The following is a 57,671-nucleotide window of genomic DNA, read 5'->3' as shown; positions in this document are numbered from 1 at the left end:
TGGCGTCCCATTTGATGATTATCTCAAAGGTGAGATTGCAAAAATCGGCGAAAATATCGTAGTGCGCCGAATCGCGCTATTAGATTCGACGCCAAATACCATTGTAGGCGCGTATCTACACTCAAATAGCCGAATCGGCACGATTGTCGCGCTAAAATTTAAAAATGCCGAATCTAAAAGCAAACTCAAAGAATTAGTCAATAATCTTTGTATGCACGCAGCGGCGATGAAGCCAAAAATCATCAGTGGCGAGGGCTTTGATAGCGAATTTATCGCCAAAGAAAAAGCCGCGCTCATCGCTGAAATCAAAAAGGGCAATGAAGAGTTGCAAAGGCTTGGCAAAACGCTAAAAAATATCCCTGAATTTGTCAGCAAAAAAGAGCTGACGCCCTCCGTATTAAGCGCGAAAATCGAGGAATTTAAAGCAAAACTCCGCGAACAAAAAAAGCCCGAAAATATGCTTGATAAGATTGCAAATGGAATGATTGAGCGATTTATCGCTGATAACACTTTGCTTGACCAGCGTTTGAGCTTTTTGGGGCAGTATTTTGTGATGGATGACAAAAAAAGCATTGAGAAAATTTTAGAGGAAAAAAGTGCCGAGCTTGGCGACAAAATAGAGATTGTCGAATATGTGCGATTCGAGCTAGGCGAGGGCATTGAAAAAGTGGCAGGGGATTTTGCCAAAGAAGTTGCAGAGCAGATGAAATAGATTTGGGCTTTGAGTGCGTAAAAAAAGCGCGAATCTTTTGCAAATCTATACGAATCTAAACAGCAAATTTTATAAAAAGGCGGATTGTGGGCGAAGTTTTACTACAAGCACAAAATGTGGGACATAGCTTTGAATCGCAACTTTATGACAGCGTAAATCTCACAATGGAAACCGCCAAAACTATCGCCATTTTGGGCGTTAGTGGCTCTGGCAAATCCACGCTAATCAACAATCTCTCATCATTTTTAAAGCCAAAAAATGGGAGCGTTTTTATCGGTGGGAGCGATATTTACGCGCTTAAAGATAGCGAAATTTTGCGTCTGCGCCGAAATGTCATTGGCATAATTTTTCAATTTCACTATCTTTTTCGCGGGTTTAGTGCGCTTGAAAACCTGCAAGTGGCGTCAATTTTGGCAAATCAAGCGATTGATGAAAATCTGCTTGAATCCTTTGGCATAGCGCACATTTTAAAGCAACAAATCGGCGAACTTAGTGGCGGACAGCAACAGCGGCTTTCAATCGCGCGTGTGCTTACCAAAAAGCCACGCATAATCTTTGCCGATGAGCCCACAGGCAATTTGGATGCGGAGACTACGGGAAAAGTAATGGAAGTCGTTTTTGGCTATGTGAAGTCGCAGGGCGCGACAATGATTGTGGCGACACATAATTTGGAGCTGGCGAAAATGTGCGATAAAGTGTTTGAGCTGAAAAATTGCGCACTAGTTGAGAGCGCGATTTAGAATATGTCGTCATTGCAAGATTTTGCAAAGCAAAATCGTGGCAATCTAATTTGTAGATTCTGCGATTTTTGTGATAGATTCTGCGATTCGCAGAATTTATCACATTATTTTATCATTCTCGCACGAAGCGAAATATCTCAAAATTTCAAATAAATCAAATTTTTAAGAATTTTTTAATTTGATTCAAACTAAAATGCGGATTTTATTTTTTAGCAAAAGGCAAAATTTGAAATCAAATTATTTTGTAAAATCACATAAAACTTACAGAAACTCTCTTGGGGGGGGGGATTTACCCTTTATTTAACTGATTTTTTATCGTTTTTATCTCACAACACTCGCGCATTAAATTTTAAAAACTTATTTCGTTTTATCTTTGCTAGATTCTGCGATTCTCAGAATCTAGTGCAAAAACTCGCAACGATGATAATTTTTACCCACCCCCTAGCCCCCTTCCGCAAGGGAGGGGGAATTTTTGGATTCAACCTCCGCAAGGTATATGAAAATAGCGAAAACTTCGTTCGCAACAACAACAAAAACTTTGGATTGCCACGAAAATGCTACGCATTTTCTCGCAATGACGAGACAGAGTGCGATTCATTTCACAATGACGGAGATTCTGCGCCACACACCACTCACAAAGGACTTCAAATGATTACCTAAAATTATGATGAACGCAGAATCTGTGTGTGGATTTTCAGTCGGCGGTTAGGCAATGTTAGAAAACAAGATTAGCCCCAAAATCAAAACAAAAGGGGGCAAAAATTACATTTCAAAATTAACAAAAAGGAGACAGAAATGGACGAATTTGGCGGGGCATTAGTCCCATTTATCAAAGACAGCAAAAATTATCCGCTAACTTTACTTTATAGTTGCGATGATTTTCTTATCGTATCGGGCGAGGATAGGGATTATAGTGGATATATTAGTATAGGTATTCGTTGGCGCAAAAGCAGAAATGAAAATGACAATAAATCAAATCCGTTAGGATTCCCGCTTACGCGTGGCACGATAAAGTGTTGGTTTATAATGCCAGAGAACTTGGCACTTTGTCTTTTAGTTTGCATATAAGATAAAGCACTCGGCAATAATGACAAGTTGGATAAAGAAGCAATAAGCAGGGCTATACAAGAACTTGCAAAGCATACTAAATAACAAAGGGGACAAAATGAAAATGATTTTATTAAAAATACTAGCTTTGGTATTAGTAGCTTTTACATTTAGCGTGTGTGGAGTTAGCTGTGATAGCAGTGAAACAAAAGAAGCATTTGGTGGCAAAATCAAAGATGCCTTGCAAAAGAAATATCCAGAGGTTAAAGGCAAACTTGCAAATATGCAAATAACTTTTGATAATATTTCTACGATAAGCAAAGATAAAAAGGCAAAGAAAAACTCTTGCTCTGCCGATAAAATCCATCTTAAACTTGATACAGGCGACATTCTTACTTACAATAATGATGATTCGCGCTTTAAATTTGAAGTGAGAGAAAAAGAAAAAGGCGTGAGTGTAATCACTAGCATATCATCAAAAATAGATGACATTGATGATGATTTAAGGGCATATTATTCAGGCAAAGGTTTAATGATAGGTGGCGTCAAAAAGGGTGATTGCAACGGCGCATATAAAGATAAAAATAAAAATGGCTTTAATGTCAGTGGTAATTGTGTAAATGGTTTAAGAGATGGCATTTGGACTTGGACAAAAGAAGTAGAACAACGCAATACAATGGGTGCTGCGCTGGGTATGTTTTTGGGTGTAGGAGCACCAAAAGATACTATTACACAAACCATTACATATAAAAATGGCTTAATGAATGGCATTCGCAAAGTAGCCCAAAACGATGAATTGTTTTTAGTTGCAATATATAAAGATGACAAAAACAATGATATTGCTTTTAGTTTTGATACACATTTTAGCAAAAAAGATTGCGAAGAAGAAAATTGGGATATATTTGAAAAAGGGGATAAAAATGTTCTATATGACACAGATAAATGCCCTGCTGATTTTGGTAAATTTAACTATGTGGAGTTTGAAAATGGTGCTTTTGTATTAGGGCGAATGTATAAGGGTGATTTTTCAAATATCAAAGATGAAAAAGAGCTATTTGCAAAGCTAAATAGCCTAACGCCTGAATCTGAAGTGATAGTAAAGCAAAGGACACAGCCAAATGCAGAGATTTTGCCACAAAATAATATATCAAATGAGCATAGCGAAAATGACTTGCAATCTCCAAATACAGCAGAGCAAAATCAAGCTACGATAAATGCAAATTTGCAGGGCGAAGCACAAATCCACCTTGCACCAAACAATGAATTTGTAGCATTACGAAAATCTCCAAGTGGTGAAGTTATAACGCCTATCTACAAAAAGGATTTTGATAGTATTGTCTTGCAAAGATTGGGCAATGATGATTCTGGTTGGGCGCAAGTGCTGTATTTCCCGCCAAATGTAAGCGACAAGCAAAATGCGATAGTTGGCTATATACGAACTTCACAGATTGATAATAGTAGATAAATCAATATAAGGAGGTAAAAATACATAACTACGAATCGGCTGTCAGTGGCGTAATCAATGTAAGATAAATTTTTCAAAAAAAGGAGAAAAAATGAAAAAGATAAATGTAGGTATGGCGGTAGCAGTAATGGCGGTATTATTTAGTGGCTGTGGTAGTTCTGCGCCTAAATGTAGCGATGAAACGGGGCTAGAAGTTTTGAGCGGACTCGTAAAAGAGGCAATGTATCAGTCAAATAGAGAGTATTCTAGCAGTTATGGTGGCGGTGGAGCATATAATGCAGGATATGCAATGGCTGATAGAATGATAGCACAGGAAAACAATAAGCGATTAAAGGAGCAAATCGAAAACGCAGAATATGATTTTTCTGGTTTTTCTACCAAAAAAAGCGACAAAGAGAGCAAGTCGGCAGTTTGCCAAGCTGAATTAAGCATTATAATGGGTGATAAAGTAGATAGCAGAATCGTAGAATATTCTGTGCGATATTCAGATGATAAAAGCAAAATTTATGTTGATTTGACAGGGTTAAATTAGACATAAACTTTGGTGCTTTAATTTAACAGATTCGCTTATAGATTCTGCGATTCGCAGAATCTAGCAAAAAATCGTATAATTTCATATCGCAGAATCTAGCGCAAAAATTACCCACCCCCTAACCCCCTCCGCAAGGGAGGGGGAACAAAAGCGATTCAATACCGCAAGGGAGGAATGACAAGTTAATTTAAACTCCGTAAGAAAGGGGAGATAATGGAACTCTTAAATTACCTAAGCGATGGCAATGTCGCAAACTTTTTGCTTCTCATCTTGCGATTCAGCGGTATTGTCGCGTTTTTCCCATTTTTTGATTCGCGACTAATCCCTGTCAGCGTGAAAGGCGCGATGATTTTCTTTTTGGCACTTGTTTTTTACCCGCTATTGCCACCATTTGACACAAACATAACGATTTTGGAGTTTATCGTAGCGGGTTTGAGTGAGCTGCTCTTTGGCTTTATCGCGGCATTTTTCTTGCAAGTGGTGTTTAATGCAATCGCGTATGCAGGGGAGCTTTTGGGGTTTAGCATTGGTATGAGCGTGGGGAGCGCGTATGACCCTGTGAGTGGGGCGCAAAATCTCATCATCGCGCAGGTTTTAAGCCTTGTTGCGATTATGGTATTTTTGGCGTTAGATTTTCATCATATCGTTTTTTCGCTCATCGCAAATAGCCTAACTGCCACGCATTTGGGTGGTTTTGCGCTAAGTGAAAATATGCCTTTGTATGTGTTAAAGGCGGCAGGTGGGATTTTTGTGATTGGATTTACCATTGCGTTCCCTGTGGTTGGGATTATTTTATTAAGCGAAATTATTTTTGGTATGATTACGCGCACTCACCCGCAGTTCAACTTGCTAGTGGTGGGGCTTCCACTAAAAGTGGGCGTTGCCTTTGTGGTGCTGATAATCGCGCTCCCTGCGATGATGTTTCATTTTAGAGAAGAGATTTTGATGGCATTTAAGATTGTGGCAAGATTTATGGGACTTTAAAATGCGATTCATAGCACGAATCAAAAAAATTTCACAACCATTTCACAAATCTTTGCAAATATTTCACCGCCAAAAATAAAATTTAAAAGGAGAAAAGATGAAAAAATTGGCATTAGGTGCGCTTCTATGCGCAAGTGGGCTATTTGCTGGCGGTATGGATTTGGATGGGCTAATCACAGGCATCGACAATCAAAACAAAACCATTACAATTAACGGCGTGTTGGTGCAGGTTTTGCCACAGACAAAGATTAAGTTAGATGACTGTGGTATTTTTGGGACGGATTTGGCTGGCAAATTCGTGGATTTGAAGCAAGGCGCGTTTGTTGAAGCCGAAGTTTTCCCAAATATGGCAAGTGTGGCAGGGCAATACGCTACGCAAAATGCGGGGAGCGCGGGTGCGCCTGTGTATATTGCCGAAGAAATCGAGCTAAAATGCACTAAGAATCCCGCATATTAAATCACAAATCGCAGAATCTATTTAATAAACAAAGCAGATTCTGCGAATCGAATTTTTTTAGCACATTTTTTTAACTCTAATTTTTTTAGTCCATTTTTTCAACCCATTTTTTTTCAGTTTGCATTTGCTAAAATCCGCATTTTTATCAAGGGAACTAAAATATGGAAAAATATAAATTAGCGTGGTGTGAAATGTGCCAAATCGTGCGAAATTTTGTAAATTCGCAGAATCTCACAAACGCCTTAATTTATGGCATTTTGCTTTACGCAATCGCGCTTTTTGCCCTGCTTCGCGGGGATATTTATTATGCCGATGATTTTCAGCACAGCATTAGCGATGAAAGCAATGCAGGCGTGTTTAGTCGCTTTTTGATACCCTTTATGTTAAGCGAAGTGGCGACATTTGGCAAAGGCACGATGGATTTGTCCCCGCTACCGCAGATTTTTGGCGTTTGCTTTGTGGTGGCGTCAGCGATGATTTTGCTTTATCTTATTCGTGGCAAGTTTGATTTAATCGGCGTTTTGGCGAGTTTGCCACTTGGATTAAGTCCGCATTTTTTGCAAAATCTATCTTATAAGTTTGACGCGCTAACGATGGGGATGGCGTTATTTTTTGCGATTGTGCCATTTTTGTTTCAAAATCAAAGGCGCATTTTTTGCGCGATGAGCGTGGTTTGCCTACTTTTAATGCTTATGTCGTATCAAGCGGCAAATGGGGTTTATATCATTTTAAGTCTCTATTTCGCGCTATTTTCGCAGAATCTAAATTCAAAAAACTCGCAGAATCCGCAAAATCTCACGCATTCGCAGAATCTAAATTCAACAAATCCACCGAATCCGCCGAATCTCGCCCAAAAAGCGCAGTTTCTCGCCATCTGTGCGCTAAATCTACTCATCGCAACCGCCATTTACAAACTCGCGATTATGCGCCCTGTGAGCGAATACATCGTGGCATACACTTCGGATAGAATGCTCCCGCTAAATCTCGCGTTTGCACTCGGCGTGTGGGAGAATTTCGCCACTTATGCCACCACGATTTTTGGCGACTTAAAAAGCACGGCGTATATTTACTTAATCGCCCTAAACTGCGTGCTTTTCATCATAAATCGCAGAATCTGTGGCATTATTTTTCTCGCACTTGGATTTTTGGCAAGTTACGGACTTTATGTGCTTTTGGAAATACCGACATTTCACCCACGCGCATTTTACGGATTTAGCGCGTTTGTGGCGGTGATTTGTATCGCAAATGTGAGCGCAGAATCTAGCAAGATTCTGCGATTTTTCGCACTCGCAAGTGCCACAATCACCGCGTATTTTCTCATCAGCTTCGCAAATATTTACGGCAACGCGCTAAAAAAGCAAGATGAGTTTTTGGACTTTCGGGCGAACTTGCTTTTGAGCGATTTAGGTGCGAAAATCCCGCGTGGCGCGATGGTTGATTTACATATCCATATTGGAATGCACCCTGTGGCGGAGCGATTCAAGCAAAAATATGGCGAATTTTCGCATTTAATCCCGCGCCTTGCGGAGAATGATTGGTTTTTTCATTGGCGATTGCGCCACCTAAATGCGCCCTATGATTTTACAAATGCCGAAATGTGCGCGTTTTTAAAAGAGAAATTTGGCGTGGAGCTAATCGCTAAAAACGCCTACCACACGATAGAAAAGGCAAAGTCGTGCTTTATTGTAACGCTAAATTAGATGAAATCCGCAGAATCTGCGTGGATTTTATAAAGACGCCAAATTTTGCAAGGGCATTTTTATGGGGAATCGCCCTTTATGCAATCGCGTTATTTGCGCTACTTCGCGGGGATATTTATTATGCCGATGATTGGCTAAATAGCGTAAATGACGGATATTGGAATTGGAGCAGGTATTTTGCGACTTTTATGTTAAGCGAAGTGGCGACTTTTGGCAAGGGGACGATGGATTTATCCCCGCTACCGCAGATTTTTGGCGTTTGCTTTGTGGTGGCGTCAGCGATGATTTTGCTTTATCTTATTCGTGGCAAGTTTGATTTGCTTGGCGTTGTGGCGAGTTTGCCTTTGGGATTAAGTCCGCATTTTTTGCAGAATCTATCTTATAAGTTTGACGCGCTAACGATGGGGATGGCGTTATTTTTTGTAGTTTTGCCGTTTTTATTTCAAAATCAAAGGCGCATTTTTTGCGCTGTGAGCGTGGTTTGCCTACTTTTAATGCTAATGTCGTATCAAGCGGCAAATGCGACTTATATCATTTTAAGTCTTTATTTTGCGCTATTTTCGCAGAATCTAAATTTGAAAAATCCGCAGAATCTAAACTCAAAAAATCCGCAGAATCTCACGCATTCGCAGAATCTAAAAGATAGCGCGATATTTTTGGGCGTTTGTGCGATTAGTTTACTCATCGCAAGTTTGCTTTATGGACTTTTGATAAATGTAAGTTTGGGGATTGGCGATGCTTACACTTCGCACGAAATGCTCCCGCTAAATCTCGCGTTTGCGCTCGGCGTGTGGGAGAATTTTGCCACTTATGCCACCACGATTTTTGGCGACTTAAAAAGCACGGCGTATATTTACTTAATCGCCCTAAACTGCGTGCTTTTCATCATAAATCGCAGAATTTGCGGCGTTATTTTTCTCGCACTTGGATTTTTGGCAAGTTACGGACTTTATCTTGTGCTACAAAAACCGCTCTTTGAACCACGCGCATTTTACGGATTTAACGCGCTTGTGGCGATTATCACAATCGCAAATATTTCGCATTTTATTTCTGCCCCCCCCCATTTGCAAAAAATCACGCATTATATTTCTTGCATTGTGGCGGTAATCACGGCGTATTTTCTCATCAGCTTTGCAAATATTTACGGCAACGCGCTAAAAAAGCAAAGCGATTATTTTGCGTTTCGCGCGAATTTGATTGTGAGCGATTTAGGCAAAGTCATCTCGCCAAATACAAGTGCTATGGTGCATTTTCGCGCATTTGAGATAAATCACCCTGTGGCGGGGCGATTTAGGCAAAAATATGGCGCAATCACTCGCATAATCCCCGCCTTTAATATGCAGACGCATTTCGCGGAGGACTATCAATGGAGCGGTTTGTGCGAATTTGTGGATATGGCAAATGCAAAAGTTGTCATTCAAAACGCCTACCACAAAATCGAGCGCGTGAGAGTGTGCTACATTATCACGCTGAAATAGGGGAGATTCTGCGTTTTCACATATTTCGCAGAATCTTAAAAAACGCAGAATCTAGCGTATAGATTGCCACGAAGTCGCCCTTAAACGCGCGACTTCTCGCAATGACGGCGTGGGCGATTCGCACGAAAATCGCAGAATCTTAACGGCAAATCGCAGAATCTTGCACGAAAAACGCAGAATCTTAACGCAGATTCTGCGAAAAATCGCACTTTTATCGATAGATTTTTCGCAAATGCTCCATTTTGCTACTTGCATTTAGCAGTAGCATATCCGCCAAAATTAGCGCGAGTTGCGACTCCGCCACCACGCTCCCGCGAATCGCAATGCAAGGGTCGTGCCGTCCTTTGAGATTTAGCGTAACTTCGCGCCCATTTTTATCAATCGTCCTTTGTGGCTGAAAAATGCTTGGCGTGGGCTTAAAATGCACTTTGATTACAATCTCATCGCCATTGCTAATGCCACCCAAAATCCCGCCACTATGATTGCTGACAAATCCGCGCTCATCGATAAAATCATTGTTTTGGCTACCCAACAGCGCACTAGATTCGATACCACTGCCGATTTCTACCGCTTTTACGCCATTTAACCCAATCATCATCGCACCTATTGCCGAATCCAACTTATAATAAAGCGGTTCGCCAAGCCCTTTTGGCACATTTTGCGCTGAAATTAGCGCAACGCCACCAATGCTGTCGTGATTTTCCCGCGCAGATTCAATCGCCTTTTTTTGCGCATTTTCTACGCTTGAATCCAAACTAAAAATCTCGCTTTGTTTGGCGTCCTCCCACGAAATTTTTTGCGCTAAAATCCCGCCGATTCCAAAAATCCCGCTTTTAGTAATAACGCCAAATTCACGCAATAGCATTTTAGCAAACGCCCCAGCAGCCACGCGCACCACGCTCTCCCTTGCACTACTACGCCCACCACCGCGATAATCGCGCACTTCGTATTTGTGGTAGTATGTGAAATCAGCGTGGCTGGGGCGAAAAATGTCCTTTATATTTTCATAATCCTTGCTTTTGGTATTTTGATTTGCCACAATTAGCGCAAGTGGCGCACCTGTGGTGAATCCATCAAATTCACCACTTAAAATCTCTGCGCAATCCGCTTCTTTGCGTTGCGTAGAGTAGAGATTTTGCCCACCCTTACGCCGATTTAGCTCACTTTGCAATAAATCCAAATCGACTTTTAGTCCCGCAGGCAATCCGTCAATCACGCACCCAATGGCGCGTCCGTGCGATTCGCCAAATGTGGTTACGCGAAGGCGCACTCCAAAGGTATTCATTTCGCTCCCCTTTGCTTTATGCGATTATAAGCGATCTTGGCGCATTCTTGTTCTGCCTCTTTTTTGCTTTTGCCTGTGGCTTTGGCAAATTCCTGCGCGTTTATTAGCACTCGCATTGTGAATTTTTTGTTGTGGTCTGGTCCTTTTGAAGCAATCAAATCATATTCGGGCAAATCCCCGCAAATCGCCTGTGTCAGCTCTTGCAAAGCGGTTTTGTAATCCACAAAGAGATTTTCCAACTCCACGCCCTTATATTCGCCCTCCAAAAGTGCTAACGCCACGCCACGCGCACTCTCCAACCCTCCATCAAGGTAAATCGCGCCGATTAACGCTTCAAAGGCGTCTGACAAAATCGATGGCTTTTTGCGCCCCTTGTTGCGCGACTCCGAGTGCGAGATAAAGAGATATGTGCCTAAATTTATGCGGTTTGCGAGATTTGCGAAACTATTTTCATTCACTATCGCCGCACGAATGCGCGTCAAATCGCCCTCGTTGCACCGCACCAAGCTTTTGAATGCGTATTCGCCGATGATTAAGTCCATCACCGCATCGCCCAAAAACTCCAACCGCTCGTTATTTGTGCGCTTATCAAAGCTCTTGTGAGTGAGTGCTAGGCGCAGTAAATTTTCATCTTTGAAGTGATATTTGATTGCCTTTTGCAGGGCGAAAATGTCGCCTTGCGTGTGGGGATTTTTTAAGTTTTGAGACGCAGAATCTAATGTGTGCTTTGGCGCAGAATCTGTGATTTTTGATTGATTCGCAGAATCTATATTTTGTCCCCCCTCCCTTGCAAGTGGGGACTTGTTTGAATCTTCCCCCTCCCTTGCGGAGGGGGTTAGGGGGTGGGTTTTTTTTGCATTAGATTCAGCAATTTTCTGCGTTTTTTTCGTCATTGCGAGATTTTGCATAGCAAAATCGTGGCAATCCATATTATTATTTTTTTGGATTGCTTCGGCACTTCGTGCCTCGCAATGACAAAGTGAAGTAGATTCTGCGCTTTTTGCGTGAATCGCAGAATCTCGTATTTCATTCGCAGAATCTGCGATAAAATCGCCGTTTTTTCGTTTAGATTCTGCGTTCGCAGAATCTACCCACCCCCTTAATCCCCCGCGCGCATTTGGGAGGGGGAGAGATTGAGATTTATCCTCTCGCATTTGGGATATGGGATTTTTAGATTCTGCGATTTTTTTGCGATTCGCAGAATCTTTTTTGTTTTTTTTGAGATTCTTCGCTACGCTATCGCTTCGCTCAATATGACAATTTGAAGTGCAATTCGTAGAATCTTTTGCCAAATCCACCCTTTTTTTGTCTATTTTGCTTGTTTTGCCCATTCTCATAGCGTGTCCTTAATGTGAATCCCTTTGAATTTTTCTGCTTCGATTTTGGCGATTTTGTCGCATTCTTCATTTTGCGGATGTCCGCTGTGCCCCTTTACCCAAGTGGTTTTGACAGCGTGAATGCGCGAGTATGAGATGTATTCGCGCCACAAATCGGGGTTTTTGACTTCTTTGAAATCCTTTGCAATCCACTTTTTTAGCCACAGATTTATGCCATCGCACACATATTTTGAGTCGCTGACAATCTCCACTTCGCAGGGCTCTTTGAGTGCTTTTAGTCCTTCGATTACCGCTCGTAGCTCCATTTGATTATTCGTAGTGTTTGCTTTGCCGCCGCTGATGGTTTTTTGCGCGCCATTGTAGTCTAAAATCGCGCACCACCCGCCAGCACCGGGATTTTCTAAACACGCCCCATCGCAAAAAATTATTACTTTTTTCATCGCTCAATTATCTCCAAAATTACCGACATTTCGCCTATTTCAGCGCAGTTTTGGCATCTATGTGATTCAAAGGGGAAGACAGCTTGGCAAGAAGTGCATTTGTATTTGAAACTCAAATCCGCCCTTTTGTGCGAGTGTTTGCGTAAGATTCGCAATGCTTCTAGCTCGAAAATCTCGCACTCTACGCCATCATCGATAATCCCCTTTGCGCGATAAATATCGGCGATTTGCTTATTTGCATTTATCGCCCCGCTTTTGCTTGGCACTCGCCACAGCAAATCGATGAAATTATGCAAATTTTGCTCTGCATTTATAATCTCCCAAAACCGCCCTTCATTGTGTTGCAAAAAGTATTGCAAGGCGAGCTTTTTTGCGCCATCGTTCATCACCCGCAGAATCTCGCCTTCGCGCACGGCAGAGCTCATCAAGCTATCATTTATCAAAACTAGCATTTTTATGCAAGTCCTTGTCTTTTGCAGGGACTTTTCGCCCTTAATCTCTTCGATACAGCTCACCACTTCAAGCGCATTTGCGTATTCGCCAAGCGTCTCATAGGTTTGCATTAGAAGCGAAAGGGCGTTTGCGTTGCGTGGATTGTGTTTTAGGATTTCGATAAAAATATCTTTGGCGCGTTGCATAAATCCTGCCCTGTAATACGCCACTCCAAGCAATTCAAACACTTCGATTTTATCCTTCAAATCGCTAATCTTATCCAAAATCGCCAAATAGATTTTTATCGCGTCATCAAAATTGCCACTTTTGATGTAGATTTGCGCGATTAAGATTAGCGTTTGGTGCGGGACTTTGGATAGATTCAGGGCATTATTTAGATTGCTATCAATCTCATAAAAGTTAAAATTTTCGGCGAAATTTTTGAGTGCGTCCGCCTTTTCTTTTTGCTTGAATCGATTGCGCGTGTAGTCTGCAACCGCCACTAGCACGATGATAGAGACGATTATGATAATGCTAAAAAGCGGGTCTTTGTAGAAATCTACGAAAAATGAAATGAATTTATCCAAAGGTCACCTTTAAAATTTAGATTCTGCGAAATTATTACGCCGTCATTGCGAGAAGTCGGCACGACTTCGTGGCAATCCAAACAAAATTGTCATTCTGAGCGAAGCACTTGTGCGAAGCGAAGAATCTCTTTTTAGATTCTGCGATTTTCGCGTGAATCGCAGAATCTGCGAGATTTTCGCCGTTTTTTAAATTAGATTCGTTAGTTTCTTTTCGCAAAAAGGGCTGCACCCCGCTCCCGCTCCCCCCGACTATTAAATTGTGTCCCCAAAAGCTGCCGCTTTTTCGCTTTTAGGGGGAGAGCCTCGCTTATCCGCTTCTAGCAAAAAATCGGCGGTTGCACTACTGCAACCTTGAATCCGATTTTTTGCACCACGAAGCGGGCGAGATTTGGGTGCTTCGCACGAATTATTTTTATCATTTTTGCTATCGCAAAAAATTGTGGATGGTTGCTTCACTGCGTTCGCAAATTCTGCGAATTGCCACGATTCTACATTCGCAGAATCTCGCAATGACGAAAGTCGCACTAGATTCTGCGATTTTTGTGTTTTTTTCAATAGATTCTGCGAATCGCAGAATCTCAATCGAAGTATTTTGCGGTATGGCTTTCGTAGTTTTTGGTAAATCGACACAAGGATAGCGGACTTTTGCGTCCGTGCCTTGTGGCGATTCGCCAAATCTGCGAAATTGCATACCCAAAGACAAATTGCCAAATCGCGCCGCTTACCGATTTTTTATCGCATCTAGCGCGTCCTTATAATTCGGCTCATTTGTAATCTCTTCGCAAATCTCTTTATAAATTATTTTCCCACTCTCATCCACCACGAAAACCGCACGCGCCAAAAGTCCGCTCAAAGGCGAATCATCAATCAAAACGCCATATTTTTCGCCAAACTCTTTTGCACGATAATCGCTTAACGCTTTGACATTTTTAATGCCCTCCACAGAGCAAAATCGCCCCTGCGCAAAAGGCAAATCCATAGAAATCACAAAAACTTCGACATTTGGGAGATTTGTCGCTTCGGTGTTGAAACGCTTCGTTTGCACTTGACACACGGGCGTATCAAGGCTTGGGACGACATTTAGGACTTGAATCTTATCCTTTTTGCCACCCACAAGCACATAACCCAAATCATTGCCTTTTAGCTTCACACTTGGGGCAAAATCGCCGACTTTCACTTCATCGCCCACGAGTTTTACGGGGCTTCCTTTTAATTTGACATTCATCATATTATCCTTTTATCAAAAATATTTTACAATTCCGTTTTTGGAATCGCGAAATTATAATTTAAATTTCGCATTTTTACGCTTAAAAGGGGGCAAATTTTTGGCAAGAATCACAAAAAAGAAACGCTACATTTTGGATACTTCAATCATTTTGGATGACATTGCGAATCTATCATTTATATCGCAAGGTGGGGAAAATGAAGTCTATATCTCTGAAATCGTGCTGTATGAATTGGATAAGAAAAAAGATTTGCAAAATGAGTTAGGATATTTTAGTAGGGAGTTTTTTCGTGCGCTCAATTCAAGTGCGACAGAAATCGCCAAAGGGCGCACCAAAAACGGCGATAATATTTATAAGATTCGCTTCAAAGACGCGGAGTTCGATATTTTTATCATTTATCGAAGTGCGTATAAAACGCAAAATTTGGAGTATTCGCTAAATGATAGCCGAATCTTAGAGGTTGCAAAGGATTATGATTTTATTTTGCTGACAAATGACATCGCATTAAAGATTCGCGCCATTTCGCAGGGTGTGCGCGCTGAATCTATGTTTCGCAATATGGTAGAAAATCCTAGCGATATAAATTTTGCCTTTGCGTTTAATTTGCATAAGGATTCATCGCCCGAATCTTTATCGCAAAATGTGGATTTTAAAAAGCTAAAAGATTGGAGCATAATTGAGCTTTTGGAGCAGGACAATACGGATTCATCGCTTTATCTCACAGGCAAAAAGAAGTTTGGCTTTAAAATCGATGGGCAGTTTTGCGAACAAAATTTAGACGCCATAATCGAAGAAAACGCGCCCTACATTCGCCCCATAAATTTGGAGCAAAAGCTACTTTACGCAATGCTAATCCACCCAAAAAACAAAGTCAGCATTATCACAGGCAGCACAGGCAGTGGCAAAACGCTAATCTCGCTTCAAGCAGGGCTTACGCTTGTCAAAAACGGCGCAGTTGAGGGCATAATCTATATGCGAAACACAATCACATCAAATGACAAAGAGGCAGAGTTAGGCTTTCGCAAGGGCGATGAGAGCCAAAAACTCAGCTACTTTATGTATCCGCTTTATAGCGCGATAAATTTCACCATCGACAAACTCCAAGAAAGCTCACTTGCCAAAAAAATCGAATATAGTGGCGATGTGAATACTATCGAAAAAAAGGACGCAACGGAGTATTTCATCAAAAAGCACAATATCGAAGTGATGGACATCGCACACGCGCGGGGTGTGAGTATCGCGCGAAAATTTGTCATCTTTGATGAAGCGCAAAATGCCTCCGATGCGACAATCAAACTCATAGGCACACGAATCGCACAGGATTGCAAAATCGCATTTTTGGGCGATTGGAAGCAAATTGACCATCCATATCTAAGCAAATTTCGCAATGGCGCAGTTACGCTACTCCAAAAGGCGCAAAATAGTGACTTTTTAAGCGGGATTCAGCTAAAAAATACGATTCGTAGCCCAATCGCCGAGTGGTTTGAGGAAAATATGTGAGAATTGCAACAAACGAATCGTCATTGCGAGGGCTTTTTTTGAAAAGCCCGAAGCAATCCAAATATTATCGCAAATCCCCAAAATTTTCACATTTTTTGCTAAAATTCGCATAAACACACCCAAAGGACGCCAATGTTTCACATTTGCCTTTGTGCCAACGAACCTTACGCCAAATACACCGCTGTGCTTATTTCTAGCATTGTGAAAAGCACGGATTGCACAAAATCTTTTAGCGATTTATTTGCGCCACGAGAGAGAGAGAGAGAGAGAGAGTAATCCGCGTGAAATAGGCACTTTTGCGCCCCAAATCACATTAGAAAGCGCATTAGATTCTTATCCAAAGCAAAATTTTGAGCGTTTGAGCAAATCCCAAAAGCGCGAAGGCTACATTTTTCACATTTTTAGCGATTATTTTAGCGTAGATTCGCGCACCAAATTCGCCTCCCTTGCGCAAAAATTAAGCCAAATCTATCCTTGTGAGATTCATATTCATATCTGCGAATCTGCGCTTTTTAGCGGACTGCCCACGCTAAATGGCAATTATTTGACATATTTTCGCTTTTTTATCCCGCGCTTTATGCCAAAGGATTGCAAAGTTTGCTTGTATTTGGATATTGATATGCTTGTGGTGGGCGATTTGCGCGGACTTTGGACGCTTAAAATGGGCGAATCGATTGTGGGCGTAGTAAAAGATTATATTTTAAATAATGCTATAAAAAAACGCCCCGCATTGCTACCTAAAACTACGGATTTGCCTAACATAAGATTTACAGGGTTACATTTTAATGCTGGATTTATGCTGATAAATTTAGAGGCTTGGGAGCGTGAAAACATTACGAAAAAATGCTTTGAAGTGATGAAAAATTATCATTTGGATATGCACGACCAAGATACACTAAATGCGGTGATTGTCGAACAAAATCGCCTAAAATTACCTTTTGCGTTTAATTGCCTACCACGCGCCTTTTTACAAAGTATTTGCAATGATGAATCGCAACATTTTAAGTTTGACTACACGCGCGAATCTATGAATTTATCACTAAAAAATCCTATGATTTTGCACTTTGCGGGGGAGTATAAGTCGTGGAGCAATGCGCGGATTATGAATCAAAATGGGCGAATTTTAAGCGATTTGTGGTGGGAAGTGGCGTTAAATACGCCAAATTTTGATGAGATTTTGCGCGTGGATTTGGCAAATCTAAATGCGAGTAAGATTTATGAAACGCGCGTAGCGGTGTATTTGCTAGGATTTACGCGAAATTTTTGGGGATTTTTTGCCCTGCCTTTTGTGGCACAAAAAATCTTTGGCAACAATGCGCGTGAAGTTTTGACAACGCACAAGTTGCAAGATTCGCGCTCTTTAAATCCGCGTGATTATAATTTTGCCTTTGAGATTTTTGCACTCGCGCAAAAGTCGTGGCACAGGCGTAAAAAGGGCGATTTGCTAATTTTGCCATTTAAGGCGATGAAGCTAAAATACCGCCACAAACGCTACGGAATTGCAAATATTTTGTAGATTCTGCGAATCTGCGCGAATCTAGCTTTTAGATTCACGCGACGCAAATCCATAATAGATTCAGCGCACAAATCCGCTATATCCATAAATTTTTACTAAGTTGGGATTATGAAAGACGAAGCAAAGACGCGCATAAATATCGATGAGTTGCTACAATCCTGCGGATTTGTCCTGCAAGATAAAGCAGAATTTAACCGCCTTGCCAAAGCGCAAGGACAGGACATTTCAGCCGTTGCCGTGCGTGAATTTACAATGAGCGATGGTAGCGAGGCGGATTATCTACTTTTCATCGATGGCAAGGCGTGCGGTGTCATCGAGGCAAAAAGAGAGGGCAAACCCACAAGTGGCGCACACGCGCAAAGCAAGCACTACGCCACGCATTTACCGACAAATCTAAAAGCGTGGGCAAATCCCCTGCCGTTTTTGTATGAGAGCAATGGAGGCGAGATATTTTTCACCGATTTGCGCGAATCACACACGCAGGCAAAAAGAGCAAGGCGCGTTTTTGCCTTTCACACGCCAAAATCCCTGCTTGATAAACTCCAATCCAAAAGCACTCTGCGACAAAATCTAACCACACTCCCACAAATCCCGCTAGATTCTACGCATTTGCGCCCCTGTCAAGCAGAGGCTATCACCGCGCTTGAAAACTCCCTTGCGCTCAACAAACCCCGCGCACTTATCCAAATGGCAACGGGTGCGGGCAAGACATTCACCGCGTGTAATTTCATAAGCCGACTTTTTATCCACGCCCACGCTAAACGCATTCTCTTTCTTGTGGATAGAAACAATCTCGGCGAACAAGCAAAAAAAGAATTTGATAATTTCCGCATTCAAAATCGCAAATTTAGCGAAATCTACATTACAAACCACCTGCAAACAAACCACATTGACAAGGATTCAAAGCTAGTCATCACCACGATTCAGCGGCTTTATTCTTTACTAAAAGGCGAGGCAGAGTTTGATAGCAGCAACGAAGAGCATTCAGCATTTGATTCGCACACCGCACAGCACACACCGCCAAAAGAGCTAAAATACAATCCCGCTTTCCCCATAGATTTTTTTGACTTTATCATCGTAGATGAGTGCCATAGAAGCATTTATGGCGAATGGCGACAAGTGCTAGAATACTTTGATGCCTTTATCATCGGGCTTTCTGCCACGCCTAGCAAACACACGCTAGGATTTTTCGCGCAAAATATGGTAAGCGAATATCCGCTTGAAAAAAGCATAATCGATGGCGTAAATGTGGGCTTTGAGATTTTTCGCATAGCCACAAAAATCAGCGAGAAAGGCGGGGTTATTCAAGCAAGTGATGGGCATTTTGCCGTGCCAAAGCGCGACAAACGCACAAGAAAACTCATCTATGAAAGCATAGATGAGGATTTGGAGTATAAAAAAGCGGATTTAGATAGAAGCGTAGTCGCGCTAAATCAAATCCGCACCATTTTAGAATGCTATAAAAACTCCGTATTTACGCAACTTTTCCCCAAGAGAGCCAATACTTCTGCAAATAATGAAGCGTGGATTCCAAAGACGCTGATTTTTGCCAAAGATGACGCACACGCCGAAGAGATAGTCCGCGCCGCAAGAGAAGTCTTTAACGGCGATAATGACTTTTGCCAAAAAATCACTTACAACATAGGCAAACAAAGCCCAAAAGAGCTGATTGCCGAGTTTCGCACAAGTCCAAAGTTTCGCATAGCCGTAACGGTCGATATGATAGCCACAGGCACAGACATAAAGCCCCTAGAAGTGCTTATCTTTATGCGCGATGTCAAATCCAAGCTCTACTATGAGCAAATGCTAGGGCGTGGTGTGCGCACGGTGCATAAAGATAGCTTAAAAGAAGTTACACCAAATGCAAATGGCAAAAATCATTTCTTTGTCATTGACGCGGTGGGCGTTACAGAGAGTCTCAAAACCATTTCTTCACCCTTAGAGCGCAAAAAGGGCGTGAGCTTTAAAAAATTGCTAGAATCTGTCGCAATGGGCGCAAATGATGAGGACACCATATCTAGCCTAGCCAATCGCCTAGCAAAACTTGCGCTAAACGCCACGCCACAAGACAATGAACTAGCAAGAAATTTAAGTGCGATAAATGATAAAAAAGGCAAAGATTTGCGCGAATTAGCGCGGGATTTGAGCGAGTGCATTGATAGTGATTTTTGTGCGGATAAAAGCGAGGCGCAGATAGAATCTGTCCGCGACTCCGCGCTTATGCCTTTTAACAACTCGCTTTTGCGCCAACATTTGCTTGAAATGGCGAGTAAAAACTTTATCTACATTGATGATATAAGCATAGATGAGGTCATCACAGGCGGATTTTCAACTGACAACGCGCTTAAACAAATCCAAAATTTCAAAGATTTCATTGAAACGCACAAAGACGAGCTAGAAGCCCTGCAAATCATCTACACGCAAAGCTATGCCAAAAGGCATTTGACGCGAAATCTCATAAACGAGCTACACGAAAAGCTAAGATTCGCAGGGCTAGAGATTGTAAATCTATGGAATGCCTACGCACTCACGCAAAAAGGGCGCGTAAAGCCACTAAAAAATCAAGATTCAAGCCAAAATTCAAGTGTGGCAAAGCTTACAAATCTCATTCAGCTTGTGCGATTTGAGCTAGGATTTGATAGTGAGTTGCGCGATTTTGGTGGTGTGGCAAACTCACGCTTTGAGCTATGGAAAGGCAGACAAATCAAAAAGGGCATAGATTTTAGCGCGGAGCAACTAGAATTTCTAACACACATAAAAGACTATATTATCGCAAATGCTTATTTAGCAAACGATGATTTGCAAGGGCTAAATGACGCTTGTGGCGATACAAACGGAGTCTTTGTCGCAAAAGCCCTTTTTGGCGAATCTTTCGCCCCATTGCTAGAGGAGCTAAATTTGGCAATTATTGCGGGATTAAAGGCGAGTTAGATTTGCTTATTTGTGAGATTTGGCAAAACAAAACCATAGCAAAGTTTAGCACTCAAAATCTCATAAAATGCAAAATCCAACCCTTGTCAAAGCAACTCATTTTTGATATACTTTTGTCGATACTTTTGCCACTCTTGCCAAGCAAAATTGCGATAAGCAAAACTTGCGACACAAAAGCCAAAAGTAAAAAATAAAACGGAGAATCCAAATGCAAACCCTACAAACCAGCGTAAAAAAATGGGGCAACTCCCTTGCTATCCGTTTGCCAAGCGCAATAATAGAAAATCTAAAACTAAATGAAAGCACCCCGCTAGACATAAAAGTCTCAAAAAACAAAATCATTTTAAGCAAAAAAGATGAGCTATCCCACCTTTTAAGCAAAATCGATGAAAACAACCTCCATACCGATGATTTTGCCAAAGCGCGTGGCAAAGAATGGTAAGAAAAGCGAGGCAAAATGGCAAAAACACCGCGCAATAAAAAATCATACACTCCAAATCGTGGCGATATTATATGGCTAGATTTTGACCCACAAAGCGGACACGAGCCAAAAAGTAAAAATAAAAATGTGGGAGTGCGCCCAGCCCTAGTCCTAAGCCCGCAAGAATACAACGCAAAAAGCGGGCTTTGCTTAGCTATGCCAATCACTAGCAAAGCCAAAGGCTACCCATTTGAAATCCCTCTCAAAAGCAAAAAGATTAGTGGCGTAGTATTAAGCGACCATATAAAAAGCCTAGATTTTAGAGCAAGAGAAGCGAGATTTTGCGACACAATCGATTCTGCCACGCTAGAATCTGCCCTACACAAATTATCCCTTTTGGTGTTTGAATGATATATCATTACTGATGAGCTAAATTTCGCACTCATAGTGTGATTAAAGGCGAGTTAGATTAAATTTTTTGATAGATTGTATTAAGAGAAGTTGTGTATAATTGCGATATAAAACTAGGATTGTTAAGGGGACGATATGGATACCTATGCTAGTCTTATGGGATTGGCTACTAACTTTTATAAAAGCAAGAAAAATGCAGTAGAATTGATATTGCGTGAAGCTATATCTAACGCCATTCACGCTTGTATTTTAGAATATAAGCGTGAAAATCAGGGATATTTACCTGAAATTTCCGTTCACATAAATTCGCAAAATAATAGCATTAAAATTATAGATAATGGAATAGGTTTTTCAGAATCTGATAAGAAAATCTTTTTTGATATAGCACAATCAAACTCACTAAAACAAGAAAATAGTTTGCCAAGCAAGGGTTTAGGCAGATTAGTATTTGTCTATTTTGGTAAAAATATATCTTTTAGCACTGTGCACAATAAACAATCTTTTTCCTTTATGTATCCGCCCGAGATTGATTTATTTACGACAATTAACGAGCAACCACAAAATACAAACAACCCCAATGGCACAACTTTAAATTTAAATGTCGATGAAAATTATATGGAAACTTTTATAAAAAAGTTTAAAGTTATTGATGATTTTGAGGAATGGATTTTGGATAATTTTGCGTTTTTGCTCTATGATTTTAATGATTTAAAAATTCACATTGATATAGATAATAATGCGAAAAACATAGAAATTTCTAAAATTGGCAAAAAAGAATTTTCTATACAAATAAATAACCAACAATACAATTTAGAAATTCTTATTGTAGATTCTAATACAAACTTGGATATAAAATTAGTTGCCCATAAACTTCTCATTGACAAAAAGGTAAAATATGATAGAACAATTAAAGGGTTAAAGAGAAAGGTTTATATAGCTTCACCATTATTAGATGATAGAATCACGCCCGATGGATTAAATGCAGAAATAGAGGATATTAAACAAGATTTAGAACAAGAAATAACAAAAATTTTGGACATTGAATTTGCAGAGCTCATATCAAAGCAAAGAGAAGAATCACGCAATAATTTAAGCAATACTAAAAACGAACTTCCATTTTTGGCTGAATTTATGCCCAGCTTTGATTCGATTACAGGATATAAGATTCAGCATAAAAGGGATTTTATCCAAGATGCAATAAAAGAAAAAGCAGATTTGGAGCAAAAATTTTGGGAATCAAATGATAGTCAGCTAGACACTAGATTACAAAAATCCGCTTTATATCTCTATGTCAAACACAGAGAAAGAGTTTTGGCTTTGTTAGAAAAAATGATGGGAGATTCTAGCTTTAAAGAAGATGACTTTCATCAACTACTAACAGATAGAAAATGCGAAAACTTAGAAGTGGCAAACCACAATTTATGGCTATTAGATGATAAATTTTCATATTTTTTTGAAGCTCATAATGCACAAAGTGGCGAATCTAATGTAGATATTGAATTTTATCTAAATCCATTTATCAATGATGAGGGTGAGCCAACACATATTGTTTTAGTGGAATTAAAGCGATTAACAAAAGCACATAATGCTGGGGAAATGATAGAACAACTTAAAAAATATGCTACCAAAATTTACAAAAATGCTAAAACCAAAGGTGGAGTAAATATACAAGTAGAAAAGTGTCAATTTTTTGGTTATATCATCGCAGATATTAACGACATTAAAAAAGAGGAAAATTCGCAAGATGAAGGTAAATTTAAACTTATACCATACACAGAATCTAGTTTTGAGGGTATTGTATCCTTTATGTCTCCAAAAGGTAGTAGAATCCCACTAGATATTACTTTGCTATCCGCACAAGATTTGTTAAAAATAGCTAAATTGCGAAACAAAACTTTATTTGAAATTTTGAATATGACTAATCCTAAAATAAACGAAAACGAACAAAATAATGCCAATTAGCGAACTTCAAAATCTCCCAAAATCGTGGCAAGTTAAAACGCTTGGGGAAATTTACGACATCACTTCTAGCAAAAGAGTATTTAAAAGCGAATGGCAAAAAACAGGGATTCCTTTTTATAGAGCGAGGGATTTAGTTTCTTTTTCAAAAAATGAAACTATAAAAAATCCATTATTTATTAGCGAAACTATGTATAATGAATATTCTAACAAATATGGAATTCCGCTTGAAAATGATATTTTGGTTACAGGTGTGGGAACAATAGGAATTCCTTATTTAGTCAAAGCAAATGATAAGTTTTATTTTAAGGACGGAAATATACTTTGGTTAAAAAAGAAAACAAACGATATATTTTCAAAATATGTATATTATTTGTTTTTTAGCAATCTGCTTAACACGAATAGTAAGGGTAGCACCGTTTTAACATACACAATAATAAATGCTAAAAACACCAAAATCCCCCTGCCGCCACTTGATATTCAAAAGCGCATTGTGGCAAGGCTTGATGAAGCATTTGCGCGAATCGATAGTGGCACAAATCACCTAAAATCCGCTCAAAAAAATCTCACCAAATACAAGCAAAGCCTACTAAAATCCGCATTCAACGGCACACTCACGGAGAATCTTGGGCTAAAATCTACCCATTTTACCCACCCCCTAGCCCCCTCCGCAAGGGAGGGGGAACAAGAGGCAATACATACTCAAAAAGCCCCTCCCCTTGCGGGAGGGGTTGGGGTGGGGTATTCTCACACAAACGATAAAAAAGATTGCCACGATTGGCTTGCGCAAAATCTAGCAATGACAGATAAAGAATCATCAAATCTCCCGCAAGGCTGGACTATCAAAACGCTTGGCGAAGTTTTATCAAGCGACAAACACGCTATGAAAAGGGGACCCTTTGGAAGTTCTCTTAAAAAAGAATTTTTCGTAGATTCTGGCATAAGAGTTTTTGAACAATACAATCCTATCAATCAAGATTCGGAGTGGAAACGCTACTTTATCACGCAAGAAAAATTTAAAGAATTAGAATCTTTTAAGGCTGGTGCTGGGGATTTGCTGGTTAGTTGCTCGGGGACATTAGGCAAAATCCTTGAATTGCCACAAAATGTAGAAATAGGCATTATAAATCAAGCCTTACTAAAAATACGACTTGACAATAAGCAAATTTTAAATAAATATTTCGTGCATTTGTTTAATTCGCCAAATATGCAAAGAATTATTTTAGAAAATACGATTGGTTCGACGATTCAAAACATTGCAAGTGTGAAAATTTTAAAACAAATCAAAATCCCACTGCCACCCTTAAAAACCCAAAAGCAAATCGTAGAGATTTTAGAAAAGCATTTTAGTAGCGCGGATAAAACAAGCGCGATTTTAGACTCCACCCTAAAAAACGCAAAACAACTAAAATCAAGCCTACTCAAATCCGCCTTTATGGGCAAACTCATATAAAAGGACGACAAATGAACGCACAAAATCTAATCGCAAAGGTTTGGGACTATGCAAATATACTGCGAGATAGCGGTGTAAGCTACACGGACTATGTCGCACAGCTTAGCTACTTGCTTTTCTTAAAAATGGAGAGTGAAATCGCAAGTGTGAATCCTAGCGCAACTTCGCTAATCCCTGCTGAATTTCGCTGGGAGATTTTAAAAAAGCTTGATGGATTGGAGTTAGAGGGCGCGTATAGCAGGGCATTAAGCGAACTATCAAAGCAAGGCGGGATAGTCGGCACAATCTACCAAAAAGCACAAAACAAAATCACCGAACCCGCCAAACTAAAACGGCTTATAAGCCTAGTCGATGGGGAGACTTGGCTAGGGCTTAGTGTCGATGTCAAAGGCGCGATTTATGAGGGACTTTTGGCAAAAAACGCTACGGAGACAAAGGCTGGGGCTGGGCAGTATTTCACCCCGCGTGTGCTGTGTGAGAGTATCGTGCGACTTATGCGCCCCACACCACAAATGAGTGTGTGCGACCCTGCGTGTGGGACGGGCGGATTTTTGTTAGCGGCTTATGCGTATATGAAAGCGCAAAGCAAAGATAGCGAGATTTTGCGCTCTTTGCGCGAGGATAAGCTCTATGGCAAGGATATAACGCCACTTGTGGTAAGTCTGTGTGCTATGAATCTCTTTTTGCACGGGCTTGGCGTGGGGTTTGATAGCGTTAGGCAAACGGGCGCGGATTCTAGCTCTGATTTGGGTGCGAAAAAGGCGCAACGCCCTTTGGTTGTGGAGGGTGATTCGCTTTTGGAGCTAGGCAATGTGCGATTTGATATGATTCTCACAAATCCGCCCTTTGGCAAAAAATCTAGCACAAAAATAATGGGCGAAGATGGGAGCGTGAAGCGCGAGAGTGAGACATATACGAGGGAGGATTTTATCGCCACGACTAGCAACAAACAGCTAAATTTTTTGCAACACATTATGAGTCTGCTAAAAATCGGGGGCAAAGCCGCTGTGGTGCTACCTGATAATGTGCTTTTCGAGGGCGGGGCTGGGGAGCGCGTGCGTAAGCGACTTTTGAGTGAGTTTGATTTGCATACGATTTTGCGTCTGCCTACGGGGATATTTTACGCGCAAGGTGTCAAAGCAAATGTGCTATTTTTTGACAAATACGAACCTTTGAGTAAGGGGCTACGGACGGACAAAGTGTGGGTGTATGATTTGCGAAGCAATGTCAATCTAAGTTTGGTTAGCAATCCTTTGAGTGCAGAGCATTTGAGCGACTTTGAGCGGTGCTTTTGTGCGGGGGATTTTGCTAATCGCGTGGAGAGTGAGCGATTTAGGGCATTTAGCGCGGAGGAAATTTTGGCAAGGGATAAGGCAAATTTGGATATTTTTTGGCTAAAAGATGAGAGTTTGGGGGATTTGGAGGATTTACCTGCTCCGCGTGAAATCGCTAATATGATAAAAAACGATTTGCAAAGCGCAATGAGAGAGTTTGAAAGCATAGTGGTTTAGAATCTCTAAAAAAGATTGCTTTGCGCGAATTATGATTCGCCTCGCAATGACGCGTGGTGGTAGATTCTGCGTTTTTCGTGCGAAGCGCAGAATCTCACAAAATTCACAGAATCTAGCGCAGATTCTGCTCCACGCTGAAAATCACGCTATCGCTCTCGCCCTTGTCATTTATAATCGTTAGCGTGTGATTGCCCGAATCCACGCTCAACGCACGGACTTTTTGCGCACCAGAGCCGATAAACTCCCTATCCACATACCAAAAAACATTGCTATTATTTAGATTTGCAATTCGCGCCAAAAGCGCGTTTTCGCCATCAAAGTCTTTGGTTGGCGTGATTTTTATGCCATTTTTTGGATATAAAATCTTTAAATTTCGTTTAAAGCGCGGATTTTTCGCTATGAAGTCTAATCCCAAATTCTGCTCTTTGTAAAAATCCAGCAAATTTATCGGCAGATTTAGCCGTGTAATCTCGTGTGCGCCGATAAAATCTCCGCTTTGCGAATCCACTTCATTGCCATTTTTATCCACAAAGACATTTTTCAAAAACGGCGATTTTCGCAATGGACGGGCATTTTTTGGATATGGCACTTCACGCGATTTTATGCCCTTATAGCGCGAATCCCACGCGTAGCCCGTGATTTCATCGATTTTGATATTTTTTAGCGCGTCATTTGGCTCTGCAAACGCACCGCCCAAATCCCCCAAATCGCCCAAAATGCTAAAAAGCAAATCCCCCGCGATATTTACGCCAAAAAGGTTTGGATTCGCGCTCCCATCGAAATTACCAGCCCACACGACAATGGTGTATTTTGGCGAAGTCCCAGCCGCCCAAGCGTCCTTGCGCCCGTAGCTTGTGCCAGATTTCCACGAAAAAATCTTTTGATTTTTGTAGTAGTTTTCGATGCCAAGCCTATCTAGCTTTGACATTGCTTGAAGTGTGAGAAAACTTGCACCTTGTGATAGAAGCGCGTTTGTCTCTTTGGCACTTTCGCTAGATTCTGCGCACTCAACTGCTCGATGAACCTCTAGTTCTATCTCGCAGTTTCGTGCTTGAAAACCCACGAAATTATCCAAAGATACTTCCGCGCTGTCGTTTTTGGTGTCAGATTCTGCGTTTTTCGTGTGATACGCAGAATCTGCAATTTTTTTATTAGATTCTGCATTCGCAGAATCTACAACGGAAGGAATCGCAGTAGTGCTTTCGTAGTTTTTGGTGAATCGACACAAGGATAGCGGACTTTGCGTCCGTGCCTTGTGGCGATTCGCCAAATCTGCGGAATGATTACCCGAGAACGAATTGCACGACTCCAAAGACAAATTGCCCCCAAACATATATTTCAAATCCGCGAATCTGCCGTAGTTTCCCAATCCCACATAAATTTTGGCAATATCCTCCACGCTAAATTCCTTCGTCCCCAAAATCAAGGATAGCCCATACTGCTCGAAATTATTGCCACTAAAACCCAAAATATTTTGCAAATTATAGAAAAATCGCTCATATCCATAATCCTGCAAAAGCGCGACAAACGGCACATTTAGCGAACGAATGAGCGCGTTTTGCGCAGGGATAAAGCCGTAGAATTTTTTATTTGCATTTTGTGGCTTGAAATTTGCCCACAGCGTGGGCGCATCAACGAGTTTGGATTGCGGGACAATTAGCCCATTATCGATTGAAAGCGCGTAAAGCAAAGGTTTTAGCACAGAGCCGACACTGCGCTTTGCGATAATGCCATCAATTTGCCCAAAGCCATCAATATCAAAAAAATCCTGCGAACCACCATAAGCCAAAACTTCCCTGCTTTGCGTCCCTACGATAATCGCAGCGACATTTTGAATGCCTAAATTTTTTAGCTTTTGGTGGTAGTTTTTTAGCGTAGATTCAAGGCGAATCTGCATAGTTTTATCAATCGTAGTGCGGATATTTGGCGAAGCATTGTTTGGCGAAATCATTTTTGGCGAATCTTGCAAATGATTCACACCACGATTCGCGCTTAAATCCCCATTTGCAAGGCGAAGCGATAAATGTGGCGCGATATTTTTCTCTCTCCGAATCTTTGGCAACCCTTCGCTTAAAGCAAGTTTGAGATTGTCATCATCGATAAATCCTTGTGCGTTTAGCTTTTTTAGCAGATTGTCGCGCTTTTGCAATAATCGCGCAGTATTTTTTTGCAGGTGCATAAAGCCCGGCGCATTTGGCAAAACCGCCAAAAGTGCCGCCTGTCCCCACGATAGACTTTGTGGCGACTTGCCAAAATAATACAGCGCAGCGGTTTTCACACCCACGATATTCCCGCCATACGGGGCATTATTAGCATACATTGACAAAATCTCATCTTTGTTATAAAGCCACTCTAATTTTAGGGCAAAAATTAGCTCTCTAAATTTATTGAAATAAGTGCGCGAATCGCCCCGCAACAGCTTAATAGTCTGCATTGTGATAGTGCTTGCGCCACTGCGATTTTTGTGCGTTAGATTGTGCCAAAAACTCCGCACAAGCGCACTCAAATCAAAGCCCAAATGACTATAAAATCGCTTGTCCTCGAACGCTAAAATCGCGCGTGTCAGCTTCTCTCCCAAAGGCTCGGTGGTTTTTATGTGCCATTGTTGCGATTCGCTCAAAAACACGCTTAAAATCTCGCCATTTCTATCAAAAGTCGCCTTTGAATACCGCGCATTAAAGGGGTCGCCTTGCGGATTAAAACTAAAAAATAAAATCGCACTATACGCAAAAATAAGCATAGTAGCGCAAAAAATGGCGAATCTAAAAGGGTGCGTTTTGGGATGAAAAAATGTGGCGAGTTTTGTTAGGATTTTTAGATTTTGTAAAGTTTTCAAGTGTTTCAAAATTTTTAAGTTTTTTAAGGTTTTCAAATGTTTCAAAGTTTTCAAGTGTTTCAAATGTTTCAAGTGTTTCAAGTGCGCCCTTTTTGCGTGAAATGATTTTGTGAAATAAAATGCGAATTTTAGCGAGATTCTGCGAAAAAATATATTTAGATTCTGCACCAAAGATTCTGCGTTTTATGCTAGATTCTGCGAATTTTGCACGAAAATCGCAGAATCTTACACACAAAATCGCAGAATCTACCCCAAATACGCTTCTAATTTATCTAACGCCATTTTTAGCGAGGTGGTGCAAATTATCGCATTGTCTTTTTGTGGATTCCCCTAACCTACTTTCAGTTACCATATAAAAATACTTTAATCCCCGCCCAATGCTTAAAATTCTAGGTCCGCCATCGTGATAAAAACTAGGATAAATCTCAAATACACACGCACCCTTTTGCATAAAAAGCACATTTGCAAGCCCCGCAGAGTGCATTGAGGCGACTATTTTTGCGTTATTAAACATAGTAATTTGCTTATCAAAACTTAGCAAATCTGGTAAAATAATCTCATATCCAAAATCTGCAAAAATCTTTTCCACTTCTATGCTGTTTTCGATATTGCGATTAGAATTTTTGGGGCGTTTAAGGAAAATCTTGCGTTTTGGTGTGATTTTTGGGACTAAAAAATTATAGGCATTATAAATATATGGCGTTAGTGGGAAGCTTTTCGCCCAGCTAGTTTTATCACGATAATCCACCGCTTCCCACATAGGATACAGCGTAGGGACCACCAGCTCTTTGATATGCAAAAGGCGATTTGGCTTTGGGGATAAAATCTTATCTTGCGGAATGTTTAATTTTTCCACAAAAAACCTTTGAAAACTCGTATCCTGTGGCAATATAAAATAATCAATATGCAGTTTTGAATCTAGGATTTGAAATAAATTCCCATTATGCTCGGCATTAAAATGAAAGATATTTTCACCCCAATAAATCACCGCCACACGCCCATTTATGTATTTAGCGCGTAATAAATGGCGATAGAAATTTAGCCATTTTAGCAAACACGATATGAAAAAATATAATTTTTTTAGTAAATTTTTGTGATTTGGCGCGTTGAACTCGTGATTAAAATACAGCGTGTGCGAAGTTAGAATCTTGCGCTTTTTAGTCCAAATCAAATCTTTGTTACTAAAAATATAACTCTTTGGCATTATTCGCACTTTTAGCGCAGGCGTGATACAAGTAAATGGACGGAAAAAGCGATGTGGTCGCCCAAAAATATCAAGGAAGAAAAAATTTGAATAATGATTGATTTTAGTGGGAGATTTAGGGAGATTCTGCGATTTTGGTGGGAGTGTTTTTGTATTTTTACTCAGCGGAGATTCGACTATGTGTTGTGCGTGATTTGAGTGATTTAGCGCAGAATCTGTGTTATTATGCGTAGAAACTAAATGCGACTTCGCAGAATCTAATTTGTTTTTCGCAAATTCTAACTTATCTTGCGCAGTATCTAATCCCCCCCCCCATCGTATATATTTCTTTGGAAATTTGCTCTTTTAATATGCAATCTAGCTCCACCACATCGCCAAACTCAAAAATGCCATTTCCGCAAAATAAAATATTTTTTGTGGGATAAATCTCAACTTCTTTGCTTATTTCGCCACTTTGGATGGCGCATTCAAAGGTTGTGGTTTTGCTTTTTAAATATTTTAAAGCATAATTTATCATTTAAATTTCCTAATTTTGGATTTTAAATCGCAGAATCTGCGCGAGATTCTGCGATTCACACGAAAAACGAAAGAATCGCATACAAAAGACACAAATTGTATCCACGCAAAAAGACAAATACGCCCTACACCCTTGCTTCTTCGCGTCTTTGCAAATATTCCCATTTTGCATTGACATCTTTTTGAATCTCATCGATAATATATTCATTTTCTTTTTTAAATAAATGCTTGAATCGCCCCTGTGCTGCGAGATAATCGCGCACAGGCAAAATATTTTTTGGGCGATAAGTGATATTTAGCTCACAGCCATTTATGATTTCAAATAGCGGAAACACAAGCGAATCCACCGCCAAATCGCTCACCTCAACGGTCTTATCGGAGTTGAATCGCCACTCAGTCGTGCAAGCACTCATCGCGTTTATAAAAGTCGGTCCGTCCGTGTCGATTGCGCGTTTGATTTTTTTATTCATATCTTTCCATTTGTTTGGCGCAACTTGCGCGACATAGGGTGCGCCGTGCGCTGCCATAATCGACAACAAATCCTTTTTCTTTTCCTTTTTGCCATAGCTCACATCGCCAGCTGGCGAAGTCGAAGTGCTAGAACCAAGCGGTGTAGAGCCACTGCGCTGTCCGCCTGTGTTTGCATAGACTTCGTTATCAAGGCAAATGTAGGTTATATCGTGTCCGCGCTCAAAGCACCCACTAATCCACTGAAATCCTATGTCATAAGTGCTTCCATCGCCGCCAAATGCGACAAATTTGGGCTTTTGCCCTGTGTATTTGCCCTTTTTGGCAAGTGCCTTATACATCGCTTCTGCCCCAGCTACCGCCGTGCTACCATTTTCAAAGCCGATATGAATCCAAGGCACATTCCAGCTCGTATATGGATACACCGCTGTTGAAACCTCCAAGCACCCCGTCGAAGTGCCAAGCAAAAGCGGGGCTTCTGTGGCATTTAGCACTTCACGCACAATCATTCCGTGCGCACAGCCCGGACAAAGCAAATGCGAACCCTCAAATCGCTCCGCCACATTTGAAAATTGCTTTAAATTTTTGATTTCTCTTGTCATTTTGAACCTCCCAAATTTTAGTTAAATCCCATTTTTTTGCCACGAAGCCCGATAAATTGCTGCGTGGGGTGCGTGAGTTTGCCCGAATCGGCGTTTGCTTTTAGCTCATTATAGACTTCTACCAAATGCTTTTGCGTTAAATCCCTGCCACCAAGCCCATAGATATAGTTTGAAATTATGGGGCGATTCGCGCTATATGCGCCATAGAGCGCCGCAGTGGTTTCATTAAAGAGCATTCCCATTGCACCAGCAGGGAGACTTCTATCTAGCACAGCAATCGCCTTTGCATTTTTTAGCACATTGCCTAGCTCAGTGTATGGGAAGGGGCGCAGAGTGCGAATCGAAGCCACGCCTGTTTTTAGCCCATTTTTTCGCATAACGCCACTTGCTACACGCGCAGATTCGACACTTGTCCCAAGTGCTACAATGATTAGCTCGGCGTCATCGCAATCATAGCTTTCCACTAAATTATATTTGCGCCCTGTGAGCTTTGCAAAATCCGCAAAAACTTCGCTAATCACAGATGCAGAGTTCATTATCGCATTATGCAACTGCGCCTTATGCTCAAAATGCCAATCTTCCTCCGTTTGTGAGCCGTAAGTAACGGGTTTGCTAAAATCAAGCATTGCGTTATGTGGCTTGTAATCGCCGATAAATTTATACGCCTCTTCATCGCTTAACGGAGCGACATTTTGCGCAGTGTGAGAGCAAATAAATCCATCTTGATTCACAATCACAGGCACACGCACACGCATATCTTCGGCGATTTTAAAGCCCATTAGATTAAAGTCATAGGCTTCTTGCGGATTGTAAGTGCAGAGATTTATCCACCCTGTATCACGGCTTAGATACATATCGCTATGGTCGCCATTGACATTTAGCGGAGATGCCAAAGCGCGATTTACCAAATTTAGCAAAATCGGCAGTCGCATACCAGATGCCTGATAAAGCACCTCTACCATTAGCGCGAAGCCCTGTGAGCTTGTTGCAGTCGCCACGCGCCCACCTGCTGCCGCTGCGCCCACGCACCCGCTCATCGCTGCGTGCTCGGATTCAACCATTACAAATTCGCCATCAATGTAGCCATTACTCACAAAGCTACCATAATTTTGCACGATAGGCGTAGATGGCGTGATAGGATATGCCGCCACGACATCGATTTGGGCTTGACGCATCGCCTGAGATGCCGCCATATTGCCATCCCACACTTCGGTTTTTTGCAGATTCATAGTCTTTGCCATTATTCGCCCCCTTTTGCTTCTTTGTTTTTCGCTTGTTTTTCAGGCCATTTTTTTAGCACTTCATCATTGTCCTCAATGTCATTATACATTAGCAAGGATTTTGGATTGCTTGGGCAAACGCTTGAACAAACGCCACAACCTTTGCAGTGCGTATAATCAACGCCTTGCAGTTTGTCATTTCGCGCGATTATTGAGCTATCTGGGCAATATAACCAGCAAGTAAAGCAGTTTATGCAATGCTCCGCGTTAAATACGGGCTTCTCCACGCGCCAATGCGCTACACTTGCGGTGTATGAGTTGTTTTGCGTGTAGTTTCTATCCTCTTGCTGTTTGTTGATATTATCGCCACCATCGGCAAACGGAAATAGCACCGAGCCGATTTCAAATTCATTCCAACCTTTATGCTCCATTTTCTCCCCCTTTATTTTACTTCGTTATATGCGCGAGTTATCGCTTCCATATTTTTGTCAATCACCGCTTGTGGCAGTTTTTTGCCAAGCACTTTTTTAAAGGATTCCTTAAAAAATTCCAAATCCAACATTCCGCTAACCTTCATCAAAGCCCCCAACATCGGCGCATTTGGGATAGGTTTGCCAAGCGTTTCTTGTGAAATTTTTATGCAATCAAGCACAAAAATTTCCTTGCCTTTTAGCTCTGGCTTTCGCGCAATTAGCTCATCTTTGCTTAAATGTGTAGTGATGATATATTTTGTGCTATCCTTTTCAAACTCACAAATATTTGTGATAAAAGTAAGTCCCGGGTCGATGACTAGGACATAATCTGGATTCATAAACTTTTCGTGATTCAAAATCGCACTATCATCGATTCGATTATACGCAGTCATCGCCGCACCGCGCTTTGCTGAGCCATAAAAGGCAAATGCTTGGACTTGTTTGCCCGTCTGTGAAACCACATCTGCCAAACCTTTCGCACCCGTTACCGCGCCCTGCCCAGCGCGAGAATGCCACCTAATTTCTAACATTTTATCTCCCTTCGTTAAAAAATATGAAATGCGATTGTATAATTTCGCTACTTAAAAAAATATTTATTATATAAAATTTGGTATTTTGCATTGCGAAATGTGTTTCGTTTTGTATAATTTTGTGATTTTTGGAGCGAAATATGAAAAAATTTCTTGTATTTTTGGCGATTTTTGGGCGGATTTTTGCGCTAGATTCTGCGGATTCGGATTTAAGATTTGCAAATTTAGATTCGCTAAAATTTCTAAAAAACGCAGAATCTTACGCTGTGAGCGAGAAATTTGATGGCGTTCGTGGCATTTGGGATGGCGAAAATATGTTTAGCAAACGCGGCAAAAAGTTCGCAATCCCGCCTTGCTTCGCGCAGAATCTAGCGGTTTTAGGTTTGCAAAAGGGCGAGTTTGTGGAGGGCGAACTTTGGATTGCTTATGGTGAGTTTGAAAAAATTAGTGCTTTGATTCGGCAAAAAAGTCCTTCGTGCGCGGATTTTAAGCAAGTGAAATTTTTGATTTTTAATGCGAAGTTGAATGAATCAAGCGATTTTTTGGCGAATCTATCAACGATTCAAAGCATTTTAGATTCGCATAAAATAGCGCAAATTAGGGTAATAAAGCAATATAAATTTAGCGACACAAGCGAAGTGGGCGATTTTTTCAATGCAATAATCGCAAAGGGTGGCGAGGGCGTGATTTTACGAAACTCACAAATCGCTTTGAAGTTAAAAGCAAGGCACGATGCCGAGTGCAAAATCATCGATTTCACGCGTGGCAAGGGGCGTTTGAGCGATAAAGTGGGGGCGATTGTGTGCGAGAGTTTGGCGGATAAAAATAGCGGGATTTTGCAAGGCACGATTTTTCGCATAGGCAGTGGTTTAAGCGATGAAATGCGCGCCAATCCGCCTAAAATAGGGACGATTATCACATATCAATTTAGTGGCGTTAGCAAAAATGGAGTGCCAAAGCACACGCGCTTTTTACGCATTTATGGGGATTAGGGCAATTTGTCTTTATCAGATTCTACGATTTTCGTGCTAGATTCTGCGATTCTCAGAATCTAAAATAGATTCGTCATTGCGAGGCAGTTTGAGCGAAGCGAAAACAACGAAGCGTCTGTGCGAAGCACCGACCCACACTTGCAAATCCACAAAAAACAAAATGGATTGCCACGATTCTGCTTCGCAGAATCTCGCAATGACAGATTATTTTTTATTTTACCCACCCCCTTAATCCCCCTCCGCAAGGGAGGGGAAAATAAAAAGCAGATTCTGCAAATCGCAGAATCTAGATTCTGCGAATATTGCGAATATTTTGCAATACTTTGCGTAAAATTTAAAATTTTATTGATAAAAGTAAAAAATTTTGCTTTAATTTTATCGCTTCATTAAATTTTAACATTCGGAGGTATAAAATGAAGAAGATTTTGATTAGTGCGGTGGCGGCAGGTGCGTTGCTCGGGCAACTTAGCGCGTTTGAAGTGCTAAAAGACGGGGAGAAAAGTTTAGAAGTCATCGGTATGGCAAAGGCTGTGGTGGGCTATGGATATAATTTCAGCAAAGCCACAGGGCAAAAATTGCAAAGAGGCACTTATCCTAGCGAGTTTATCTACGGCATTCAGGGGAACTCACGCATTGGATTAAAGGCGAGCTATGGAAATGTATTTGGCGCGGCGATTTTAGGTGCAGGGGAAGCCACTCTTTATGGCGACAAAAGTAACACAGGCGGTTTTCGTAATCTATATTTAGGATATGATTTTGGCGATGCAGGGAAAATCTTAGCTGGTAAAAATGAGCTAGTTACCACAATGGGCGGATTTTCAAGCTCTATCTTTGATACTGAAAGCGGACTTCAAGGATTTGGTGGGACAAGCACAAGCACGAGACGCTTTCAAATCGCATATATGTTTGATGGTGTGACAGTCGCAGTCAGTGAAAATGATGTGAATAATGAAAATGATGTGAATAATATTGAAGCACTTGGCAATAAATCTGTCCCACGCTTCTCCGTAGGATATGATTATAACGCAGATGGACTAACTGCAAAAGTCGCAGCATCTTATACTTATGCAAGTAGAAAGGCAACTGCGCACATTGCATATTTCGCCGCTGGTGCAAAATATGATTTAGGTGGTAGCTATGTATCTGGTTTGATTAACTATGGGCTAAACTCGCAGTTAGTGGGTGAAAGCAAAGTAGTAGTTCCATCTCTAACTCGTGGCTATGGAAATGTCGGCGTTAGCGATGCAAAGAGCAATGATAAAGATGTTTTAAGCGATGGCACAAGCAATAATACTCATCTTGTCGGCATAGCATTAGAGTATGGAATGAATATCAATGATGATTTAGGACTAAAAGTCGGCGGCGGGTATCAATACGCCACACACGCTACAAAAGCAGAAGCAAAAGTCGGCACAGGCATTTTGCACGCTTACAGCGCATTCGTGCAGTTGCCATATAATGTCGGCAAAGGATTTTCTATAATCCCACAAGTAGGCTATTTAGGCACTACAACTTCTAGCAAACCCGCCAATGAAACAATATACACAAACAAAGGCAATGTGTTAGCAGAAGTGCTATTTAACTTGGTATTCTAAATCCGCTAAAACTTCGTTTCATTATGTGAGATTCTGCGGAATCTCGCATAAAACCGCTAAATTTTGATATAATTCGCACTCCCCAAAGAAGGGTGTGGTGGGCGACTGATTTTGCGTGCGTTGCGCCAAAATAGGAAAGTCTGGACTACTGAGATTAGGATTCCATTTAACGAATGGCTACCGAAAGGTAAGGGAAAGTGCAACAGAAAGCAAACCGCCGAAGTTATGATTATGTCGCGCGGAGGTATTTTGAGTGGATTTCGTGGGTTGTGCCGAAAAATTCGAGCGAAAATAGAACTCTATGGTTCATTGAGCGAGAATTTTTCAAACTCCCGCAAAATCCGCCAAAAGACAATCGCGCCAAACTTTGGTAAGGGTGAAAGGGTGGGGCAAGAGCCCACCGAATTTTAAGCAATTAAAATTGCCGGCAAACCCAATCCGTAGCAAGAATGGCAGGTTAGAAATCTCGCATTTAAGCCATTCGCTGTGAGCGTCATTGTGAAATGCGCCATTAGATAAATAGTCGCTATGCGTGGCAATCTGCGCTATGGCAAACGCCAAACGCGCCACCACGCAACAGAATCCAGCTTACAGCCACACCTCCCTTTGGGGAACTTTTATAGATTCTGCGCAGAATCTGCATTTTTTGAAATCCTTTGGCATTATTTTTGCTTTTAAAAATAAAAATCCACATTTTGGAGCGAAAATGAAAAAAATCATCTTAATTTTGGCATTTGCAATCCCGCTTTTTAGCGCGAGTAGCGCGACAAACGCAGCTATCGCACTAGCGCAAAAAGGCAACTACACAGAAGCCTTCAATCTTTTTAAAAAAGCCTGTGATGAAGTGGGCGATTCGGACGGGTGCTTGGGGCTTGGGCTAATGTATATGTATGCGATTGGCACAAATGGCGACAATCAAAAGGCATTGCAATATTATCGCAAGGCGTGTAGTGGCGGAAATGCCCTTGCTTGCTCAAATCTCGCCTCCATTTATGACAATGGCAGCGAACAAATCCCGCAAGACAAGCTAATGGCAAGTGAGCTGTATATGGTAGGTTGCAGTGGTGGCGATGTTTTTGCGTGTAACAATTTGGGCTATATGTTTGCAAACGGCATTGGCGTGAAAAAAGATTACTTCAAAAGTCTGCAATATTACAAATTTGCCTGTGATTCGGGTAGTGCGCTTGGGTGCTATAATCTGGGACTTTTAAGCAATACTTACAATATTTTTGGGCTAAATAAGGACAAACTTGGCTTAGTGGATTTGAACTTTGTAGCGTGTAATCAGGGCGATTTAATCGGCTGTGCGAATTTGGGCTATCTATATGCGTCAGGCAAACACGGCGCACCAAAAAGCGCGTTTAACGCTGTGAAATACCTAAATATCGCGTGTGAAGGCGGGATTTTAAGCTCGTGCAATAATTTGGGAGTAATGTATGAAAATGGCAATGGTGTGCGCCAAAACTACGAAAAGGCGTTAGAATTGTATGGAATCGCGTGTGATAGGGGATTGAATGGGGCGTGTGTGAATTATAAATACCTAAATCGAAAAATATTTAGTGCGCCTTGAAGTGGGCAATTTGTTCTGGGGTATGCAATTCACACGAAGTTCGCCCCATTGCGTCGTCAATAGACCACCAAGTCTTATTTCCTAGCAACGGGGCAAACTTCGTGCAAAGCCACACCGCCATTACTTCGATTGTTTGTAACGCATACTAGATTCTGCAAAATCGCCTAAAAATAGTTCCGCGCGGGGCGTTTTGGAGTTTAGATTCTGCGATTTTTGTGCGAATCGCAGAATCTGGTGCAAAAAAATCCGTCATTGCGAGATTCTGCGAATGCAGAATCGTGGCAATCCATATTAAAATTGTCATTCTGAGCGAGTGAAACGAGCGAAGAATCTCTATTTAGATTCTGCGAATCTGCGAGATTTTCGCTATTTTCAGTATTTGATTCGCTAGTTTTTTTTCGCAAAAAGGGCTGCACCCCCCGCCCCGCTCCCCCTACGCGCCAAAAAGCAGCCGCTTTTTCGCTTTTAGGGGGGAGAGCCTCGCTTGTCCGCTTCTAGCAAAAAATCGGCACTCGCACTACTGCTCGCTTGCTCCCGATTTTTTGCACCACGAAGCGGGCGAGATTAAGGGTGCTTCGCACGGATTGGATTTATTGTGGATTGCTACGATTTTGCATTCGCAGTATCTCGCAATGACGGCGCGGGGGCAGATTCTGCGCTTCCAAATGTGTTTCCAAATGCGTTTCAAAAAAGGAATGCGGATTGCTTAAAATTACGCAATATTCGCAGAATCTAAACTCAAAAAGGACGCTAATTTGTTAGGATTTTTAGGCAGGTTGTATCAAAAAGTCATCATTTCTATTGATATTGATTTGCAGATTTGCAGGGTTAAAATCGCCCACCCAAAGAATGCCGAGCATAATGAATCCAAAACATTTCGCACGGTAAATGGCGACTTACCCATCGAGGCGGCAAAATACATTCGCCACATTCAAAATCGCTATCCATTCACCTATATTGCGACTATTTCGCGTGTGGCAAAGCAGGGATTGATAGAGGGCAATAAACTCAAAAAGTTCGAGGATTTCTCGCTCAATCCGCACAAACTGCTAATTATGCTGCTTAATAAAAAGTGGTTTGTGTATATTGACAAGGATGAAATGGCGCACTTTAAGGGGAAGTTTAGCAAGGTGCGGGGGGCGGACTTTATCTTTTCGCCATTTTGCCTTGTGTATGAGAAAATCAAATCGCGCCTAGATTCTGCGAAAAAACTCTATATTTTGCAAGAAAATACCACCTGCACGCTTTTAATCGCGGATATTGAGGGCGTTTATTTTGGCAACTACATAATTTTTTCACAAGATTCTGCGAAAAACGCAGAATCTAGCGAGGTTGTGAAGTTTGAGACAATTGAAGAGATAGATGATACAAATGAAAATATCATCATAAAAGACTTTGAAAAAGGCGATGAAGTGGCAAATCTAAGCGACTTAAATATCGCAAATACGCTCATTGCCACCATCAAAGAAACGCTAAATAATTTCTACAAAGATGAGCGATATGCAAGCGATTTTATCGAGGAACTGCTGATTTTGGATGCGTGCGGGATTAGCGACTACTCAATCACGCATTTGACGAATAATATAATGATGGAAACGCAGTTTTTGCGCGTGGATGCGTGCGATGAGATTGAGAAATTAGCAAAAATGGAGTTAAAGTTATGAAATATAGTTTCACCCACCCACTGCCAAAGTCCATCATCTCGCACCAAACGAAAATTTGGATTTTCTATATCGCAATAAGCGTGGGGATAATTTATGGTTATGGCGTATATTTGGATTATCAAATAAAGACGATAAAGTCCCACGCGCAACTCTCAAATACGCAAATTGACGGGCAGGATGAAAGCATTAGCGCGCTAAATAATACCCTAAATAAAATGCGCACCGAAATCAAACTCGAAGCGCAGAATCTCGCCCATAACAAAGACTTATCCGATGCGCTGATAAAGATTTTTGATTTAGTGCCAAATCAAATTACGATAAATTTTATGCGCTTAGATGAAAATTCCCTTATGCTAAAAGGCACAACGCCCACGCGGGAGGCGTATTCCTTTTTACTAGAAGCACCGCTTAGGGCGGTTTTTGACACGACTCGCGCGGACTTTTACGCACTGCCAAATGGGTGGTTTAACTTCACTTCAATTAGCAAAAATCAAAGTAATTTGGGGGCGAGATGAGGGATTTCATCGAAAGCATTGATTGGAGTAAAAATATCGTTTTTTTGCTTTTGTATGCGGGGATTTTGGTGGCGTGTGCTTCGCTTTATCTGCTGCCTGTGATGGATAGTTACAAATCCGCCGTTACGGAGTTGCGAAAGACGGATATTTTGAAAACGCAATTAGATTCTGCGATTAGCGCGCTGAAAGCGGAGCAAGAGGCGTTTTTAAGTGAGAATGCGGAGGTTTTCACAAAACTGCAAAAATCGCCCGATAAAAGCGAGATTACAAAATACGCAAATAAATATCTAAAAGATATAAAAATCGCAGAATCCACCGCAGAATCGACAGAATCTAACATAACAATCCGCACTTTTAAAATCAGTGGCAAATCGCAGAATCTAGGCAAAATCAAAGACTTAACCGCAAATATCTCCACACTCCAAAATAGCGCAAAAATCGCCTTCCCACTCACAATCCGCAAAGAAAAAAACACACTTTTTGTAGAAATATCAGTGGAAGTTTATAGCAAAAAGGAAAGCGCACAAAATACGCAAAGCGAAAATTTGATGAGTAAAGAATGATTGCAAAAGTGGTGTCAAGGGGGAGACTTGAACTCCCGACCTCCGGCTTATGAGACCAGCGCTCTAAACCAGCTGAGCTACCCTGACTTTAAACCTGAAATGCGTTAAAATGTAAAATTTTGAAAAACCGCAATTATGCCCTAAATTTATATAAAAAGTCAATTAGATTCTGCGGATTTGATTTGATTTGCAGAATCTGGCAATAACAAAAAGCGCACTAGATTCTGCGAATCGCAGAATCTGGCGCAGAATCTACGCAATTTTACTCCCCTATCATTTCCCAAACTTCGCGAATGACTTTCTCATCTCCATCGCATAGCGCGATGATTTCATCTACGCTTAAAATATTTTCAATCAACGCATCTTTTATTGAATCTATTTCAAAAACCACATTTGGAATCTTTGTAAGATAAATGGGGTGCGTGTGAATCAAATTATAGATTACATCCTCCCAAAAATAATCATCTTTTGCTTCTGGCAGATTTTCGCGCACTGCCCTTGCCATATCGCCACACAAATACATCATTCCCGTATCGCCATAACCGCTCGTAGAATCTTTTACCACCTTTATGATTTTGCCCTGCTCATCGCAAATATATCCGTCCTCTTTGCCTTTGGTGATTTGTTTAGCGATGATTTGCGAAACTCCGCTTTTGATATATTTAAAAATATTGTCTTTTATAAAAATATCGCCGTTAATGATTAGCGCATCATCTAAAATATCACGCACCAAATTTAGCGAACTCGCACTATTTTTGCGCTCATACTCGGCGGACACGACTTTTTTCAAATGATATTTCGCCACGAGATTATCAAATGCTTGGTGTTTGTATCCTGTGATGATTGTTATATCTTTTATGCCGTTTGTGTGAAAAAATTTGATATTTCGCTCTAAAAGTGTTTCGCTTTTTATTTTTAGCAAAGGTTTTGGCGTTTTTAACGAGAGCGGGTATAACCTAGTGCCTTTTCCAGCCGCAAGGATTATGCCTTTCATAAGTAGCCTATATCCCTTAAATATCGCTCTAAAACCTTTAAAAAATCTGCTATGTCATTTTTATCAATAGCACCGATATTTGCAACCCTAAAAGTATCAAATGATGAAACTTTGCCCGGATAGATTGTGAAATTTCGCTCATAAAGATAATCGTGCATTGAATCAAAACTATATTTTGTGCATTTTGGTTCATAAATTGCCGTAATGATTTTGGATTGACACTCAATATCAAGCAACAATTTTAGATTTAATTTTTCGCAACCTTTTATCAGTTCCGCCCAAGATTCTGTGTATCGCTTGTGGCGATTGTCAATGCCCTCTTCAAGTGTTTCGATTATCGCTTGTTTTAAAGCATATAGAGTTTGCACAGGTGGGGTGAATCGCATTTGCTTTGTTGTGGCAAAATATTTATATTGCGCATATAAATCCAAATAGAGACTTTTTGCCTTTGTATCTTTTAAATTTTCAAGTGAATCTTTTTTGCATATCACAAATACAACTCCCGCTATCCCTTGAATATTTTTATTTGAACTAGCGATTAGAAAATCAATATTTGATTTTCCCATATCTATGGGAATTCCAGCGTAAGAACTCATCGCATCCACCACAAACTTCGCGCCATATGTTTTAGAGAGTGCACCAATGCGATTTATATCATTTAGTAATCCCGTGCCTGTTTCATTATGCACGGCGCAAATATAATCAAATTTCGTGTTTTTTAGCGCAGAATCTAATCTATCAAAATCTATTGGCGCAATAATATCGCTTTTAAACTCCGTAAAATCCGCAGTATATGTTCGCAGAATCTGTGCCATCCTTTCGCTGTAAGAACCATTATTTATAACCAAAATCTTTTTATTGTCGCAAATGGAGGACAAAACCGCCTCCACCCCAGCACTGCCAGAACCACCAAAAAGAACACTCGTATAATCTTTATTATTTGCTACAAAATCCGTTAGCTTTTCGCTTATAAACTCCATCACTTCGCCAAATTCTTTTTCTCTTGGACAAATATCGCTTACTACTTGCGCCATTTTTACCGAATCGCTTGTAGTGGCGGGTCCGGGATTTAGTAAGATTTTTCGTTCTATTTTCATTTTAACTTTCCTTTACAAATTTCATAAACGCCATTTTATTTTCTTTTGGATTTTCCTTTGGGCGACCTAAATCTTTTCGATTACCCTTTTTTACGCAAATTTCAAGCATTGAAGGTGCGTGAGATTGTGCGAATGTATCCCAAATATTTTCAATTTCATTTAGATTTTGTGCCTTAAAAAATTCATACCCGCAACCTTTGGCAATTTGTGCTAAATTCACGCTATCCATAGCCGTCCGTTGTCCGCCCACCGAATCGTGTGCTTCATTATTAAAAACAATATGCTTAAAATTTGGCAGTTTTTTTGAGGCAATCACGGGCAACGCTCCCAAGTGCATCAAAAGCGCACCATCGCCATCAAAGCAAAAGATTCTGCGATTTGGTTTATTTAGCGCGATTCCAAAGGCAATCGATGAAGCGTGTCCCATAGAGCCAACGACTAAAAAGTCCTTTTCGTGCGTTTTGCGATTTTCATACAATTCGCGTGAAATCATTCCTGTTGTGGAGACTACAATATCATCGCTTCGCATTAAAGAAATAACCTTTTTAATCGCCTTCTCTCGTGGCAGTGAAAAATTATTCGCAAAATCTACCTTTTTGTAAGATTCAAATGTCCCCTTTTTCACCACAAAAGCAAAGGGTTTATTTGTGCCATTCATATATTTAAACGCACCGCCAATCTGCGTCAAATCTTGTAAAATCTCATATTTTATGCCCATCGTTTCTAAAAGTGGCAAGGTTAGTTTTCCTTGCGTTTCGTGTTGCGGTTCATCTTTTACATTTGGTTCTCCGCGCCACCCGATAAGTAAAAGTGCTGGGATATTATAAACTTCGCTATCCATCAAAGATAGCAGGGGATTTACAATGTTACCAAGTCCAGAATTTTGCATATAAACAACGGCGATTTTATTTGTCGCTAGATAATGCCCTGCTGCAAGTGCGAGTGCGTTGCCTTCATTTGCGGTAATGATATGATTTTTATCGCTAACGCTTTGCGAAACACAAGCACAAAAATCTTTTAGCAAACTATCTGGCACTCCGCAAAATAACTCTACGCCGTGCGCCACAAGCGATTGATAAAATTCATTTGCGTTCAATGACTTTGCCTCCCGGGATTAGATTGATAATATCTTTGATTGACATACAATATTTTTCATCTGCTTCTTTTGCCCTGTGGTGCGTTAAAATCGACTTTGCGACATTTACCATCGCAGGATATGCGGCACGAAGCATTTGATTTGCATAAATCACCACGCTAATGCCATTTTCGATGAGTTCTTTTTCGGTAATATGCGAGTAAGATGATGGCACGACAACTAGGGGTTTTTTATTTGGTAACGAAGCATAAATCCTTGCAAATTCTTTAATCTCATCAAAACTTTTCTTACGCGAGTGAATCATAATGCCATCTGCCCCTGCTTCTAAATACGCCTTTGCGCGAGTTATGGCGTCATCCATACCTTTTTCTAAAATTAGCGATTCGATTCGTGCGATAATCATAAAATTTTTAGTGATTTGATTTGCCTTGCCAGAGGCGATTTTATCGCAGAAATTTTCAATGTTATCTTGCTCTTGTGCTACTTCTGTGCCAAAAAGCGAGTTTTTCTTTAATCCAATTTTATCTTCGATAATAATCGCACTAACGCCAAGTCGCTCTAATTCGCGCACCGTAAATACAAAATGCTCTGCTGGACCGCCACTATCGCCATCATAAATAATAGGCTTTGTTGTCACATCTAAAATCTCGCTTAATGCGGCGATTCGCGTTGAAGCGTCTAAAAAGCCATTATCTGGCTTTGCTTTTGCGGTGGATTGTGTGAGAGATGAAATCCACAGCGCATCAAATTCGCTTTCAATGCCATTATTGCTAATTATCGTTTGCTCTACAATCAATCCGCTCAAACCATTATGCGCCTCCATAACGCGCACAATATCTTTGGCATTTAGCAATCGATGAAGTCTTGCACTGCGAATCTCTGGCGTAACGCCAATTTCGCGCATTGCGTTATTGATAAGAGTTGATGAAATCCCTTGCGTGTAGGGGACTTCTATTAAAGCCCCCCCCCATTTTGATAGAGTTTCTATGACTTTTTTGCGAATTTCTGCTTGAAATCCCACCTTCCAATCATCGCCGTGCACGACAAAATCAGGTTTGATTTTTTCCAAATTCTGCGTGTAATCAAGCGTGTCTTGCATTACCACTTCGCTTACACCCTTCACCGACTCCATAATGATTTTACGCTGTTCGTAATTCATATAAGGCAGTCGCCAAAACTTCGCCACCGCTTTATCAGTCAGCAGTCCAATGATGACTTCGCCATATTTTGCCGCTGTGGCGATGATATTTAAATGCCCCGGGTGGAGTAAATCCGCCCCCATACTTACATAAACTTTCTTTTTTCTCTCCATTTCGCCCCCTTATTTCACATTCACAATGCCGTGTGATTTGTCGCTGATATCCGTCCAATTTTGCGCTTCATAAATGCTACCGCTGACTTTATATGCCTTTGTGATATACCATTCATTTTTCTTGTGCTTTTGCAACTGCCACGCAGAGGGAATCGTGTGGATTAACTCCCTATTTTGCGGATAATTTTGCAAGATATTTTGCCCCACATTTGGACATCCATTTGGCAGATTCGCACAAAAAATGGTAGAAATATCATAATTTGCCATTAGGCGATTATCCACTTTTAGTGCTCCACGCGCTCCAAAATCCTTAAATAAAAACAGCGCATCGGGGCGAGATGGGATAGGCATATTTACGCTATTGCCCCCGTGATCGCTTATAACAAAAATCTGCGTGTTATCATAAATCCCCGCATTTTTGAGATTCGCCACGAAATCGCTTAGATACCGCAGGGCACACGCCTCCGTGTCGTATTGCTGCGATGGATACCCCTTTGCCTTGTGTGGATAGTCCTCCCACGCCGTTTTTGTGCTGAAAAACTCGCATTTATCGTCCTTAAAGTGCATTTGATAAGGCGAATGCGTCATCATCGAGTGCAGGTATTTAAAAGTCCCCTTCGCAGAATCTACTCGCAAATTATGCGTAAATGCGTAAAAACTAGCACTATAATTTATTGATGCAAGCGCATTTAACAAACGCGAATCTTTGCTAAACAACCACCGCCCTTCGTTATAAACCTCCGCACGAAAATGCGTAGGCGCAATCTTAAAAAGTCCAAAGTTCAGCATTCTGCCAAGCATCGCGCCAAATGAATTGCTAGTATCCACATTTTGCAGTAATTTTTGCGTGTAAATGTAATAATTCTTAAACGCGCCATCATCGGCATCGATAGCAAAAACGCCGTTATTTAGCGCAAGTGCATTTGTTTTCGTGCCGACAAATGCCATTAGCGAAGTTTGAAATCCGCCATCCGCAAAGGCATTTGCGCTATCTGCAAACGCAGAATCTATTTGCTCTGCGAGATTCTGCGCTCGCTTATTCATATTATAAACCGCGTAATGCTCGCCACCAATTAGCGTAGCGATGGAATGCACCGTGCTATTTGTCGATGAAATCGCATTTGGATAAAGCGTCCATCCGTCTAACTGCGCCTTAAAATGCGAAAACTGCTCGATGAGAAATGGCGTGTGCGAACCGCTAAATGCGTCTAAAACAATCACCACGATATTTTTGCCATTTTTAGAATATGAAAAAAGCGGAGATTCTGCGAGTGGTATATTTGCATTATTTGCAACTTGGGGGGGGGCAGAATCTATATTGTCATTCTGAGTAAGCGAAGCGAACGAAGAATCTCTTTTATTTTTTTGAGATACTTCGCTTCGCTCAGTATGACAAGCCGCTTCGTCATTGCGAGCGGATTTGACAAAATCCGCGTGGCAATCTATTTGTGGATTTGTGGATTGCTTCGTTGTTTTCGCTTCGCTCAAACTGCCTCGCAATGACGAAGTAGAATCCATTCTTTTATTGATAATCTGCACCGCATTCACGCCACTTACGATAAATAAAGTCGCTAAAATTACCTGCATTGCGCGCTTTAACTTCGTAAGCGCAAACGCCGTTAATGCAATTCCAAGCGACAAAACCATTATAAATTCAACGATTTGCCACGCACTTTTTTGTGGCGCAATTTGCAAAACAAAATGGTCCATCGCCCCATAGTCGCCCACAAACACGAAACTATACGCAATCCCGCTAAATAAAATCACACTTAAAATAAATGCGATGATATTGCCAAATCGCTTCGGTATAAATGTGAGCGTATAAATCACCATAAAGCTAATGAGCAAAAATGTCCCAAAGAGCGCACTAAGTGTCGCCTTTGTCTGCGAACTCTCAAACTGCGAAACATCGCTATTATAAAGCGCGTAGGGATTAAAAACGCAGATTAGAAACGCAATGCAAAGGACGGCGTAAATGGCGGTTTGGCGATAGATTTTGGCATTTGCCTCGCGATAACTTTGAAAGCGCGAAATTACGCAAAGCAAAAGATACACGCCAAAAATCGCCCCCAAAATCGCGAAATAATACACAAAAAGATTTTTAACAAAAGGCGTGTTATCCATCGTAAAATGCGCCACTCCAAGCAAATCGCCGTTTTTCAAATTTAGCGGTTTGTCGCTTAAAAATTGCAAATTTCGCTGATGATTGCCAAGCAGAGTCATCGCGCTCGAATCAATGGTGCTATCCCACTCAACGCCTATAATTTTAATGTCGCTAGTCATTGATTTAGAGCGCAAAAAGGGATTTAGCGCGTAGTGCATTTTTGCCTCGCCGTTTTCTAGCGTGAGTTTTGCGCTGTGCGGGGCAGAGAGTTTGAGTGCGCCAAATGCGAGTAAAATTATCGTTAAAAGCGCAGTTAGCGAGAAAATGGCGATTTTTAAACCTTTGCGGTAAATGAAGAAATTAGCAAACTTGGATTTTACCCACCCCCTTAATCCCCCTCCGCAAGGGAGGGGGAGAGTTTTGAATGTGCCTTCCGCAAGAGATGATGGGGTTTTTAAATCTGCGATATTTGCTAAAATCGCAGAATCTGCCTTTTGTTCCCCCTCCCTTGCGGAGGGGGCTAGGGGGTGGGTATTTTGTGAATCAGATTCTGCGTTTTTTGTGCGATTCGCAGAATCTGCGGAATGATTACCCGAATTGCTAGAATTGCCACGCCATTTCGCCCACAATGCCCTTAATAGCGAAAACGCCATATTTGTCGTCCAATACAGCACTAGCGCACTAGGCATTTGATAGAGTAGCACCAAAAAGATAAGCGCAATTAACGCGCCTTGAATCTTTGCGCCTCTATCTTTTGCCACAATCCACACATTTACAAGCGAAATTATTGTCATCAAAATGGGGAGCAAATGCACACCAAACACACTATCAGGCGCACTTAAATCAGCAATCCAAAGGAATGAAACGCCATTTAGCATTTCAGCATTTTTAATCACAAAATACATCGCATAAAAAAATGGTATTTGCACCGCTAACCCGCCAAGCGCACTCAAAGCATAAATAGGGTGGTAGTGATTTTGGCGATAGAGCGTTTGGGTAAAGGCAAAGAGTTTTGCTTTTTTATACACACTTTTCCACGCCTTTATGCGCGAATCTAGTCGCTTTTTGCGCTCCGCCTCAAACTCCGCCTTTTTGTCCGTCAAAATGAAAATTTTTAGCAGAAAAATATTTACGATTAGACTTAAAAAAATTATGCTTAAACCATAGGATTTCACCGCGCCAAAGAGCGATTCTAACCCGAAGTTTAGGACAGATTCAAGTGGGAAAATGAAAATGTAATATAGAAGTTCGCTCATTTTGCGTCCTTTTTGGGGGATTTTGCGATTTTTGTGCGATTCGCAGAATCTGCTTTATTTGCGTGCGAATCGCCTCCATTTTTGTCATTCTGAGCCGTAGGCGAAGAATCTTTTTTAGATATTTCGCTTCGCTCAATATGACAAAAAGCAGTGCGAGATTCTGCGTTTTGCAATAATTTATCCACCGCTAAAATTTGTTTATGTGTATAAATCTCTTCGCCCAAAGATTCCTCTAAAATGCGTTTGTGAATTTTGATGAGTTCGATTGCTGTGCGTTCCCCGCCACAACCTTGATAGTGCCAAAGTAATTCTTTGTATTTGGTGCGATTTTGCGCTTGTAATTCATCTTTTAGTGTAGAATCTATAATGTCTTTTATGCTGCCAAAGTCGCTTGGCGCAATGCTTGTGCTAATCTCACGAAGCGCATTTGCCACCCACGGGGTTTTATGGCTTGTATCCTCCAAATCATAACCGATGATATTAAAGTGAAATTCTGCTGTGATAATAGGCTTACTAAACAGCGCGAGATAATCAAATAGCACACCTGAAAAATCGCCGATGATTAGACTAGATTGCGCAAATGCGTGGATATTATCGGTGTTCGTGTCCCATTTTAGGTTCTCGTAATGTGAAGTTTGCGCGTGGAGCGAATCTAGCATTTCTTTTTCGCTGATATAGCTTTGCGGGTGAGGGCGGATAATAATGTGATACCCTGAATCTAAAAGCGGTTTTAAAAGATTCATTCCATATTTTGAGAGAAGTGCTTCGCGCCCCCAGCTTGGTGCAAGTAGAATGGTGGGAGCTTTAAACCCACCCCCTTTATCCCCCGCGCGCATTTGGGAGGGGGAAATATTAGATTCTGCGTTTTGTCCCCCCTCCCTTGCGGATGGGGCTAGGGGGTGGGTAAAATCCGCACTTGTTGTTTGTTTATCTTGTGATTGTGCTTCACGCAAATCTTTCACTTTCTGCGCCAAATAATCCAAATACGGACAGCCAACGATTGCTACTTGCTTGTGCTTTAAACCACGAATCTTCTCCACTTCACGCAAAAAGTCCGTGTGAATGGGCGAATTTGTAAAAACACTATCAAAATAATCCAACGCAAAAACTTCATAATTATCAATATGTGGGAGCGAGTGCAAAATGTGGCAATAATGCTTCACGCCCTTACTTCGCTTCAACTGCAAAACATCAAGCTGTGGCGTAGTCATTAGGCAAATATCCGCTTCAAGCGAATTTAGACGCGCAAAGGCTTTATTATCCGCACCAATGCACTCAATATGCCCAAAATTGCTTTGAAATTTAAGCATCGGGTCGCGCTCATCGCTCGTATAATAAGTGTATGGGTAATGTAGCCTTTCAAAAGCGTCAATTATGGGCTTAAAAAGCGAGTAATATCGCTTGTCCTCCGCATAAATAACGATAGAATTTTGGGGGATTTGCGCTAAAAACGCAGAATCTGCGGTAGATTCTGCGGTTTTTACTAGATTCTGCGACTTTTTGCGACTTAAAATCCTTCTACTGCCCCCCCCCATTTTGATTTTATAAAACGCACCTTTTAGAAAATACAGCAACGAAGCAAAAATCGCCACAAGCGAACTCAAAAGTAGCGAACCCGTCCCCGGGTCCAAATATGCGTGTAGATTCTGCGAAAAAAGCAAGATTGCGAAAATAAATGGCAAAATATGTCCTTTTTTGAAAAATAAAAAGCGAAATTGTAGCATAAAATTTTTAATTTCACTCCAACTTTATTTCCTCCCAATTCTCCGCTTTGTAAATATCATTTCGCACACGATACGCCTTCTCCAAAATCCACTTATCGCGTTTATGCTTCTCCAACTGCCAAAATTTTGGCATTGTGTGGATTAACTCCCTATTTTGCGGATAATTTTGCAAAATATTTGGCGCGACATTTGGACATCCATTTGGCAGATTCGCACAAAAAATACTTGCAATATCATAGTTTGCCATCAAACGCTTATCCACCTTCAACTCCCCACGCGCGCCAAAATCTTTGAATAAAAACAGCACATCGGGGCGAGATGAAATAGGAATATTTATGCTATCAAATCCGCTGTGGTCGCTCACTACAAAAATCTGCGTATTATCATAAATCCCCGCATCTTTGAGCGATTTTATGAAATGCGAGAGATATTGTAACGCGCAAATTTCCGTATCAAAATGCTGAAAATATAGCGGTTGCAAATCCTTGCTTGTATTCATCTTTACCTTGTGTGGATAGTCATCCCACGCAGTTTTATCACTAAAAAACTCGCATTTTTCGCCATCAAAATACATTCCATAGGGCAAATGCGTCATCATCGAGTGAAAATATTTAAATGTCGCCTTCGCAGAATCTACCTTCAAAATATGCGTAGCAGCGTAAAAAGTCGATGCGAAGTTTATCGCTTCAAGCGTATTTGCGACTTTTGGATTGCCTTTGTTTAACCACAAACCATCATTATAAATTCTAGGGCGGAAAAATGGTTCAGGCGAAAAACGGAAAATGCCGAAACTCAAAAGTTGTATTATTTGCGTGTATTTCGCAGAATCTCGCGCATTTGCAATCGCTTGCATCAACCCCATATTTTCAATATAAAATCCGTGAAATTGATTTGCACTCGCATCGATGGCAAAAATGTGATTGTTTGCGATATTTTTCGCACTTGTGCCGACAACAGGCATCATCGCCACGCTAAATCCATTTTCCCCAAAGGCATTTCCAATCGCGCTAAACGCAGAATCTATTTGCACTGCGAGATTCTGCGCCCTTTTATTCATATTATAAACCGCGTAATATTCTCCGCCAATAAGCGTTGCGGTGCTATGAATGGTGGAATTTGTCGCAGAAATCGCATTTGGATAAAGCGTCCATCCATCTAACTGCGCTCTAAACTGCGGAAACTGCTCCAAAATAAAAGGCGTATGCGAACCGCTAAACATATCAAGCACCAAAACCACGATATTTTTGTCCGTTTTGGAGTATGAAAAAAGTTCATTTTGATAGGGTTTAGTATCAAGCATTTTTGCCTCTTTTGGAGTGTGCGAAATCGTGGCGATTTTATAAGCATTTAGCGCACTTAACGCAAATAAAGTTAGTAATAAAATTTTCAAAACGCCACCTAATTTTTTTAAAAATACGCCCACGAAAATCACACTTCCAATCGCTGTGGCGATGAAAAATAGGTGTTTTTGCACTTTTAAATCTGGATTTTTAAAATTTAATTTTTGCAAAATAAATCTATCCATCGCTCCGTAATCGCCCACCAGCACGAAACAATAAACAAACCCAATGCTTAAAACCACGCAAAATGCGAATGTGCCAATTTTCAAAAGTCTTGTTTTGTAGAAAAAACTCGTGGCGTAGATGAAAATCCCGCTTGTTAGGATGAAAAATCCCACTAGTGCGCATAAAGTCGAGGTCGTCTGCGTGGCGTCAAACTGCGTCACATCGCTTGAATACAGCGCAAATGGCGAGAAAATGCAGACTAAAAAGCAAATATTTAAAATCGCAAAGATGGAAATATCGCGGTAAATTTTGTAGTCTTTGTCGCTCAAATCGCCGTGCGATGGGAAAATCGCGCAAATTAGATTGCGTGGGAATTTGGGAAATTTGTGGTTTGGTGGAGATTCTGCGGATTTCGCAGAATCTTGTGTAAAATTTGAAGTTTTAGCATAATCTAGCGCAGAATCTGCGCTATTTTTGCAATTAGATTCTGCGGATTTGATTTGATTAGATTGCCACGATTTGGTATTCGCCAAATCTCGCAATGACGAAGTAGGTGGAGATTCTGCGAAATTCGCAGAATCTGCGGGATTTTGGGGATTTTTTGTATTAGATTCTGCGAATTTCGTGCGATTCGCAGAATCTCGTGTAAAATTTAAAATTTTCGCAGAATCTAGCGCAGAATCTGCGTTATTTTTGCGATTAGATTCTGCGAATTTCGCAGAATCTGCCTTATCTAGCGCGGCGCGCCGTTCTCTCTCTCTCTCTCTCTCTCTCTCTCTCGTGGCGTTTCATTAAAAGTTTCATCAAAAATCTAAAAAATCTCATCAAAAAATCCTTAAAAATTAAAGCAAAATTATAGCAAAAATCTCTCAACACACTTCACAATCACGCATTTTTCTCAGCAGAATCACTCTTTACCTTGCGCTTAAAATAAACATACACCGCTAAAATCCCAACCGCACTAATCAGCGTGAAAATCACCGCTTGTGTCACATAGCCCTTTATTTGCGCTTCTTGCGGACTTAAAGTTTTGCTTGTAAATGTGTGGATAATCTCGCTAATCTCCATCCCCGCGCTAAAAATCCCGCCAATGTAATATCCTAAAATCGTTAGAATAATTACCCAAATCCCCGCACCTAGCGAAGTATAAAAGCAAAATTTTGGCAAATTCATTTTCGCTAATCCCGCAGGGAGCGAGATATATTGCCGCACCGCAGGGATTAGTCGCCCGATAAATGTGCTAATCTCCCCGTGTGCTTTGAAAAATGCCTCCATTTGATTCATCGTTTTTTCGCTAAAAAAGAAGTATTTGCCAAATTTTAGCACGAAGATTCGCCCAAATTTTAGCGCAAGATAGTAATTAAACAGCGCGCCAGCAAGCGAGCCTAAAATCCCCATAATCACCGCGATTATCGCATTCATCTCGCCTTTATACGCCAAATATCCCGCAGGTATCATCACTACTTCGGATGGAAAAGGGAAAAAGCTAGATTCTAAAAACATCATCGCAAAAATGCCAAAATATCCCAGCTGTCCTACAATATCGACTATAAAATTCACAATTTCGCCCATTTTTTGCCTTTATAAATTTAAAATTTTAAGTTATAATTTTACACGAATTTTTTTAAAAATAAAGGGGCGATTTTGGCGAGAAAAAAGGTAGCACCACCACCAAAGCCGGGCGGACTCCCGCTGTGGCTAGGGACTTTTGGCGATTTGATGAGTTTGCTTTTGACATTTTTTATTTTGCTACTCTCAATGGCGACTTTTGATAAAGAAAAGGTGCAACAAGCGATTGGCTCGGTGCAGGGGGCATTAAGCATTTTGGAGCACGGAGTGGAAACGGAAATCACCCCGCCAAATCCCATTCAGGCACTGCCCTTGCAGACTGAAAGCAATAAAATCGAAGTGCTAAATGTCTTTGCAAGTCTTATGAATGAATACAGCGAAATGAGCGAGATTAGCGATGGTCCGGGCATTGATTTAGAAGAATCTGATGATGGATTTATAATGCGAATCCCAGATGATTTGCTATTTGATAGCGGTGGCGTTGAGATTATAAATCCAAATGGGCGGGTATTTTTGGAGCGATTGGCGTTAGAAGTGGAGCGATTTAGGGAGATTTTGAGTGTGCGAATCATTGGAAATACGGATAATGCGCCATTTCGCGCGGGGAGTGCGATGGATAATTGGGACTTGTCAAACAAGCGCGCTTTAAGCGTGGCAAATGCGCTTCTGTCGCTTAAAATCCCATCAAATATTATGCAAATTGGCGGAGATGCGGACTTTAATCCCGTAGCGGATAATGCCACGCCACAAGGACGCGCGAAAAATCGCCGTGTGGATTTGCATTTTAGCGTGGTGGGCGATGTAAGCGACAAAGAGCAAAAGGCAAAAGAGATTATAAAAAATATAGATTCAGCGAATATTGGGACGCAAAACGCAGAATCTACCCCCATTCGTCATTCTGAGCGAAGCGATAGCGAAGCGAAGAAACTCAAAAATTACAATAGAGATTCTTCGCCTACGGCTCAGAATGACAACATTGGCACAGATTCTGCGAATCAAAACGCAGAATCTAGCGCAAATCAAATCACAAAATCCACCAAAAATTAAAGGCAAACGAGTTGAGAGAGCTATTTGAAGGGGCGATAAAGTTTCAAGAAGAGAGCTTTTTGGCGCACAAAAAACTTTATGAAAATTTAGGCAAAAAGCAAAATCCACACACGCTTTTCATTTCTTGCGTGGATTCGCGTCTCGTGCCAAATCTCATCACAAACACTCTGCCCGGCGACTTGTTTGTCGTGCGAAATGTCGGCAATATTATCCCGCCTTATACCGATAATAACGCGATGCGTAGCGGATATTTGGCGACTACGAGCGCGATTGAGTATGCTTTGAGTATTTTGAAAATCAAAAATATCATAATCTGCGGACATAGCAACTGCGGGGCGTGTATCGCGGCGCTAAAAGATTCTGCGAAGTTGGATTCTACGCCGTATGTCAAAAAGTGGTTAGAGCTGCTAAACCCCGTGCGTGAGCGGGTAAAGGCGCTAAATCCGCAGTCCTTTTCAAAAGAAGTGTGGCTTTGTGAGCAAATCAATGTCGAATATCAGTTAGAAAACCTTATGACTTACCCATTTGTCGAGGAAAAATTCGATTTGGGTGAGCTAAATATTTATGGGTGGTATTACATCATCGAAACGGGCGAGATTTTGAATTATAATATGATAAAGCGCGAATTTCACCCCATCCCTGCGCAAAAATCGCAGAATCTAAAAGCGCAATCTTAAAAATGGAGCAATTTATGAATAAAAAAATGATAGTTATGGCTGGACCTTGCGTGGTTGAGAGCGTTGATGGGCTAAAAATTATTGCGGAGGATTTGCGCGAATTGTCGCAAAATCCGCGAATCGACTTTTATTTCAAAGCGAGTTTTGATAAGGCAAATCGGACGAGTTTGGAGAATTTTCGTGGAATCGGCATTGATGCGGGGCTAAATGCGCTTGATTTGATAAAAAAAGAATTTGGCTACAAAATCATAACCGACATTCACGAGCCTTCACAAGTCGCAAAAGTCGCACAGGTGGCGGACATTTTGCAAATCCCCGCACTTCTTTGTCGCCAAACGGATTTGATTGTCGAAGCCGCAAAGAGCGACAAAATCGTAAATATCAAAAAAGGGCAGTTTGTAAATCCGCGAGATATGCAATATGCGGTTTTAAAGGCACTAAAAACGCGTGATTCATCGCTAAAAAATGCGACTTATGAAGCGTCAAAAAAATTAGGCGTTTGGCTCACAGAGCGCGGCAGTAGCTTTGGCTATGGAAATTTAGTCGTGGATATGCGAGGTTTGGCTATAATGCGCGAGTTTGCGCCTACTATTTTTGATATGACGCATAGCATTCAAATGCCCGGCGGTGCGGGTGGCAAAAGTAGTGGTGAGAGAGAGTTTGCGCCCATTTTGGCTAGGGCTGCGGCTGCTGTGGGAGTTGATGGATTTTTTGCCGAAGTGCATAATGATGCGCAAAATGCGTTAAGCGATGGCGCAAATATGCTTGATAGCAAAAAAATCGGCGATTTAGCAACGCAACTTTTAAAAATCGCCGATTCAATAAACTAAAATGAAAGGACAGAAAAATGACAACTTTTGAAGGAAATTTACAGCTAAATGGTAGCGAAAAAGTCGCAATCATCGCATCGCGTTTCAATCATCTTATCGTAGATAGGTTAGTTGAGGGCGCGATGGATAGCTTTAAGCGACACGGCGGAAATGTGGATAATCTAAATGTGATTCTTGCGCCCGGTGCGTATGAATTGCCGTTCGTGCTAAATCGCATTTTAAAGCAGGACGAATATGATGGCATTTGTTGCGTGGGGGCGGTGATTCGCGGGGCTACGCCACATTTTGATTATGTGAGCGCGGAGGCGACAAAGGGCATTGCAAATGCCACGCTAAAATACGATGCGTGCGTGAGTTTCGGGCTTTTGACGACAAATAGCATTGAGCAAGCGATTGAGCGCGCAGGGACAAAGGTCGGCAACAAGGGCTTTGAAGCGATGAATGCGCTTATTGAGCTAATGAATCTTTATAGCAAAATGTAAGGCGCGTTATGGCGACTAGAACTCACGCGCGCCAAATGGTTGTCGAGCTTTTGTATGCTTTTGCGATGGGCAATGAGCGCATTTTTGACTTTGCCGATTCGCTTTTGAGCGCAAAAAAGATTCGCAACGCACAAGCGGACTTTGCAAAAGGCTTGTTTGGTGGCGTGGTGGCGCATTTAGCGCAGATTGATAGTATCATCAATGCAAATCTTAAAAGCTGGGAAATAAGCCGACTTGGCGTGATTGATAAGTGCATTTTGCGACTTGGCGTGTATGAAATCCTAAAAGGCGAGATTGACGCGCCTGTGGCAATCAACGAAGCTATCGAAATCGCCAAAATCTTGGGCTCGGAGCGGACAGGGGGATTTGTCAATGGCGTTTTGGACGCCGTGCGCAAGGGCGATTTTGATTTAGAAAAAGGCGTGGAGAGTGTGGTAGATTTAAGCGAATCTAGCGTGGATTTAGATTCGGCGAATCGCACAAAAAGCGCAGAATCTACGCCAAAAAATACAGATTCAGTGAAAAAAAGGGACTTTGTGCGACAACGCAAAGATTCTGCGACTCGCACGAGCAAAAAGCGAAATTTTACAGATTCAGCGAAAAATGCGGATTTTAGGCAAAAACGCAAGACAGATTCTACAAAAAAATACAAAAGAGATTCAGCGAAAAAGACAAATTTCACACCTAAAAACCAAGCAAAAAAATCCTACGCAAAAAAGCCCCCAAAATCACGCTAGATTTTGCGACTCGCATTTGATTCACAAAATCTAAATGTGGATTGCTTCGGCGAATCTATGATTTGCCTTGCGGTGATTGGGGATTTTACCCACCCCCTAAATCCCCCTCCGCAAGGGAGGGGGAGGATTTTGGATTGCCACGAAGTCGCCCTTAAAAGTGCGACTTCTCGCAATGACGATTAGAGATTTTTCGCTCGTTTCGCTCACTCAAAATGACAAGTGAAACACAAAAACAATCGAAGTATTTGCGGTGTTGCTTTCGTAGTTTTTAGCGAATCAACACAAGGATAGCGGACTTTGCGTCCGTGCCTTGTTGCGATTCGCTAAATCTGCGGAATGAATACCCAAAGACAAATTGCCCTACCAATT

At 41.2% G+C, this 57,671-nt stretch carries 62 protein-coding genes, 1 tRNA gene and 1 other RNA gene (1 of these 64 running past the window's edge); 38 read left to right on the top strand and 26 right to left on the bottom strand.

The genetic code is table 11. The features are described from left to right. The 11 genes from tsf to ACWIUD_RS05705 all read left to right on the top strand — a co-directional run. A protein-coding gene (gene tsf, locus ACWIUD_RS05755) for a translation elongation factor Ts (RefSeq protein WP_454147560.1) crosses the window boundary here: on the top strand, nt 1-712 show its 3' portion. 347 nt of this gene lie to the left of the window's left edge; the window shows 712 of its 1,059 coding nt (coding positions 348-1,059); its start codon lies off the left edge, out of view; its stop codon occupies nt 710-712. Between the two features lie 86 nt (nt 713-798). Further along, the gene (locus ACWIUD_RS05750) at nt 799-1,452 is read left to right on the top strand and encodes an ABC transporter ATP-binding protein (RefSeq protein WP_454147558.1); all 654 of its coding nucleotides are present in this window, start codon (nt 799-801) and stop codon (nt 1,450-1,452) included. A 3-nt stretch (nt 1,453-1,455) separates the two neighbouring features. Next, nucleotides 1,456-1,605, top strand: a complete 150-nt coding sequence (locus ACWIUD_RS05745; protein WP_454147556.1) for a hypothetical protein — start codon at nt 1,456-1,458, stop codon at nt 1,603-1,605. Between the two features lie 249 nt (nt 1,606-1,854). Then, nucleotides 1,855-2,112, top strand: a complete 258-nt coding sequence (locus tag ACWIUD_RS05740; protein ID WP_454147554.1) for a hypothetical protein — start codon at nt 1,855-1,857, stop codon at nt 2,110-2,112. A 135-nt stretch (nt 2,113-2,247) separates the two neighbouring features. Beyond that, nucleotides 2,248-2,520, top strand: a complete 273-nt coding sequence (locus ACWIUD_RS05735; protein WP_454147552.1) for a hypothetical protein — start codon at nt 2,248-2,250, stop codon at nt 2,518-2,520. A gap of 97 nt (nt 2,521-2,617) precedes the next feature. Next, nucleotides 2,618-3,964: a hypothetical protein gene (locus ACWIUD_RS05730; protein ID WP_454147550.1), complete on the top strand. Its 1,347-nt coding sequence runs from the start codon at nt 2,618-2,620 to the stop codon at nt 3,962-3,964. A 91-nt stretch (nt 3,965-4,055) separates the two neighbouring features. After that, nucleotides 4,056-4,496: a hypothetical protein gene (locus ACWIUD_RS05725; RefSeq protein ID WP_454147548.1), complete on the top strand. Its 441-nt coding sequence runs from the start codon at nt 4,056-4,058 to the stop codon at nt 4,494-4,496. 213 nt (nt 4,497-4,709) lie between these two features. Then, entirely contained in the window at nt 4,710-5,480 is a 771-nt protein-coding gene (gene fliR / locus ACWIUD_RS05720; protein ID WP_454147546.1) for a flagellar biosynthetic protein FliR, read from the top strand. A gap of 97 nt (nt 5,481-5,577) precedes the next feature. Next, on the top strand, nt 5,578-5,937 hold the full coding sequence (locus ACWIUD_RS05715) for a DUF5666 domain-containing protein (protein ID WP_454147544.1): 360 nt from the start codon (nt 5,578-5,580) through the stop codon (nt 5,935-5,937). Between the two features lie 161 nt (nt 5,938-6,098). Next, nucleotides 6,099-7,637 carry a glucosyltransferase domain-containing protein gene (locus ACWIUD_RS05710; protein ID WP_454147542.1) on the top strand — a complete coding sequence of 513 codons (1,539 nt, stop codon included), beginning with the start codon at nt 6,099-6,101 and terminating at the stop codon, nt 7,635-7,637. Further along, nucleotides 7,613-9,115 (top strand): glucosyltransferase domain-containing protein, encoded by a 1,503-nt coding sequence (locus ACWIUD_RS05705; protein ID WP_454147540.1) that lies wholly within the window; start codon nt 7,613-7,615, stop codon nt 9,113-9,115. The genes ACWIUD_RS05710 and ACWIUD_RS05705 overlap by 25 nt, the downstream gene beginning before the upstream one ends. A gap of 51 nt (nt 9,116-9,166) precedes the next feature. Here the strand turns inward: ACWIUD_RS05705 and ACWIUD_RS05700 are convergent, their stop codons facing one another. From ACWIUD_RS05700 to tpx, 8 genes are read right to left on the bottom strand one after another with little or no spacing between them, the layout of a single operon-like run. Continuing rightward, on the bottom strand, nt 9,167-9,370 hold the full coding sequence (locus ACWIUD_RS05700) for a hypothetical protein (protein ID WP_454147538.1): 204 nt from the start codon (nt 9,368-9,370) through the stop codon (nt 9,167-9,169). Then, nucleotides 9,327-10,400 (bottom strand): chorismate synthase, encoded by a 1,074-nt coding sequence (gene aroC / locus ACWIUD_RS05695; protein ID WP_454147536.1) that lies wholly within the window; start codon nt 10,398-10,400, stop codon nt 9,327-9,329. The genes ACWIUD_RS05700 and aroC overlap by 44 nt, the downstream gene beginning before the upstream one ends. Further along, complete coding sequence (gene rnc, locus ACWIUD_RS05690; protein WP_454147534.1) at nt 10,397-11,737, bottom strand: ribonuclease III; 1,341 nt, start codon at nt 11,735-11,737, stop codon at nt 10,397-10,399. Before rnc ends, aroC begins: the two co-directional genes overlap by 4 nt. Next, on the bottom strand, nt 11,734-12,177 hold the full coding sequence (rnhA, locus tag ACWIUD_RS05685) for a ribonuclease HI (RefSeq protein WP_454147532.1): 444 nt from the start codon (nt 12,175-12,177) through the stop codon (nt 11,734-11,736). Before rnhA ends, rnc begins: the two co-directional genes overlap by 4 nt. Beyond that, nucleotides 12,174-13,196: a tetratricopeptide repeat protein gene (locus ACWIUD_RS05680; protein WP_454147530.1), complete on the bottom strand. Its 1,023-nt coding sequence runs from the start codon at nt 13,194-13,196 to the stop codon at nt 12,174-12,176. Before ACWIUD_RS05680 ends, rnhA begins: the two co-directional genes overlap by 4 nt. A 34-nt stretch (nt 13,197-13,230) precedes the next feature. After that, nucleotides 13,231-13,425 carry a hypothetical protein gene (locus tag ACWIUD_RS05675; RefSeq protein WP_454147528.1) on the bottom strand — a complete coding sequence of 65 codons (195 nt, stop codon included), beginning with the start codon at nt 13,423-13,425 and terminating at the stop codon, nt 13,231-13,233. Nucleotides 13,426-13,448: 23 nt separating this feature from the next. Beyond that, nucleotides 13,449-13,907: a hypothetical protein gene (locus ACWIUD_RS05670; protein WP_454147526.1), complete on the bottom strand. Its 459-nt coding sequence runs from the start codon at nt 13,905-13,907 to the stop codon at nt 13,449-13,451. A gap of 10 nt (nt 13,908-13,917) precedes the next feature. Next, entirely contained in the window at nt 13,918-14,424 is a 507-nt protein-coding gene (gene tpx, locus ACWIUD_RS05665) for a thiol peroxidase (protein ID WP_454147524.1), read from the bottom strand. Nucleotides 14,425-14,521: 97 nt separating this feature from the next. On the opposite strand from tpx, the gene ACWIUD_RS05660 reads away from it, so the two are divergent. The 11 genes from ACWIUD_RS05660 (at nt 14,522) to ACWIUD_RS05610 (ending at nt 26,305) form a co-directional block, all read left to right on the top strand. After that, nucleotides 14,522-15,922 (top strand): PhoH family protein, encoded by a 1,401-nt coding sequence (locus ACWIUD_RS05660; RefSeq protein ID WP_454147522.1) that lies wholly within the window; start codon nt 14,522-14,524, stop codon nt 15,920-15,922. Nucleotides 15,923-16,054: 132 nt separating this feature from the next. Next, on the top strand, nt 16,055-16,198 hold the full coding sequence (locus tag ACWIUD_RS05655; RefSeq protein WP_454147520.1) for a hypothetical protein: 144 nt from the start codon (nt 16,055-16,057) through the stop codon (nt 16,196-16,198). Continuing rightward, nucleotides 16,164-17,438 (top strand): glycosyltransferase family 8 protein, encoded by a 1,275-nt coding sequence (locus ACWIUD_RS05650; RefSeq protein WP_454147518.1) that lies wholly within the window; start codon nt 16,164-16,166, stop codon nt 17,436-17,438. Before ACWIUD_RS05655 ends, ACWIUD_RS05650 begins: the two co-directional genes overlap by 35 nt. 108 nt (nt 17,439-17,546) lie before the next feature. Then, nucleotides 17,547-20,369, top strand: a complete 2,823-nt coding sequence (locus ACWIUD_RS05645; RefSeq protein ID WP_454147516.1) for a type I restriction endonuclease subunit R — start codon at nt 17,547-17,549, stop codon at nt 20,367-20,369. 2 nt (nt 20,370-20,371) lie between these two features. Next, a complete protein-coding gene (locus ACWIUD_RS05640; RefSeq protein ID WP_454147514.1) occupies nt 20,372-20,563 on the top strand; it encodes a hypothetical protein in 192 nt (63 codons plus the stop codon). A gap of 14 nt (nt 20,564-20,577) precedes the next feature. Then, nucleotides 20,578-20,811, top strand: coding sequence for an AbrB/MazE/SpoVT family DNA-binding domain-containing protein (locus ACWIUD_RS05635; protein WP_454147512.1), 234 nt, complete (start codon nt 20,578-20,580; stop codon nt 20,809-20,811). A 15-nt stretch (nt 20,812-20,826) separates the two neighbouring features. Beyond that, nucleotides 20,827-21,201, top strand: coding sequence for a type II toxin-antitoxin system PemK/MazF family toxin (locus ACWIUD_RS05630; protein ID WP_454147510.1), 375 nt, complete (start codon nt 20,827-20,829; stop codon nt 21,199-21,201). Nucleotides 21,202-21,336: 135 nt separating this feature from the next. After that, entirely contained in the window at nt 21,337-23,163 is a 1,827-nt protein-coding gene (locus ACWIUD_RS05625; RefSeq protein WP_454147508.1) for an ATP-binding protein, read from the top strand. Further along, nucleotides 23,153-24,613: a restriction endonuclease subunit S gene (locus tag ACWIUD_RS05620; RefSeq protein WP_454147506.1), complete on the top strand. Its 1,461-nt coding sequence runs from the start codon at nt 23,153-23,155 to the stop codon at nt 24,611-24,613. Before ACWIUD_RS05625 ends, ACWIUD_RS05620 begins: the two co-directional genes overlap by 11 nt. Before the next feature lie 11 nt (nt 24,614-24,624). Next, nucleotides 24,625-26,124: an N-6 DNA methylase gene (locus ACWIUD_RS05615; RefSeq protein WP_454147504.1), complete on the top strand. Its 1,500-nt coding sequence runs from the start codon at nt 24,625-24,627 to the stop codon at nt 26,122-26,124. 31 nt (nt 26,125-26,155) lie between these two features. Beyond that, nucleotides 26,156-26,305 carry a hypothetical protein gene (locus ACWIUD_RS05610; protein WP_454147502.1) on the top strand — a complete coding sequence of 50 codons (150 nt, stop codon included), beginning with the start codon at nt 26,156-26,158 and terminating at the stop codon, nt 26,303-26,305. Here the strand turns inward: ACWIUD_RS05610 and pbpC are convergent. The 8 genes from pbpC to ACWIUD_RS05570 all read right to left on the bottom strand — a co-directional run bounded on the left by pbpC (nt 26,237) and on the right by ACWIUD_RS05570 (nt 33,973). After that, a complete protein-coding gene (gene pbpC / locus ACWIUD_RS05605; RefSeq protein WP_454147500.1) occupies nt 26,237-28,960 on the bottom strand; it encodes a penicillin-binding protein 1C in 2,724 nt (907 codons plus the stop codon). The genes ACWIUD_RS05610 and pbpC overlap by 69 nt on opposite strands. Then, complete coding sequence (locus ACWIUD_RS05600) at nt 28,887-29,195, bottom strand: hypothetical protein (protein ID WP_454147498.1); 309 nt, start codon at nt 29,193-29,195, stop codon at nt 28,887-28,889. Before ACWIUD_RS05600 ends, pbpC begins: the two co-directional genes overlap by 74 nt. 33 nt (nt 29,196-29,228) lie before the next feature. Continuing rightward, nucleotides 29,229-30,164: a glycosyltransferase family 61 protein gene (locus ACWIUD_RS05595; protein WP_454147496.1), complete on the bottom strand. Its 936-nt coding sequence runs from the start codon at nt 30,162-30,164 to the stop codon at nt 29,229-29,231. 283 nt (nt 30,165-30,447) lie between these two features. After that, nucleotides 30,448-30,681, bottom strand: a complete 234-nt coding sequence (locus ACWIUD_RS05590) for a hypothetical protein (protein ID WP_454147494.1) — start codon at nt 30,679-30,681, stop codon at nt 30,448-30,450. Nucleotides 30,682-30,805: 124 nt separating this feature from the next. Continuing rightward, nucleotides 30,806-31,750 (bottom strand): thiamine pyrophosphate-dependent enzyme, encoded by a 945-nt coding sequence (locus ACWIUD_RS05585; RefSeq protein ID WP_454136589.1) that lies wholly within the window; start codon nt 31,748-31,750, stop codon nt 30,806-30,808. A gap of 17 nt (nt 31,751-31,767) precedes the next feature. Then, nucleotides 31,768-32,991, bottom strand: a complete 1,224-nt coding sequence (locus ACWIUD_RS05580) for a 2-oxoacid:ferredoxin oxidoreductase subunit alpha (RefSeq protein WP_454147492.1) — start codon at nt 32,989-32,991, stop codon at nt 31,768-31,770. Beyond that, entirely contained in the window at nt 32,991-33,401 is a 411-nt protein-coding gene (locus ACWIUD_RS05575; RefSeq protein ID WP_454147490.1) for a 4Fe-4S dicluster domain-containing protein, read from the bottom strand. Before ACWIUD_RS05575 ends, ACWIUD_RS05580 begins: the two co-directional genes overlap by 1 nt. Before the next feature lie 11 nt (nt 33,402-33,412). Next, the gene (locus ACWIUD_RS05570; protein WP_454136586.1) at nt 33,413-33,973 is read right to left on the bottom strand and encodes a pyruvate flavodoxin oxidoreductase subunit gamma; all 561 of its coding nucleotides are present in this window, start codon (nt 33,971-33,973) and stop codon (nt 33,413-33,415) included. Between the two features lie 140 nt (nt 33,974-34,113). On the opposite strand from ACWIUD_RS05570, the gene ACWIUD_RS05565 reads away from it, so the two are divergent. From ACWIUD_RS05565 to ACWIUD_RS05545, 5 genes are all read left to right on the top strand, one after another. Continuing rightward, nucleotides 34,114-34,965 carry a DNA ligase gene (locus tag ACWIUD_RS05565; protein ID WP_454147488.1) on the top strand — a complete coding sequence of 284 codons (852 nt, stop codon included), beginning with the start codon at nt 34,114-34,116 and terminating at the stop codon, nt 34,963-34,965. Nucleotides 34,966-35,082: 117 nt separating this feature from the next. Further along, a complete protein-coding gene (locus tag ACWIUD_RS05560; protein WP_454147486.1) occupies nt 35,083-35,355 on the top strand; it encodes a hypothetical protein in 273 nt (90 codons plus the stop codon). Between the two features lie 23 nt (nt 35,356-35,378). Further along, nucleotides 35,379-36,560, top strand: coding sequence for a hypothetical protein (locus tag ACWIUD_RS05555; protein WP_454147484.1), 1,182 nt, complete (start codon nt 35,379-35,381; stop codon nt 36,558-36,560). Nucleotides 36,561-36,649: 89 nt separating this feature from the next. Beyond that, an RNA gene (rnpB, locus tag ACWIUD_RS05550) (RNase P RNA component class A) lies at nt 36,650-37,167 on the top strand. Nucleotides 37,168-37,266: 99 nt separating this feature from the next. Then, complete coding sequence (locus ACWIUD_RS05545) at nt 37,267-38,130, top strand: tetratricopeptide repeat protein (protein ID WP_454147482.1); 864 nt, start codon at nt 37,267-37,269, stop codon at nt 38,128-38,130. Nucleotides 38,131-38,327: 197 nt separating this feature from the next. On the opposite strand, the gene ACWIUD_RS05540 is transcribed toward ACWIUD_RS05545, so the two are convergent. After that, nucleotides 38,328-38,534 carry a hypothetical protein gene (locus ACWIUD_RS05540; RefSeq protein WP_454147480.1) on the bottom strand — a complete coding sequence of 69 codons (207 nt, stop codon included), beginning with the start codon at nt 38,532-38,534 and terminating at the stop codon, nt 38,328-38,330. A gap of 191 nt (nt 38,535-38,725) precedes the next feature. On the opposite strand from ACWIUD_RS05540, the gene ACWIUD_RS05535 reads away from it, so the two are divergent. The 4 genes from ACWIUD_RS05535 to ACWIUD_RS05520 are packed head-to-tail and all read left to right on the top strand — an operon-like array spanning nt 38,726 to nt 40,872. Then, nucleotides 38,726-38,866 (top strand): hypothetical protein, encoded by a 141-nt coding sequence (locus tag ACWIUD_RS05535; RefSeq protein WP_454147478.1) that lies wholly within the window; start codon nt 38,726-38,728, stop codon nt 38,864-38,866. Nucleotides 38,867-38,885: 19 nt separating this feature from the next. Further along, entirely contained in the window at nt 38,886-39,794 is a 909-nt protein-coding gene (locus tag ACWIUD_RS05530) for a hypothetical protein (RefSeq protein WP_454147476.1), read from the top strand. Next, nucleotides 39,791-40,309, top strand: a complete 519-nt coding sequence (locus tag ACWIUD_RS05525) for a hypothetical protein (protein ID WP_454136578.1) — start codon at nt 39,791-39,793, stop codon at nt 40,307-40,309. The genes ACWIUD_RS05530 and ACWIUD_RS05525 overlap by 4 nt, the downstream gene beginning before the upstream one ends. Then, nucleotides 40,306-40,872 (top strand): hypothetical protein, encoded by a 567-nt coding sequence (locus ACWIUD_RS05520; RefSeq protein WP_454147474.1) that lies wholly within the window; start codon nt 40,306-40,308, stop codon nt 40,870-40,872. Before ACWIUD_RS05525 ends, ACWIUD_RS05520 begins: the two co-directional genes overlap by 4 nt. A 9-nt stretch (nt 40,873-40,881) precedes the next feature. Here the strand turns inward: ACWIUD_RS05520 and ACWIUD_RS05515 are convergent. The 8 genes from ACWIUD_RS05515 to ACWIUD_RS05480 all read right to left on the bottom strand — a co-directional run bounded on the left by ACWIUD_RS05515 (nt 40,882) and on the right by ACWIUD_RS05480 (nt 52,493). After that, a tRNA-Met gene (locus tag ACWIUD_RS05515) sits at nt 40,882-40,959 on the bottom strand. A gap of 175 nt (nt 40,960-41,134) precedes the next feature. Then, the gene (locus tag ACWIUD_RS05510) at nt 41,135-41,866 is read right to left on the bottom strand and encodes a sugar phosphate nucleotidyltransferase (RefSeq protein WP_454147472.1); all 732 of its coding nucleotides are present in this window, start codon (nt 41,864-41,866) and stop codon (nt 41,135-41,137) included. Continuing rightward, on the bottom strand, nt 41,863-42,963 hold the full coding sequence (locus ACWIUD_RS05505) for a 2-aminoethylphosphonate aminotransferase (RefSeq protein WP_454147470.1): 1,101 nt from the start codon (nt 42,961-42,963) through the stop codon (nt 41,863-41,865). The genes ACWIUD_RS05510 and ACWIUD_RS05505 overlap by 4 nt, the downstream gene beginning before the upstream one ends. A gap of 1 nt (nt 42,964) precedes the next feature. Continuing rightward, nucleotides 42,965-44,059 carry a phosphonopyruvate decarboxylase gene (gene aepY, locus ACWIUD_RS05500; protein WP_454147468.1) on the bottom strand — a complete coding sequence of 365 codons (1,095 nt, stop codon included), beginning with the start codon at nt 44,057-44,059 and terminating at the stop codon, nt 42,965-42,967. After that, a complete protein-coding gene (gene aepX, locus ACWIUD_RS05495) occupies nt 44,046-45,371 on the bottom strand; it encodes a phosphoenolpyruvate mutase (protein WP_454147466.1) in 1,326 nt (441 codons plus the stop codon). Before aepX ends, aepY begins: the two co-directional genes overlap by 14 nt. Before the next feature lie 9 nt (nt 45,372-45,380). Beyond that, nucleotides 45,381-48,731, bottom strand: coding sequence for a YidC/Oxa1 family membrane protein insertase (locus ACWIUD_RS05490; RefSeq protein ID WP_454147464.1), 3,351 nt, complete (start codon nt 48,729-48,731; stop codon nt 45,381-45,383). Then, on the bottom strand, nt 48,728-50,413 hold the full coding sequence (locus tag ACWIUD_RS05485; protein ID WP_454147462.1) for a CDP-glycerol glycerophosphotransferase family protein: 1,686 nt from the start codon (nt 50,411-50,413) through the stop codon (nt 48,728-48,730). Before ACWIUD_RS05485 ends, ACWIUD_RS05490 begins: the two co-directional genes overlap by 4 nt. 55 nt (nt 50,414-50,468) lie before the next feature. Continuing rightward, a complete protein-coding gene (locus ACWIUD_RS05480; RefSeq protein WP_454147460.1) occupies nt 50,469-52,493 on the bottom strand; it encodes a sulfatase-like hydrolase/transferase in 2,025 nt (674 codons plus the stop codon). Here ACWIUD_RS05480 and ACWIUD_RS05475 point away from each other — a divergent pair. Next, a complete protein-coding gene (locus tag ACWIUD_RS05475; protein ID WP_454147458.1) occupies nt 52,480-52,755 on the top strand; it encodes a hypothetical protein in 276 nt (91 codons plus the stop codon). The two genes, ACWIUD_RS05480 and ACWIUD_RS05475, sit on opposite strands and share 14 nt — an antisense overlap. A gap of 90 nt (nt 52,756-52,845) precedes the next feature. Here the strand turns inward: ACWIUD_RS05475 and ACWIUD_RS05470 are convergent, their stop codons facing one another. Then, complete coding sequence (locus ACWIUD_RS05470) at nt 52,846-53,532, bottom strand: DedA family protein (RefSeq protein WP_454147456.1); 687 nt, start codon at nt 53,530-53,532, stop codon at nt 52,846-52,848. A gap of 72 nt (nt 53,533-53,604) precedes the next feature. On the opposite strand from ACWIUD_RS05470, the gene ACWIUD_RS05465 reads away from it, so the two are divergent. Genes ACWIUD_RS05465 through ACWIUD_RS05440 form a run of 6 tightly spaced genes read left to right on the top strand, consistent with a single transcriptional unit; the run spans nt 53,605 to nt 57,485 of the window. Next, nucleotides 53,605-54,576 carry an OmpA/MotB family protein gene (locus ACWIUD_RS05465; protein ID WP_454147454.1) on the top strand — a complete coding sequence of 324 codons (972 nt, stop codon included), beginning with the start codon at nt 53,605-53,607 and terminating at the stop codon, nt 54,574-54,576. Nucleotides 54,577-54,587: 11 nt separating this feature from the next. Then, nucleotides 54,588-55,253, top strand: a complete 666-nt coding sequence (locus tag ACWIUD_RS05460) for a carbonic anhydrase (protein WP_454147452.1) — start codon at nt 54,588-54,590, stop codon at nt 55,251-55,253. A 14-nt stretch (nt 55,254-55,267) separates the two neighbouring features. Further along, nucleotides 55,268-56,083, top strand: coding sequence for a 3-deoxy-8-phosphooctulonate synthase (gene kdsA / locus ACWIUD_RS05455; RefSeq protein WP_454147450.1), 816 nt, complete (start codon nt 55,268-55,270; stop codon nt 56,081-56,083). Between the two features lie 17 nt (nt 56,084-56,100). Then, nucleotides 56,101-56,565: a 6,7-dimethyl-8-ribityllumazine synthase gene (ribH, locus tag ACWIUD_RS05450; RefSeq protein WP_454134547.1), complete on the top strand. Its 465-nt coding sequence runs from the start codon at nt 56,101-56,103 to the stop codon at nt 56,563-56,565. A gap of 8 nt (nt 56,566-56,573) precedes the next feature. After that, the gene (gene nusB / locus ACWIUD_RS05445; RefSeq protein WP_454147448.1) at nt 56,574-57,302 is read left to right on the top strand and encodes a transcription antitermination factor NusB; all 729 of its coding nucleotides are present in this window, start codon (nt 56,574-56,576) and stop codon (nt 57,300-57,302) included. Between the two features lie 3 nt (nt 57,303-57,305). Then, entirely contained in the window at nt 57,306-57,485 is a 180-nt protein-coding gene (locus tag ACWIUD_RS05440; protein WP_454147446.1) for a hypothetical protein, read from the top strand. Nucleotides 57,486-57,671 lie beyond the last annotated feature (186 nt).

The organism is Helicobacter sp. 23-1044 (assembly GCF_053654695.1).
The sequence above is the reverse complement of the archived record's forward strand: the minus strand, read 5'-3'. Positions and strand labels throughout refer to the sequence as shown.

Bases quoted from the DNA above. Each gene is read 5' to 3' on its own strand.
- ACWIUD_RS05615 (WP_454147504.1), top strand. From the start codon at position 24,625: ATGAACGCACAAAATCTAATCGCAAAGGTTTGGGACTATGCAAATATA.
- ACWIUD_RS05510 (WP_454147472.1), bottom strand. From the start codon at position 41,866: ATGAAAGGCATAATCCTTGCGGCTGGAAAAGGCACTAGGTTATACCCG.
- aepX (WP_454147466.1), bottom strand. From the start codon at position 45,371: ATGGAGAGAAAAAAGAAAGTTTATGTAAGTATGGGGGCGGATTTACTC.
- ACWIUD_RS05645 (WP_454147516.1), top strand. From the start codon at position 17,547: ATGAAAGACGAAGCAAAGACGCGCATAAATATCGATGAGTTGCTACAA.
- ACWIUD_RS05490 (WP_454147464.1), bottom strand. From the start codon at position 48,731: ATGAGCGAACTTCTATATTACATTTTCATTTTCCCACTTGAATCTGTC.
- tpx (WP_454147524.1), bottom strand. From the start codon at position 14,424: ATGATGAATGTCAAATTAAAAGGAAGCCCCGTAAAACTCGTGGGCGAT.
- ACWIUD_RS05575 (WP_454147490.1), bottom strand. From the start codon at position 33,401: ATGGAGCATAAAGGTTGGAATGAATTTGAAATCGGCTCGGTGCTATTT.
- ACWIUD_RS05585 (WP_454136589.1), bottom strand. From the start codon at position 31,750: ATGACAAGAGAAATCAAAAATTTAAAGCAATTTTCAAATGTGGCGGAG.
- ACWIUD_RS05545 (WP_454147482.1), top strand. From the start codon at position 37,267: ATGAAAAAAATCATCTTAATTTTGGCATTTGCAATCCCGCTTTTTAGC.
- ACWIUD_RS05590 (WP_454147494.1), bottom strand. From the start codon at position 30,681: ATGATAAATTATGCTTTAAAATATTTAAAAAGCAAAACCACAACCTTT.
- ACWIUD_RS05610 (WP_454147502.1), top strand. From the start codon at position 26,156: ATGATTCGCCTCGCAATGACGCGTGGTGGTAGATTCTGCGTTTTTCGT.
- ACWIUD_RS05520 (WP_454147474.1), top strand. From the start codon at position 40,306: ATGAGGGATTTCATCGAAAGCATTGATTGGAGTAAAAATATCGTTTTT.
- ACWIUD_RS05725 (WP_454147548.1), top strand. From the start codon at position 4,056: ATGAAAAAGATAAATGTAGGTATGGCGGTAGCAGTAATGGCGGTATTA.
- ACWIUD_RS05595 (WP_454147496.1), bottom strand. From the start codon at position 30,164: ATGCCAAAGAGTTATATTTTTAGTAACAAAGATTTGATTTGGACTAAA.
- ACWIUD_RS05710 (WP_454147542.1), top strand. From the start codon at position 6,099: ATGGAAAAATATAAATTAGCGTGGTGTGAAATGTGCCAAATCGTGCGA.
- aroC (WP_454147536.1), bottom strand. From the start codon at position 10,400: ATGAATACCTTTGGAGTGCGCCTTCGCGTAACCACATTTGGCGAATCG.
- ACWIUD_RS05620 (WP_454147506.1), top strand. From the start codon at position 23,153: ATGCCAATTAGCGAACTTCAAAATCTCCCAAAATCGTGGCAAGTTAAA.
- ACWIUD_RS05735 (WP_454147552.1), top strand. From the start codon at position 2,248: ATGGACGAATTTGGCGGGGCATTAGTCCCATTTATCAAAGACAGCAAA.
- ACWIUD_RS05505 (WP_454147470.1), bottom strand. From the start codon at position 42,963: ATGAAAATAGAACGAAAAATCTTACTAAATCCCGGACCCGCCACTACA.
- ACWIUD_RS05555 (WP_454147484.1), top strand. From the start codon at position 35,379: ATGAAGAAGATTTTGATTAGTGCGGTGGCGGCAGGTGCGTTGCTCGGG.
- rnhA (WP_454147532.1), bottom strand. From the start codon at position 12,177: ATGAAAAAAGTAATAATTTTTTGCGATGGGGCGTGTTTAGAAAATCCC.
- nusB (WP_454147448.1), top strand. From the start codon at position 56,574: ATGGCGACTAGAACTCACGCGCGCCAAATGGTTGTCGAGCTTTTGTAT.
- ACWIUD_RS05655 (WP_454147520.1), top strand. From the start codon at position 16,055: ATGTTTCACATTTGCCTTTGTGCCAACGAACCTTACGCCAAATACACC.
- ACWIUD_RS05625 (WP_454147508.1), top strand. From the start codon at position 21,337: ATGGATACCTATGCTAGTCTTATGGGATTGGCTACTAACTTTTATAAA.
- ACWIUD_RS05715 (WP_454147544.1), top strand. From the start codon at position 5,578: ATGAAAAAATTGGCATTAGGTGCGCTTCTATGCGCAAGTGGGCTATTT.
- ACWIUD_RS05700 (WP_454147538.1), bottom strand. From the start codon at position 9,370: ATGCAAGTAGCAAAATGGAGCATTTGCGAAAAATCTATCGATAAAAGT.
- ACWIUD_RS05745 (WP_454147556.1), top strand. From the start codon at position 1,456: ATGTCGTCATTGCAAGATTTTGCAAAGCAAAATCGTGGCAATCTAATT.
- ACWIUD_RS05565 (WP_454147488.1), top strand. From the start codon at position 34,114: ATGAAAAAATTTCTTGTATTTTTGGCGATTTTTGGGCGGATTTTTGCG.
- ACWIUD_RS05730 (WP_454147550.1), top strand. From the start codon at position 2,618: ATGAAAATGATTTTATTAAAAATACTAGCTTTGGTATTAGTAGCTTTT.
- ribH (WP_454134547.1), top strand. From the start codon at position 56,101: ATGACAACTTTTGAAGGAAATTTACAGCTAAATGGTAGCGAAAAAGTC.
- ACWIUD_RS05630 (WP_454147510.1), top strand. From the start codon at position 20,827: ATGGCAAAAACACCGCGCAATAAAAAATCATACACTCCAAATCGTGGC.
- ACWIUD_RS05525 (WP_454136578.1), top strand. From the start codon at position 39,791: ATGAAATATAGTTTCACCCACCCACTGCCAAAGTCCATCATCTCGCAC.
- ACWIUD_RS05580 (WP_454147492.1), bottom strand. From the start codon at position 32,991: ATGGCAAAGACTATGAATCTGCAAAAAACCGAAGTGTGGGATGGCAAT.
- kdsA (WP_454147450.1), top strand. From the start codon at position 55,268: ATGAATAAAAAAATGATAGTTATGGCTGGACCTTGCGTGGTTGAGAGC.
- rnc (WP_454147534.1), bottom strand. From the start codon at position 11,737: ATGAGAATGGGCAAAACAAGCAAAATAGACAAAAAAAGGGTGGATTTG.
- ACWIUD_RS05570 (WP_454136586.1), bottom strand. From the start codon at position 33,973: ATGTTAGAAATTAGGTGGCATTCTCGCGCTGGGCAGGGCGCGGTAACG.
- ACWIUD_RS05635 (WP_454147512.1), top strand. From the start codon at position 20,578: ATGCAAACCCTACAAACCAGCGTAAAAAAATGGGGCAACTCCCTTGCT.
- fliR (WP_454147546.1), top strand. From the start codon at position 4,710: ATGGAACTCTTAAATTACCTAAGCGATGGCAATGTCGCAAACTTTTTG.
- ACWIUD_RS05470 (WP_454147456.1), bottom strand. From the start codon at position 53,532: ATGGGCGAAATTGTGAATTTTATAGTCGATATTGTAGGACAGCTGGGA.